The sequence below is a fragment of the Pelomonas sp. BJYL3 genome (genome assembly GCF_027257975.1).
In the GTDB taxonomy this organism is placed as follows: domain Bacteria; phylum Pseudomonadota; class Gammaproteobacteria; order Burkholderiales; family Burkholderiaceae_C; genus Roseateles_B; species Roseateles_B flavus.
Window position 1 is genome coordinate 164067 of record NZ_JANZKX010000007.1, and the last position, 56460, is coordinate 220526.

General features: G+C 69.6%; 45 protein-coding genes and 2 tRNA genes (2 of these 47 running past the window's edge). 18 read left to right on the plus strand and 29 right to left on the minus strand.

Translation table 11 applies throughout. The features are described from left to right. Both O9Y01_RS20115 and O9Y01_RS20120 read left to right on the plus strand, forming a co-directional pair. Positions 1–503, plus strand: partial view of a DUF1501 domain-containing protein gene (locus O9Y01_RS20115; RefSeq protein ID WP_269633410.1) — the final stretch only. Its footprint begins 886 nt before the window's first position; the window shows 503 of its 1389 coding nt (coding positions 887–1389); the start codon falls outside the window, past its left edge; it ends in the stop codon at positions 501–503. Positions 504–564: 61 nt separating this feature from the next. After that, positions 565–2424, plus strand: coding sequence for a gamma-glutamyltransferase family protein (locus O9Y01_RS20120; protein ID WP_269633411.1), 1860 nt, complete (start codon positions 565–567; stop codon positions 2422–2424). A 57-nt stretch (positions 2425–2481) separates the two neighbouring features. Here the strand turns inward: O9Y01_RS20120 and ubiM are convergent, their stop codons facing one another. From ubiM to O9Y01_RS20135, 3 genes are all read right to left on the minus strand, one after another. Next, positions 2482–3750 carry a 5-demethoxyubiquinol-8 5-hydroxylase UbiM gene (ubiM, locus tag O9Y01_RS20125; RefSeq protein ID WP_269633412.1) on the minus strand — a complete coding sequence of 423 codons (1269 nt, stop codon included), beginning with the start codon at positions 3748–3750 and terminating at the stop codon, positions 2482–2484. A gap of 156 nt (positions 3751–3906) precedes the next feature. Then, the gene (locus O9Y01_RS20130; protein WP_269633413.1) at positions 3907–4422 is read right to left on the minus strand and encodes a disulfide bond formation protein B; all 516 of its coding nucleotides are present in this window, start codon (positions 4420–4422) and stop codon (positions 3907–3909) included. Beyond that, positions 4422–4889: a RidA family protein gene (locus O9Y01_RS20135; RefSeq protein WP_269633414.1), complete on the minus strand. Its 468-nt coding sequence runs from the start codon at positions 4887–4889 to the stop codon at positions 4422–4424. Before O9Y01_RS20135 ends, O9Y01_RS20130 begins: the two co-directional genes overlap by 1 nt. A gap of 73 nt (positions 4890–4962) precedes the next feature. Between O9Y01_RS20135 and O9Y01_RS20140 the strand changes: the two genes are divergently transcribed. Then, on the plus strand, positions 4963–7356 hold the full coding sequence (locus O9Y01_RS20140) for a DNA internalization-related competence protein ComEC/Rec2 (RefSeq protein WP_269633415.1): 2394 nt from the start codon (positions 4963–4965) through the stop codon (positions 7354–7356). A 16-nt stretch (positions 7357–7372) separates the two neighbouring features. Here O9Y01_RS20140 and mltB read toward each other — a convergent pair whose 3' ends face one another. The 8 genes from mltB to O9Y01_RS20180 all read right to left on the minus strand — a co-directional run bounded on the left by mltB (position 7373) and on the right by O9Y01_RS20180 (position 16491). Continuing rightward, entirely contained in the window at positions 7373–8572 is a 1200-nt protein-coding gene (gene mltB / locus O9Y01_RS20145) for a lytic murein transglycosylase B (RefSeq protein WP_269633416.1), read from the minus strand. A 130-nt stretch (positions 8573–8702) separates the two neighbouring features. Then, positions 8703–9440 (minus strand): MOSC domain-containing protein, encoded by a 738-nt coding sequence (locus O9Y01_RS20150; protein ID WP_269633417.1) that lies wholly within the window; start codon positions 9438–9440, stop codon positions 8703–8705. 19 nt (positions 9441–9459) lie between these two features. After that, a complete protein-coding gene (locus O9Y01_RS20155) occupies positions 9460–10257 on the minus strand; it encodes a hypothetical protein (protein WP_269633418.1) in 798 nt (265 codons plus the stop codon). 120 nt (positions 10258–10377) lie between these two features. Then, positions 10378–11733, minus strand: coding sequence for a Gfo/Idh/MocA family protein (locus O9Y01_RS20160; protein ID WP_269633419.1), 1356 nt, complete (start codon positions 11731–11733; stop codon positions 10378–10380). A gap of 139 nt (positions 11734–11872) precedes the next feature. After that, on the minus strand, positions 11873–12331 hold the full coding sequence (locus tag O9Y01_RS20165) for a hypothetical protein (RefSeq protein ID WP_269633421.1): 459 nt from the start codon (positions 12329–12331) through the stop codon (positions 11873–11875). A 115-nt stretch (positions 12332–12446) separates the two neighbouring features. Beyond that, on the minus strand, positions 12447–14528 hold the full coding sequence (locus O9Y01_RS20170) for a transglutaminase family protein (protein ID WP_269633422.1): 2082 nt from the start codon (positions 14526–14528) through the stop codon (positions 12447–12449). Continuing rightward, a complete protein-coding gene (locus O9Y01_RS20175) occupies positions 14525–15547 on the minus strand; it encodes a DUF58 domain-containing protein (RefSeq protein ID WP_269633423.1) in 1023 nt (340 codons plus the stop codon). The genes O9Y01_RS20170 and O9Y01_RS20175 overlap by 4 nt, the downstream gene beginning before the upstream one ends. Before the next feature lie 5 nt (positions 15548–15552). Then, the gene (locus O9Y01_RS20180) at positions 15553–16491 is read right to left on the minus strand and encodes an AAA family ATPase (protein WP_269633424.1); all 939 of its coding nucleotides are present in this window, start codon (positions 16489–16491) and stop codon (positions 15553–15555) included. 73 nt (positions 16492–16564) lie between these two features. Between O9Y01_RS20180 and O9Y01_RS20185 the strand changes: the two genes are divergently transcribed. Together O9Y01_RS20185 and O9Y01_RS20190 are read left to right on the plus strand one after the other, a co-directional pair. After that, on the plus strand, positions 16565–17500 hold the full coding sequence (locus tag O9Y01_RS20185) for a histone deacetylase family protein (RefSeq protein ID WP_269633425.1): 936 nt from the start codon (positions 16565–16567) through the stop codon (positions 17498–17500). Between the two features lie 67 nt (positions 17501–17567). After that, positions 17568–18836, plus strand: coding sequence for a mechanosensitive ion channel family protein (locus tag O9Y01_RS20190; protein ID WP_269633426.1), 1269 nt, complete (start codon positions 17568–17570; stop codon positions 18834–18836). Between the two features lie 35 nt (positions 18837–18871). Here O9Y01_RS20190 and O9Y01_RS20195 read toward each other — a convergent pair whose 3' ends face one another. From O9Y01_RS20195 to O9Y01_RS20220, 6 genes are all read right to left on the minus strand, one after another. Next, positions 18872–19003, minus strand: coding sequence for a hypothetical protein (locus tag O9Y01_RS20195; protein WP_269633427.1), 132 nt, complete (start codon positions 19001–19003; stop codon positions 18872–18874). 18 nt (positions 19004–19021) lie between these two features. Continuing rightward, a complete protein-coding gene (locus tag O9Y01_RS20200) occupies positions 19022–19453 on the minus strand; it encodes a hypothetical protein (protein ID WP_269633428.1) in 432 nt (143 codons plus the stop codon). Positions 19454–19652: 199 nt separating this feature from the next. Beyond that, the gene (locus tag O9Y01_RS20205) at positions 19653–20792 is read right to left on the minus strand and encodes a branched-chain amino acid ABC transporter substrate-binding protein (protein WP_269633430.1); all 1140 of its coding nucleotides are present in this window, start codon (positions 20790–20792) and stop codon (positions 19653–19655) included. 224 nt (positions 20793–21016) lie between these two features. Next, the gene (locus tag O9Y01_RS20210) at positions 21017–22543 is read right to left on the minus strand and encodes a fumarate hydratase (protein WP_269633431.1); all 1527 of its coding nucleotides are present in this window, start codon (positions 22541–22543) and stop codon (positions 21017–21019) included. A 130-nt stretch (positions 22544–22673) separates the two neighbouring features. Next, on the minus strand, positions 22674–24224 hold the full coding sequence (locus O9Y01_RS20215) for a M4 family metallopeptidase (protein WP_269633432.1): 1551 nt from the start codon (positions 24222–24224) through the stop codon (positions 22674–22676). 203 nt (positions 24225–24427) lie between these two features. Further along, entirely contained in the window at positions 24428–25063 is a 636-nt protein-coding gene (locus O9Y01_RS20220) for a TIGR00645 family protein (RefSeq protein ID WP_442952778.1), read from the minus strand. Between the two features lie 234 nt (positions 25064–25297). On the opposite strand from O9Y01_RS20220, the gene acs reads away from it, so the two are divergent. Then, positions 25298–27265 carry an acetate--CoA ligase gene (acs, locus tag O9Y01_RS20225; protein WP_269633434.1) on the plus strand — a complete coding sequence of 656 codons (1968 nt, stop codon included), beginning with the start codon at positions 25298–25300 and terminating at the stop codon, positions 27263–27265. 829 nt (positions 27266–28094) lie between these two features. On the opposite strand, the gene O9Y01_RS20230 is transcribed toward acs, so the two are convergent. Continuing rightward, positions 28095–28400: a c-type cytochrome gene (locus O9Y01_RS20230; RefSeq protein WP_269633435.1), complete on the minus strand. Its 306-nt coding sequence runs from the start codon at positions 28398–28400 to the stop codon at positions 28095–28097. 175 nt (positions 28401–28575) lie between these two features. Between O9Y01_RS20230 and O9Y01_RS20235 the strand changes: the two genes are divergently transcribed. Further along, positions 28576–28821: a TIGR04438 family Trp-rich protein gene (locus O9Y01_RS20235; RefSeq protein ID WP_269633436.1), complete on the plus strand. Its 246-nt coding sequence runs from the start codon at positions 28576–28578 to the stop codon at positions 28819–28821. 190 nt (positions 28822–29011) lie between these two features. On the opposite strand, the gene ilvD is transcribed toward O9Y01_RS20235, so the two are convergent. Continuing rightward, entirely contained in the window at positions 29012–30691 is a 1680-nt protein-coding gene (gene ilvD / locus O9Y01_RS20240; RefSeq protein WP_269633437.1) for a dihydroxy-acid dehydratase, read from the minus strand. Between the two features lie 119 nt (positions 30692–30810). Here ilvD and O9Y01_RS20245 point away from each other — a divergent pair, with 119 nt between their 5' ends. The 9 genes from O9Y01_RS20245 to O9Y01_RS20285 all read left to right on the plus strand — a co-directional run bounded on the left by O9Y01_RS20245 (position 30811) and on the right by O9Y01_RS20285 (position 39275). Continuing rightward, positions 30811–31704 (plus strand): LysR family transcriptional regulator, encoded by an 894-nt coding sequence (locus O9Y01_RS20245; protein WP_269633438.1) that lies wholly within the window; start codon positions 30811–30813, stop codon positions 31702–31704. A 161-nt stretch (positions 31705–31865) separates the two neighbouring features. After that, positions 31866–32861, plus strand: a complete 996-nt coding sequence (locus O9Y01_RS20250; protein WP_269633439.1) for a tetratricopeptide repeat protein — start codon at positions 31866–31868, stop codon at positions 32859–32861. 57 nt (positions 32862–32918) lie between these two features. After that, the gene (locus O9Y01_RS20255; protein ID WP_269633440.1) at positions 32919–33968 is read left to right on the plus strand and encodes a tetratricopeptide repeat protein; all 1050 of its coding nucleotides are present in this window, start codon (positions 32919–32921) and stop codon (positions 33966–33968) included. A gap of 73 nt (positions 33969–34041) precedes the next feature. Continuing rightward, entirely contained in the window at positions 34042–34845 is an 804-nt protein-coding gene (gene lgt, locus O9Y01_RS20260) for a prolipoprotein diacylglyceryl transferase (RefSeq protein WP_269633441.1), read from the plus strand. A 30-nt stretch (positions 34846–34875) separates the two neighbouring features. Beyond that, on the plus strand, positions 34876–35610 hold the full coding sequence (gene dnaQ, locus O9Y01_RS20265; protein ID WP_269633442.1) for a DNA polymerase III subunit epsilon: 735 nt from the start codon (positions 34876–34878) through the stop codon (positions 35608–35610). Between the two features lie 173 nt (positions 35611–35783). Continuing rightward, positions 35784–35858: transfer RNA gene (locus tag O9Y01_RS20270), tRNA-Val, on the plus strand. Between the two features lie 116 nt (positions 35859–35974). Next, a tRNA-Val gene (locus O9Y01_RS20275) sits at positions 35975–36049 on the plus strand. A gap of 89 nt (positions 36050–36138) precedes the next feature. Continuing rightward, a complete protein-coding gene (locus O9Y01_RS20280; RefSeq protein ID WP_269633443.1) occupies positions 36139–36981 on the plus strand; it encodes an NUDIX hydrolase in 843 nt (280 codons plus the stop codon). 14 nt (positions 36982–36995) lie between these two features. Continuing rightward, positions 36996–39275, plus strand: coding sequence for an AAA family ATPase (locus O9Y01_RS20285; RefSeq protein WP_269633444.1), 2280 nt, complete (start codon positions 36996–36998; stop codon positions 39273–39275). 21 nt (positions 39276–39296) lie between these two features. On the opposite strand, the gene O9Y01_RS20290 is transcribed toward O9Y01_RS20285, so the two are convergent. Further along, the gene (locus tag O9Y01_RS20290; protein WP_269633445.1) at positions 39297–40256 is read right to left on the minus strand and encodes a response regulator; all 960 of its coding nucleotides are present in this window, start codon (positions 40254–40256) and stop codon (positions 39297–39299) included. Between the two features lie 369 nt (positions 40257–40625). Between O9Y01_RS20290 and O9Y01_RS20295 the strand changes: the two genes are divergently transcribed. Beyond that, a complete protein-coding gene (locus tag O9Y01_RS20295; protein WP_269633446.1) occupies positions 40626–41774 on the plus strand; it encodes an NAD(P)/FAD-dependent oxidoreductase in 1149 nt (382 codons plus the stop codon). 539 nt (positions 41775–42313) lie between these two features. Here the strand turns inward: O9Y01_RS20295 and O9Y01_RS20300 are convergent. From O9Y01_RS20300 to O9Y01_RS20315, 4 genes are all read right to left on the minus strand, one after another. Then, positions 42314–44338: a glycosyl hydrolase family 18 protein gene (locus O9Y01_RS20300; RefSeq protein WP_269633448.1), complete on the minus strand. Its 2025-nt coding sequence runs from the start codon at positions 44336–44338 to the stop codon at positions 42314–42316. A 96-nt stretch (positions 44339–44434) separates the two neighbouring features. Further along, on the minus strand, positions 44435–47572 hold the full coding sequence (locus O9Y01_RS20305) for a chitinase C-terminal domain-containing protein (protein ID WP_269633449.1): 3138 nt from the start codon (positions 47570–47572) through the stop codon (positions 44435–44437). Between the two features lie 126 nt (positions 47573–47698). Next, positions 47699–49390, minus strand: a complete 1692-nt coding sequence (locus O9Y01_RS20310; RefSeq protein WP_269633450.1) for a glycoside hydrolase family 19 protein — start codon at positions 49388–49390, stop codon at positions 47699–47701. A gap of 533 nt (positions 49391–49923) precedes the next feature. Continuing rightward, a complete protein-coding gene (locus O9Y01_RS20315; RefSeq protein WP_269633451.1) occupies positions 49924–52848 on the minus strand; it encodes a hypothetical protein in 2925 nt (974 codons plus the stop codon). Between the two features lie 358 nt (positions 52849–53206). Here O9Y01_RS20315 and O9Y01_RS20320 point away from each other — a divergent pair, with 358 nt between their 5' ends. Further along, a complete protein-coding gene (locus tag O9Y01_RS20320) occupies positions 53207–53557 on the plus strand; it encodes a DUF1428 domain-containing protein (protein WP_269633452.1) in 351 nt (116 codons plus the stop codon). A gap of 15 nt (positions 53558–53572) precedes the next feature. Here the strand turns inward: O9Y01_RS20320 and O9Y01_RS20325 are convergent, their stop codons facing one another. The 5 genes from O9Y01_RS20325 to aat form a co-directional block, all read right to left on the minus strand. Next, positions 53573–53998: a GNAT family N-acetyltransferase gene (locus tag O9Y01_RS20325; protein ID WP_269633453.1), complete on the minus strand. Its 426-nt coding sequence runs from the start codon at positions 53996–53998 to the stop codon at positions 53573–53575. Positions 53999–54109: 111 nt separating this feature from the next. Further along, positions 54110–54565 (minus strand): DUF705 domain-containing protein, encoded by a 456-nt coding sequence (locus O9Y01_RS20330; RefSeq protein WP_269633455.1) that lies wholly within the window; start codon positions 54563–54565, stop codon positions 54110–54112. Then, entirely contained in the window at positions 54516–54908 is a 393-nt protein-coding gene (locus O9Y01_RS20335) for a zinc-ribbon domain containing protein (RefSeq protein ID WP_269633456.1), read from the minus strand. The genes O9Y01_RS20330 and O9Y01_RS20335 overlap by 50 nt, the downstream gene beginning before the upstream one ends. Positions 54909–54992: 84 nt before the next feature. Then, positions 54993–55730, minus strand: coding sequence for an arginyltransferase (locus O9Y01_RS20340; protein ID WP_269633457.1), 738 nt, complete (start codon positions 55728–55730; stop codon positions 54993–54995). Between the two features lie 41 nt (positions 55731–55771). After that, on the minus strand, positions 55772–56460 hold the 3' portion of the coding sequence (gene aat / locus O9Y01_RS20345) for a leucyl/phenylalanyl-tRNA--protein transferase (RefSeq protein ID WP_269633458.1). It continues 70 nt past the right edge of the window; the window shows 689 of its 759 coding nt (coding positions 71–759); its start codon lies beyond the right edge, outside the window; its stop codon occupies positions 55772–55774.

Below are 56460 nucleotides of genomic sequence, written 5' to 3' on the forward strand. Positions count from 1 at the left end.
TGCAGATCGTGGCCAAGCTGATCGGCTCGCGCGCCAGCCTGGGTGTGAAGCGCCAGGTCTTCTTCGTCTCCATGGGCGGCTTCGACCTGCACGACTTCCTGCCCAATCAGCACCCGGGCCTGCTGACGGCGGTCAACGACGCCCTGGGGGCCTTCCATGACGCCACGGTGGAGCTGGGCGTGGCCGATGCCGTCACCACCTTCACCGCCTCCGACTTCGGCCGCACGCTCAGCAGCAATGGCGACGGCTCCGACCACGGCTGGGGCAGCCACCACTTCGTGATGGGCGGCGCGGTCAAGGGCGGCCGCTTCTGGGGGCAGCTGCCCTCGGTCTCGGTCAACGGGCCGGACGACGTCGGCCAGGGCCGCCTGCTGCCCACCACCTCGGTCGACCAGCTGGGCGCCACCCTGGCCACCTGGATGGGCGTGAGCGCCGCCGACCTCCCCACCGTGCTGCCGCAGATCGGCAACTACACGGTCAAGGACGTGGGTTATTTCGCCTGAGGGCAGGGCGGCGGCGGTGGCGGTCCTACACTGGCCGCCATCGTCGACATCCGAGCCTGCCATGACCCTGTCCCGATTCCCTCTCGCCTCGCCACGACTGCACTGGGCCCTGCTGCTGGCGCTGGGGTCAGGTCTTGCCGGCTGTGCCCAGGCGCCGTCGCAGCCCTCGGGGGCATCCGCGGCTTCGGTGCAAGCCGCCCAGCAGGCCCAGCCCGAAAGCGAAAGCGGCTGGGAAGACAAGCCCGGCTGGCAGCTGCAGCGCGAGGGCGTGGCCGCCGCCAACCCGCTGGCCGTGGACGCCGGCGTGGCCATGCTGCGCGCCGGTGGCAACGCGCTGGATGCCGCCATCGCGGTGCAGATGGTGCTGACCCTGGTCGAGCCGCAGAGCAGTGGCATCGGCGGCGGTGCCTTTCTGATGCACTGGGACGGCCGGCGGCTGCGTGCCTTTGACGGCCGCGAGACCGCTCCCGCCGCGGCGGACGAATCCCTCTTTCTGCAGCCCGACGGCAAGCCCATGAGCTTCATGCAGGCCGTGGTGGGCGGCCGCAGCGTGGGCACGCCGGGCCTGCTGCGCATGCTGGCCCAGGCCCATGCGGCCGAGGGGCGCCTGCCCTGGGCGCAGCTGTTCGAGCCCGCCATCCGGCTGAGCGAGCAGGGCTTCCCGGTCAGCGCCCGCTTCCAGAAGCTGCTGGCCGAGGACGACTTCCTGCCCCGTGACCCGGTGGCCGGCCGCTACTTCTACGACGCCGCCGGCAAGCCCTGGCCCCGGGGTCATGTCTTGCGCAACCCGGCGCTGGCCGAGGTGTTCCGCCGCATCGCCCGCGAGGGGGCCGAGGCCTTCTACCGCGGCGCCATCGCCGAGGACATGGTGCGGCGCGTCAGCACCCACCCGTCCAACCCCGGCCGCCTGAGCCTCGCCGACCTGCAGGCCTACCGGCCCCGCGAACGCGATCCCCTGTGCACGGACTGGAGTGGCCAGGGCCGCCAGCCCTGGCGCATCTGCGGCTTCCCGCCGCCGTCCTCCGGCCACCTGACCATCATGCAGATGCTGGGCATGCTGCCGCCGGTGCCCGCGGCCCAGGCCCTGCAATCGGGCAAGCCCGGCGCCGACTGGCTGCACCGCTACACCGAGGTCGCGCGCCTGGCCTTTGCCGACCGCAACCAGTACATCGCCGACCCCGACTTCGTGCAGGCCCCCGGCGGCCGCTGGGAGACCCTGCTGGCGCCGGACTACCTCCGCCAGCGTGCCAGCCTGGTGGGCGAACGCAGCATGGGCCAGGCCCAGCCGGGCCAGCCCGTGCCGCAGCGCAGCGCCTATGCTCCCATGGCCGCCCAGCCCGAGTACGGCACCAGCCACATCAGCGTGGTGGACCGCGAGGGCCGCGCCGTGGCCATGACCACGACCATCGAGGCCGTCTTCGGCTCGCGCCTGATGAGCGATGGCGGCACCGGCCTCGCCGGCGGCTTCCTGCTCAACAACGAGCTGACCGACTTCTCCCTGGCCCCGCGGGACGCGCAGGGCCGCCCCGTGGCCAATCGCGTCGAGCCCGGCAAGCGCCCGCGCTCCAGCATGAGTCCCAGCCTGGTCTTCAACCCGCAGGACGGCCGCCTGATGATGAGCCTGGGCAGCCCCGGCGGGCAGGGCATCATCCATTACGTGGCCAAGAGCCTCATCGGCATGCAGGACTGGCAGCTGAACCTGCAGCAGGCCTTCGCGCTGCCGAACTTCGCCAGCTTCAACGGCCCGACGGTGCTGGAGGCCGGCCAGTTCCCCGCCGAGACGGTGGAGGCGCTGAAGGCGCGCGGCCACACCGTGCAGCAGCGTGACATGACCAGCGGCCTGCACGGCCTGCAGCGCCAGGGCACGGGCTGGTTCGGCGCGGCCGATCCGCGGCGCGAGGGCGTGGCCCGGGGCGAATGAACTGGCGAGCGAGGGCCGTGGCGCGGGACCCTGCGCCGGGGAGCCCGAGGCCGCCGCTCAGCCCGCCAGCGCCCGGATCTGCCGCAGCAGCGAGGGGCCCTTGCCCGTCAGCTGCTGGCTGATCAGGGCCTTCAGCGGGGGCAGGTGGGCAGCGCCCTGCAGAACGCCCTGGCGCAGGGCGCGGGCCAGGGGGCGCTCGTCGGTGAAGAGCTTCACCACGGCGTTGGTGCCCAGGTAGATGGAGCGGGTGGCGCGGCGGTGCTCGCGCTCGAAGCGCTCCAGCGCCACCGCGTCGCCCAGGTCGCAGCCGGCGCGGTGGCGCCGCGCCATCTGCAGCTCCCGGGCCAGGGTCTGCACGCCGTAGAGGCCGAAGTTGTAGCCATGGGCGGTGACCGGGTGCATGCCCACGGCGGCATCGCCGATGAGGGCGAAGCGTCGCGCCACGAAGCGCCGCGCATAGGTGGCCACCAGGGGATAGAAATGCCGCGGCCCGGCCAGGCGCAGCGTACCCAGGCGGTCCTGGCTGTGGGTCTGGACCCAGGCCAGGAAGGCGTCGTCGTCCAGGTCCAGCAGGCCCTGGGCCTCGTCGGCGTTGACGGTCAGGACCAGCGAGGCCAGGTGCTCCTGCAGCGGCAGCCAGGCCATGGTGTGGCCGTGATGGAAGCATTCCAGCGCGGTGTGCTGGTGCGGCAGCTCATGGTGCATGCGGCACAGGATGACGCTGCGGCCGAAGTCCAGCATGTCCGCGCCAATGCCCGCCAGGCGGCGGCTGGCGGAGAAGCGGCTGTCCGCGGCGATCACCAGCGGGGCGGCCAGGCGCTCGCCGTCCTCCAGCACCACTTCCGCGGCGCGGCCGCCCTGGGCCAGCAGGCTCAGCTTCTGCACGCGGGTGCCGCAGCGCAGGGTGACGCGGTCCTTTCGCTTCTGAACGCCCTGCCAGGCGACCTGGCGCAGCCAGTGGTTGGGCACGAGGTGGCCCAGGCGGTCCGTGCCCTGGCCTTCCGGCGTGAAGCCCAGGAAGCGGGCGTCCTGGCCGTTGAAGACCTGGGCGGCCTTCAGCGGCGAGATGGCCTCGGGGGGCAGGTCTTGCCAGGCGCCCAGCTGCTGCAGCACGCCCACGCCGCGGTGGGTGAGGGCGATCTCGCGGCCGTCCTCCACCGGCTCGGCAATGGCCGCCAGCGGCGCCTGCTCCAGCACCGTGGAGGCGATGCCGATGTCGGCCAGCGCTGCGGCCATGGAGAGGCCGGCCGGGCCGGCGCCGATGATCAGGACGGAATCGGAGGAGGGCGAGGTCTGCACGATGCGGGAGGGCGCGAGGGCCGGCATTGAAGGCGCGAGCAGCGTAGCCCGCGGGCCGCGGGGCCGGCTTGATCCTGATCAGCCAAGGGGCGCGAACCCAGGGAGCTGGCGCCCAAGAAACAAAGCCCCGGCCGGCGATGCGGGCGGGGCTTGGGGCGGGGCTTGGGCCGGAGCTTGTGGCGCTCAGCGCTGGCGCAGCAGGGTGCGCAGGCTCCAGGCGGCGGCCAGGGCCTGCGTCAGGTACAGCAGCCCGCTCCAGACCTCGTAGGGCAGGCCCAGCAGCTTGTAGGCGGCGGCCTCGTTGCAGCCGGCCGTGGCCATGAAGACCGAGGGCAGGAGCTCGTGCAGGAGCAGGGCCATGACCACCTGGTCTGGGAAGGTCAGGTTGCAGCTGGCCGATTGCGCCGCCACCTCATGCTGCCAGACCGCGGCTGCCAGCCCGGCCAGGGCCAGGCCCGCGACCAGGAGCAGGCTCAAGAGCTGCACGGCCCGGGCGCGGTTCAGCAGCTGGCCTAGCAGCCATCCCAGCCCGGCCACGAAGCCCAGCAGCAGGAACACGCCGCGCTGCATCACGCACCAGGGGCAGGGCCGCACGTCGAAGAAGTGCTGGGCCGCCAGGGCCAGGGCCAGCGAGCCGAGGCTGCTGAGGCAGACCAGGGCCAGCACGCGGCCCGGCCAGGGGGAGGGGCGGTGGAACATCAGGCCAGCACTTCGGCGACGAGGTCGATCTCCACGCAGGCGCCCAGGGGGTTCTGGGCCACGCCGAAGGCGCTGCGGGCATGCTTGCCGTTGTCACCGAAGACCTCGGCCAGCAGTTCGGAGCAGCCGTTGGTGACCAGGTGCTGCTCGGTGAAATCGGGCGTGCTGTTGACCAGGCTCATCAGCTTGATGATGCGCACCTTGTTCAGGTCGCCCACGGCGGCGTGCAGGGTGCCCATCAGGTCGACGGCGATGTTGCGGGCGGCCTGCTTGCCGGCAGCGGTGTCCACGTTCTTGCCCAGCTGGCCGGCCCACACGGCGCCGTCCTTCTTGGCCAGGTGACCCGAGAGGAACAGCAGGTTGCCGGTGCGCACGAAGGGCACGTAGGCGGCCACGGGCACGGCCAGCGGCGGCAGGGTGATGCCCAGGGCGTTCAGGCGGTCATACACAGAGTTGGGGGTGCTCATGTCGGCTCTCGCAGGGGATTGGTGAAAAACTGGCCGGCATCCTACACCCGTGACAGGAACGATGCCGGTGCTCATGCCCGCCGCCTTCATGCTGGGCTGGCTGCTGGGCCTGGCGGGCCTGCACCAGCTGGCGCAGCTGCCCCCGGCCCACTGGCCCTGGCTGATGCTTTGCGGCAGCGCCCTGCTGGCATCGGCCCTGCTGCTGCGCTGCCTGCCGGGCGCCGTCCGCGTGGTGCTGCTGCTGGCCCTGGGTCTGCTGGCGGGCCTGGGCAGCGGCTGCCTGCGGGCCGAGCAGCGCCTGCAGGCCCGCCTGGGGCCGGCGCTGGAGGGGCAGGAGATCGAGGTGCAGGCCGAGGTCCTCGCCCTGCCGCAGGCGGTGCAGGGCTTCGCGGGCGTCCCGGGCTGGCGCCTGGTGCTGGGCCTGGCGCCGCTGCAGGGTCAGGTCTTGCCACCGGGGGCGCCGCGGCAGGTGCTGGCCCTGGGCTATCCGGCCGCCGGGCAGCCGCCCTGGCGCGCCTGCGAGCGCTGGCAGCTGCGCCTGCGTCTGCAGCGATCGCCAGGCCTGGCCAATCCCCACGGCTTCGACCAGGCCCTGTGGATGCTGGAGCAGGACCTCCAGGCCCGCGCCCAGATCCGTCCCGGCCTGCAGCAGCGCCTGGCCGGCGCGCCCTGGCACTGCCTGGCCCACTGGCGCGAGGCCTGGCGCGAGCGCCTGCAGGCCCGCTTGGGCAGCGATGGGGCGGCGGGCCTGCTGGTGGCGCTGAGCGTGGGGGACCAGGCGGCCATTCCCGCGCCCGACTGGCAGGTGTACCGCGACACCGGCGTTGCCCACCTCATGGCCATCAGCGGCCTGCACATCACCATGTTCGCCTGGGGTCTGTCGGCCCTGGTGGCGGCCCTGTGGCGGCGCAGCGAGGCCCTGTGCCTGATCGTCCCGGCGCCCAGGGCGGGGGCCTGGCTGGGCGTGGCGGCGGCCGCGGCCTATGCGGCCTTCACGGGCTGGGGCGTGCCTGCCCAGCGCACCGTCTGGATGCTGCTGGGCCTGGCCTGCCTGCAGCAGGGGGCCTGGCGCTGGCCCTGGCCGCTGAGCCTGCTCGCGGCGGCCTGGGTGGTGTGCCTGCTGGATCCCTGGGCGGTGTGCCAGGCGGGCTTCTGGCTCAGCTTCGGGGCGGTGGCGCTGCTGATGAGCCAGGGGCGCACGCCCGCGGCCCCGGGCTGGCGGGCCCGGCTGGGCGCGCTGCTGCGCGAGCAGGGGGTGGTGACCCTGGGCCTGGCGCCCCTCACCCTGATCCTGTTCCAGCAGCTGTCCCTGGTGGGCCTGCTGGCCAATCTGCTGGCGATTCCGCTGGTGAGCTTCGTGATCACCCCGCTGGCGCTGGCGGGCATCGCCTGGCCAGCCTGCTGGGCCCTCGGCGCCTGGTTGGCCGCGCAAGGCCTGGCCCTGCTGGCGCTGATGGCGGCCTGGCCCGTGGCCGTGCTGAGCCTGCCGGTGGCCGCCGCCTGGGCGCAGGCCGCCGCGCTGGCGGGGGCGGCCCTGATGGTGCTGCCGCTGCCGCGGCCCTGGCGGCTCGCCGGCCTGTGCCTGCTGCCAGGCCTGCTGTGGCCGGTGGTGCCGCGACCGCCGCCGGGCCGCTTCGAGCTGTTGGCGGCCGACGTCGGGCAGGGCACGGCGGTGCTGGTGCGCACCGGGCAGCACCTGCTGCTCTATGACACCGGCCCGCGCTGGGGCGGCGGCGCCGACGCCGGCCAGCGCGTGCTGCTGCCGCTGCTGCGCGCCCTGGGCTGGGGGCCCCTGGACGCGCTGATGCTGAGCCACCAGGACCTGGATCACGTCGGCGGCGCGGCGGCCGTGCTGCGCCAGCTGCGGCCCCCGCTGCTGCGCAGCAGCCTGCCGGCGGGGCACGCCCTGCTGCAGGGCCAGGCGCATGAGCCCTGCGAGCGCGGCCAGCACTGGGACTGGGACGGCGTGCACTTCGAGCTCCTGCACCCCGGCCCGCCCGCGCCGCCGCGCACCCAGGCCGCGGCCCGCCCCAACCACCGATCCTGCGTGCTGCGCATCACCGATGCCCAGGGCCACAGCGCCCTGCTCACGGGCGACGTGGAGGCGCCGGACGAAGCCTTGATGCTGTCAGAGGGTCAGGTCTTGCCCAGCGAGGTGCTGCTGCTGCCCCACCACGGCAGCCGGACCTCCTCGACGCCCGCCCTCCTGGCGGCCGCTGCCCCGCGCCTGGCCCTGGCGCAGGCGGGCTACCGCAACCGCTTCGGCCACCCGCACCCGGAGGTGCTGGCCCGCTACCGCGCCGCAGGCATCCCCGTCTGGCAGAGCCCCGGCTGCGGTGCCTGGCGCTGGCTCAGCGGCGAGGCCTGGCCCCGCTGCGAGCGGGACCGCGATCCGCGCTACTGGCAGCTGCGCGATCTGGGGGCGCAGCCGGCGGCGCCGGAGGAGCTCGAGGCGCCGGAGCCTTGATCCGCCCGGCCGCCGCTCACTCGCTGCCTGCCCGCCGCATCTGCCCCAGCTTGCGCCCCAGGCTGATCACGGCCATGGCGTAGTAGGCGGACTGGTTGTAGCGGGTCAGCACGAAGAAGTTGTCGGTGCCGGCCACGTAGACCGGGGCGGCGTCGCCCATCTGCAGCTCGATGAGGGCGAGCTTGCCGGTGTGCTCCTGGCCGGCCTCGGAAAGGCGGGCGCCCAGGGCCTGCATCTGGGCCGGCGTGAAGGTGGGGCGCACGTCGGGGGCCAGCAGCTGGGCGCGTTCGGCGGTGCCGGCGGGGGCGGCCACGGTGTAGTCGGTGGGCAGGGCGCGCTGCCAGCCGTGCTGGGCCAGGAAGTTGGCCACGGAGCCAATGGCGTCGGCCGGGCTGTTGATGAGGTCGGCATGGCCGTCGCCGTCGAAGTCCACGGCATGGCGCATCCAGCTGCCGGGCATGAACTGGCCCAGGCCCAGGGCGCCGGCGTAAGAGCCCTTGAGGGCCAGCGGATCCAGGCCGTCGCGCTGGCACAGCAGGAGGAACTGGTGCAGCTCCTCGCGGAAGAAGGGGCTGCGGTCGCTGCGGCCGGTGGGGAAGTCGAAGCTCAGCGTGGCCAGGGCATCCAGGACGCGGAAGCCGCCCATGATGCGGCCGTAGAAGGTCTCGACGCCGATGATGCCCAGCACGATCTCGGCGGGCACGCCGTAGGCCTCTTCCGCGCGGGCCAGGGCCTCGGCGTTGGCCTCCCAGAAGGCCAGGCCGGCCTGCAGGCGGCGGGGTTCGACGAAGCGGTCGCGGTAGGCCATCCAGTCCTTGGCCGTGCCGGCGGGCGTGGGCATGATCAGCCGCTGCACGCTGGGCAGGATGCGGGCCTGGGCCAGCACGGCGGCGATCTGCTCGGGCGGCTGGTTCAGCGAGGCCGCGTGCTCGGCGGCGAACGCCAGCACGGCGGCGGTCTGGCCCAGGGCCGGGGCCTTGGCGTCGGCACTGCCGGGGGCGGTGCCGCCCTTGGTGTGGCGGGCGGGTTTGGCGGCCTGTGCCTTCCTGCCGGGGGCCGGGGCCTTCTTCTTGACCGCGGCTGCAGGGCGGGCGGCCGAAGCCGCGACGGGCGCCGAGGCGGCCTCCTGGGCCTGCAGCAGGGGCGCTGTCAGCAGCCCGGCGGCCAGCAGGGCCAGGGCGAGAAGGGGGCGGCGAAGGGTCGAGGGCTGCAGCAAGATGGAAAAGCGCGAACGCTGGCGGAGTGATTGCGGGAAGGCGGGCGCAGAGCATAAGGGATTCGCCGGCCGCCACGCCGCTCGCAGGTCATCACATGCAACTTGAGTCACGAGTGGCTACAGGAGGGGCTCAGGGCTCCAGGCTCACCGGATCGCCGGCCCGGACAAGACCTGGCACCAGCACCTGCGCATAGACCCCGAACTTCATGTCCGCGGCCTGGGCGATGTGGCGCAGCACGCCGGCTTCCCGAGCCAGCTCGCCCTGGGCCAGGGTCACCATGCCGCAGCGCTCCGTCGCGGCGCTGATCCGCAAGCGGACAGCATTTCCCAGACGCAGCGTCCGGCCCATCCAGGCCAGCTCCACGGGTGCCGCCGGCACGCCGGGCTCGCACTGGATCAGCAGATTGGGCCGGAAGCGGCGGGCATCGACATCCACGCCAGGCAGAGCCTCGCCCAGCCACTGCAGCGAGGCCGTGCTCAGCAGATGCACCGGCCCCGCATCTAAGTGCGAGACATCGGCCTCGCGGGCCAGGGTGACGGGCTGGCCCAGTGCCTCGCTCAAGGCGCCGTCCAGGGCGGGTGAGTCCCCACGCAGCAGTTGGCCGTCGGGAAAGCGAAGCTCGGGCAGCGCAGTCCCCTGGTCGTCTTCGACGTAGTGCGCGCTGAAGTCCAGCAGGCCGTCCATCTGGCGGAAGCGCCGCGTGCTCTTGCCGCTGCCGAACTTGCCTTCGGGATTGCGCACGGCCAAGAGGCGGTCGCCCACCACGCCGCGGGCCTCGAAGCGCAGCGAGGTGCAGGCCTCGCCACGCAGGGACTTCACGGGATAGCGCCACAGCGCGGCTACGCAGCCCAGGGGCGTCGTGTGCATGCAGGGTCCGGGCCCGGGCTCACTGGCCGTGGGGCGCCAGCGCCTGCCAGGCCCCCGGCCCCTCGCTGCGCAGCACGGCCAGGCATTCATGGAACCAGGCCTGGGCCTGGGCGTGCTGCTCGGCCAGGTCCTCGAGGTCGCGCACGAAGCTCAGGCGTTCCAGGCGCCTGCAGACCTCGGCCGGCAGGTCGCGGGCCAGATAGCGCGGGCCGAAGCCACGGCGGGCGGGGCAGTGCAGCAGGCGCAGGGCCTCCATCAGCGGGCGCACCGTCATGGCCTGATAGAAGTGCAGGGCCTCGACGGCGCGGCCGCGCAGGCGTTCCTTGGTGGGGATGTGCTGGAACATCTCGAAGGCGCTGGCCAGTACGGGAATGCGGGCGCGGGCCGCGGCCAGGTCCTGCTCGGCGTCGAGGTGCGATTCCTGCAGCACGCCGGTCCTGTCATGCCAGACCCGGCCGTGGCCGTGCAGTTCGACCTCGCGGAAGAGCAGGGGGTCGCTGCGCCGGATCAGCACGAGGTCCAGTACCAGGAACTCGCTGCAGTCGCGCAGACGGTAGAAGCGCTGGCGGTAGCCCGCGGTGCCGGTGACCTCGTGCTGCAGGGCGATGGGCGAGAGCGCACCGAGCGCGGCCTCCACGGCGGCGAACACGGCCTCGATGGCCTCGTCGGCCACCACCAGCACGGCGTCCACGTCCGAGAGCTCGTCGCGGTAGCTGAAGGCGGCGCTGCCCCCCTCCCAGGCCGCGTCGACATCGGGGTGGGCGGCCAGGGCAGCCTGCAGGGTCTCGATCAGCAGGGAGCGGGCAATGGGCTTCATGCGCCGTGATTGTGGCGAGCGACCGCCGCGGCGCCATCGGTCATGGTCAGCCCGCGCCGGGCCGCACCGTCCAGGACCGCCGCCGTGCGCAGGCGTTCACAAGAGCAGGGCTCGGCGCCCTCAATAGGCGTCGTTGAAGGCGAAGATGGGCTTGCGCGACTTCCACAGGCCCCGGGTGAAGTCCGGGAAGGCCAGCGTCTTGAAGCCCTCGGCGATGGACTGCTCGGACAGCGGCGTGATGGCGCTCCAGGCCACGGCGTCGTAGATGTCGATGGGCATGGGCGCCTGGGCCTTCAGGGCCTCGACAAAGGCGTGGACCACGAAGAAGTCCATGCCGCCATGGCCTGCGCCTTCGGCCCGCGCCGCGTGCTTCTTCCACAGGGGATGGTCGTAGCGGTCCTGGTAGGTCTGGAAGTCCTCCCACTGGTGGGGTGGGCTCTTGCCTTCGATGTGGATCGAACGGTTGAGGTCCATCCACAGGCCGTCCGTGCCCTGCACGCGGAAGCCCAGCGAGTAGGGGCGGGGCAGGGAGGTGTCGTGCTGCAGCAGGATGGTCTCGCCGTTCTCGCAGGCCAGGGTGGTGGTGACCACGTCGCCGAGCTGGAAGCGGGTGCTGGCGCTGGGGTGATCGGCCGGCGCCTTCATCTTGCGGTTCACGTAGTCCTGCAGGCCACGGGCCTTGCTGGCGAAGCTGCTGATGTGGGTGAAGCGGTTGCCTCGGTGGATGTTGGCGTACATGGCGCAGGGGCCGATGCCGTGGCTGGGGTAGAGCTCGCCGTTGCGCTGCACGGCGTGCTGGGTGCGCCAGCGCGCCTCGGACCAGCCCTTGGCGCCGAACTCGACGCCGCCGCCATAGGGTCGGGCCGGGTCGCCGCTGTTGAACTTCACGGCGCGCAGGTCATGCTGGTAGCCGCCCTGCAGATGCACCAGCTCGCCGAAGAGGCCGGCGCGCACCATCTGCAGCACGGCCATGACGTCGCGCCGGTAGCAGACGTTCTCCAGCAGCATGTAGGGCGTGCGGGTGCGCAGCTGGGTGTCGAGCACCTCCCAGTGGTCCTGCAGGCTGATGCCGGCCACCACCTCGCAGCCCACCGGCACGCCGGCCTCCATGGCGGCAATGGCCATGGGCGCATGCCACTCCCAGGGCGTGGCGATGATGACGCCGTCCAGCCCCTTCAGCGCCAGCAGGCGGTGGAAGGCCTGGGGGTCGGCGTCCTCGCCGAAGACGCGGGGCTGGGGCCGGCCGGCCTTCTCGCACTGGTCCAGGGCCTTGCGCAGCATCAGGGGCTCGATGTCGCACAGGGCGGCCACCTCCACGTCCTCGCGCCGCAGCAGCTCCTTGAGCAAGACCTGACCCCGCATGCCGGTGCCGATCATGGCCAGGCGCAGGCGCTCGCGGCCGGCCAGGGCGCGACCGGGCAGGCCCGCGGCCAGGCCCAGGGCGGCGGTGGACTGGAGAAAGTGACGTCGTTGCATGGTCGCTGAAGCCTCGAGCGAGTGGAGCGGGTTGCGCCGCGGATGATGGCAGCGCCAGGGCGTGTCCGGCACTGCGTCAATCCCGGAGCCGGCATGAAAAAAGGGCTCCCCGCGGGGAGCCCTGTCGCGCAAGGACTGCTTACTTGGCGACTTCGGCCGGCGTCACCGGCTGGCCGTTCTGCTCGGTCGAACGATCGAAGACCAGGCTCTTGCCGAACTGCAGCTGCACCCAGGTCGGGTAGGTGTAGGCGGTGCCCTTGTTGTGATCGATCAGGGCGCCGATGCCGCCACCCAGGATGATGTTGCCGTACATGCCCGAGTTCGCGCGGGACACGGCGCGGGCGGTGGCGTCGGGGTTGCCGGGATGGGTGCACAGGATGTCCAGGTCCTTGCCGGAGCGGCGGATCTGGGTGGTGTCGCCCGACTTGACGTTGAAGCTGCCGTAGTCATTGGTCAGCTTGCAGTCTGCGCCGGTGATCATCTCGCCGGTTTCGCCCTTGGTCTCCACCTTCATCGGGTGGGTGCTGTCGTTCATCACGGATGCGCAGCCGCTCAGGGCCAGGGCGCCCACCACGGCGCCGATCGTTGCAAATTTCAAGGAGTCCTCCCAGGGTCTTTGTTGAAATGGGGCCGCAGTGTAACCAGTTGTTTGCGGGACGCCGGGCAGGGTTTCCGGGGGGCTCGGGGGCGGCATCACCGCGCAAGCCGGACGCTCAGGCGGGTCGGCGCAGCGTGCGCAGGGCCTGCCGCCAGCCGCTGCGCCAGGCCTGGGCGGGGGCCTGCGGGCCGGCGCCGTAGCGGGCCTGATCCCAGCTGCGCAGCAGGGCGGCGGCGGTCTGCGCGGCGGGCCCCATCACCGCCTCCAGGGCCTGGGCCCAGTGGCTGTAGCTCAGGTGCAGCGGGGCGGGGACGCCCAGCCGGCTGAGGTCTTTCTGCACGCTCAGGCGCTGGCGCGTCCAGGCGTCGCGGGGGCGGCTCTGCCAGGCGTTCCAGGCCAGGGCCAGGACCAGCACGCCGGCGATCAGCCCCGCGGCGGCCTGGCCGAGCGCGGTCCAGTCGGGGCTCTCGAAGCCCAGCTTGCTCAGCAGCTTGAACTGGTCCTGGCGCGCATAGCCCAGCACCCACTGCTGCCAGCGGTTGTCCAGGCTTTCCCAGCCATTGCGCAGGCGCCGCCAGAGGTCGGGGCTGACGGTGCCCAGCATGCTGCCGACCAGGCCGGGCGGCGGCTCCAGGATCTGGCCGCGCTGGATGCGGTAAGGCGCCACGGCGGCCGTGGGATCGGCGCGCACCCAGCCCCGGTCCGCCTGCCAGTACTCCGCCCAGGCATGGGCCTGGGACTGCCGGACAACCCAGAAGCCGTCCTGCGGTTCGGGGTCGGCACCCTGGTAGCCGGTGACCACGCGGGCGGGCATGCCCATGGCCCGCATCATCACGACGAAGGCACTCGCGAAGTGCTCGCAGAAGCCCAGGCGGCGGTCGAACCAGAACTCGTCGATCAGGTGCGGGCTCTGCTCGCCATAGCGGCCCGGCGACAGCGTGTAGCTGAAGGGCTGCTCGTGCAGGTGCTGCAGCAGCGCCTCCGCCGCGGCCGCCGGGCGCCGGGACTCCGGCAGCGCCGCCAGGGCCGGGCGCTGCAGCAGGGCGCGCGCAAAGGCCAGGCTGCGCGGGTTCAGGCCGGGGGGCAGGTCCAGGTAGTCGGACAGCTCCCGGGCGTCCAGCTGCTGCGGCAGGGCCTCGCTGGCGGGATGGGCCAGATGCTGGAAGCGCAGACGCTCGGTCAGCGGGCGCTGGGTGCGCCAGACATGCTCGCGGTCCAGGCGCAGGCGCAGCTCGTCCAGCTGCAGGGTCTCGCCGGCGGCGCTCGGGTCCAGCTCCAGCATGGGCAGCATGCGGATGCGCAAGGGCTCCAGCGTGAGCTCGTAGCGAAGCCGCGGGCCGGTGGTCCGGGCCTGGCGGCGGGCGGGGTCCAGCGGGGGCTCGCCCGAAGGCAGCTCGTCGGTGGCGGTCCAGAGGCGGCCGTCGAAGTCGCTCAGCACCGGGCCGCGGAAGTACCACTGGCGCGGATCTGGCTGGCCCTCCAGCACCCGCAGCCGCATGGCGATGCTCTGGTCGTTGGCGATCTCGCTGATGCCGCCGAACTGGAGGCGGTCGGACAGGCCGGTGCGTCCCACGCCTTCGGCCGGGATGCCCCACAGCGGCCCGATGCGGGGGAACAGCAGGAACAGGGCCACCATCACCGGCAGGCCCTGCAGCGTCACCCGCGCCGCCTGCCTGGCGGCCAGGGCCAGATGAGGCTGGCCCAGGGGCATCTGGGCCAGCACCAGCGCGGTCAGCAGACCCCAGGTGCAGGCCACGGTCCACAGCGCCGTCAGCAGGGACTGGGAATAGAGGAAGTGGGTCAGGACCAGGAAGAAGCCGAGGAAGAACACCACGAAGGCGTCGCGCCGGGCCCGCAGTTCCAGGGTCTTGAGCCCCATCAGCAGGACCAGCAGGGTGATGCCCGGCTCGCGGCCCAGCAGGGTGCGGAACTGCAGCCAGTTCGCGAGCACGGCCACGCCCAGCACGAGGGTGAGGGTCCAGCGGCCGGGCAGGGGGCGGTTGGAGGCGGCCAGCCAGCCCCGCCAGCCCAGCACCAGGCCGGCCAGGCCCAGGCACCAGGCGGGCAGGTGGTCCGCGTGGGGCAGCAGGGTGGCGGCGATCAGGCCCAGCAGGAAGAAGGTGTCCCGCGCCTCGCGGCCGGGCGGTCGCCAGCGCAGGGCCTGCCAGGGCCAGGTCTTGCCTTCCGTTGCGCTCATGCCGCTGGCTCCTGCTCCTCGGGCAGGCCATGCAGGGCCAGCGCGCGCAGGCAGGCCTGCAGGTGGCCGTCGCCGCTGTCGGGATCCAGCTGGCGGCCGGGGATCTGCAGGCCGAAGCGCAGGCCCTGGCCATCGGCCTGGCGCACCCAGGCGCAGAGGCGGGCCAGGCGGGCCTCGTCGTCCAGCCCGGCGGTGTCGGCCCAGCGCAGCCACAGAGCCTGGCCCTGGGGCGGCAGGCGCTCGCGCACCCACCACTGCGGCGGGGCGTCGCCCTGGGGCAGGGCCTTCTTCCAATGGATGTCCCGCGGACGGTCGCCGCGCTGGTAGGGGCGCAGGCCCTGGACCTCGTCGCCGCCGCGCGCGCCGGCGGCCGGGGTCTGCAGGCGCGGGCCGTCACCGCTGCCGCCAGGCAGGGCGGGCGGCAGCGCCTCGGCCCTGGGATAGACCAGCAGCGGGCTGGCCGGCCGCCAGTAGCTCCAGGCGCGGAACAGGCCCAGGGGAAAGCGGGTTTCCAGGCGCAGGGCGGGCAGGGCGTGCAGGCCGCGGGGCAGGGCGGGCAGGGCCACCTGGACCTGGGCATGGCCCTGGGCGGGCACGTCCGCCCAGGCGCTGCCGCCCAGCGGGTCGGCCTTCAGGAACTGGCGCCACTCCCGGCGGTCTGCCGCCAGGGCGATGCCGTAGCGGGCGGGGCCGGCGTTGTGCAGGCGCAGCAGCAAGGGCGCCTCGCTGCCGGCCTCCACGGCGTCGGGCGGGCGCAGGTCCAGGTCCAGGCCGCGCAGATTGGCATGGGTCGCCAGCATGGAGGCCAGTCCGGCCCCGGCCAGCAGGAAGCTCAGCGCAAAGCCCAGGCTCAGCTGCTCGTTGATGGAGGCCAGCAGCAGCACCGCCAGCGTGGCGCAGAAGAACAGGCCCGGCCGCGTGGGCAGGATGTAGAGGTTGCGCTGGGTCAGGTGGTGGGTGTCGGCACGCGGGTGGCGGGCGCTCCACCATCGCTGCCAGCGGCTTGCGAGCGAGGCCATGACCGTCAGGGCAGCGGGACAGCTTCCAGCATGGCCCGCACCTGCTCGACTGCGCCGCGCCCGCTGCCGGGCCGGGGGCGCAGGCGGTGGGCGATGGTCTGGGCCAGGATGCCTTGCAGGTCGTCCGGCGTGACGTGGTCGCGGCCACGCAGCAGGGCACGGGCCCGCGCGGCGCGCAGCAGGGCCAGGCCGGCGCGGGGCGAGAGGCCATCGCTGAACCACTGGCCCGATCGGGTGGCGCCCAGCAGGGCCTGCAGATAGTCCAGCAGGGCCGGCGAGGCGTGGACCTGGGGAATGCGAGCCTGGATGGCCAGCAGCTCCTCAGGTTGCATCAGCGCCTGCAGGTGGCGGATGGCCTCGCGGCTGTCCTGGCCCAGCAGCATTTCGCGCTCGGCCGCGCGGTCGGGCAGGCCCAGGCTGATGCGCATCAGGAAACGGTCCAGCTGCGACTCCGGCAGCGGGTGCGTGCCCAGCTGCTCGCTGGGGTTCTGGGTGGCGATCACGAAGAAGGGGCGGGGCAGGGCATGGGTCTGGCCGTCGGCCGTGACCTGGTGCTCCTCCATGGCCTCCAGCAGGGCACTCTGGGTCTTGGGACCGGCGCGGTTGATCTCGTCGGCCAGCAGGACCTGGGCGAAGACGGGGCCCGGGTGGAACTGCCAGCCGCCGCGCTCGCGCTCATAAAGGCTGACGCCCAGGAGGTCGGAGGGCAGGAGGTCGGCGGTGAACTGCACGCGGGAATAGCGCAGCCCCAGCGAGACGGCCAGAGTGTGCGCCAGGGTGGTCTTGCCCACCCCCGGGAGGTCCTCGATGAGCAGGTGGCCGCCTGCCATGAGGCAGGTCAGGCAATCCTCGATCTGTAAGGCTTTGCCGCGGATGATCGTGCTAATCTGGAGCGACAGGGCCTCGAACCGGCGGGCGATGCTGGCGGGGGATAGGTCTTGCATAGGCCAAGCACCATAACCCAAATGCAGGGCGATGGCTTGCGCCATACAAGAGTTCCTGGAGACCGTGCCTGCGATGTCCACCGCCTTCCTCAGTCACCCCGACTGCCGCCGCCATGACATGGGCGCCGGCCACCCCGAATGCCCGCAACGCCTGGACGCCATCGACGACTGGCTGATCGCCAACGGCCTGGACATCGCCCTGAGCCGCCATGACGCACCGCTGGCCGAGCTGAAGGACGTCGAGCTGGCCCACACCCACGGCTATGTGAGCGAGATCCGCGACGTGCTGGAGGCCGTGGCCGCCAGCGGCGAATGCAAGGCCATCGACCCGGACACCATCGCCAATCCCTACACCTGGAGCGCCGCCCTGCGTGCCGCCGGCGCCGCCGTGCGGGCCACGGACCTGGTGCTGGACCGCCAGGCCGAGAATGCCTTCTGCGCCGTGCGCCCGCCGGGCCACCATGCCACGCGGGACCAGAGCATGGGCTTCTGCTTCTTCAACAACGTGGCCATCGCCGCCCGCCACGCGCTGGACGTGCGAGGCCTGGACCGCGTGGCCGTGGTCGACTTCGACGTGCACCACGGCAACGGCACGGAAGACATCCTCGCGGGCGACGACCGCGTGCTGATGGTGGGCATCTTCCAGCACCCGCTCTATCCCTACAGCGGCGCCGTGCCCAAGGGCGAGAACATGGTCAACGTGCCCATCCCGGCCTACACGCGGGGCGGGGAGATCCGCGAGATGATCGAGGCCATGTGGATGCCCGCGCTGGAGCGCTTCCGCCCGCAGATGATCTTCATCTCGGCCGGCTTCGACGCGCACCGCGAGGACGACCTCGGCCAGCTGGGCCTGGTCGAGGCCGACTACGAATGGATCACCCTGCGCATCAAGGACATCGCCGCGCGGCATGCCCAAGGGCGCATCGTCTCGGTGCTGGAGGGCGGCTACCATCTGGGGGCCCTGGCGCGCAGCGTGGGAACGCATCTCAGAGTCCTCACGGGCGTCTGATCATTCCCTGGCGCAAGGCTCACAAGGGCGGCTGCAGGCCGCCCTTTTCGGTTTCTGAAGAAAGTGCATGAGTACCCAATCCCTTGATTTCGAGGAAGTGCAGCGCCTGCTGTCCTCCTTCGCCACGACGTCGGCCCTGATGGAGCTGGGCCTGCTCCTGGGCTGCCTGGCCCTGTCGTGGCTGATCGTCTCGCGCCTGAAGCGCTTCATGCAGGACCGCCCGGCCTCGGTGCTGTTCGGCAGCCATGTGGTGGACGGCGTGCTCTTCCCGGTGCTGGCCCTCGTGGCGGCCTTTGCCGCGCGGCGGGCGCTGCCCATGCTGGGCATCAAGTCGGCGGTGTTCAAGCTGATCATCCCGGTGCTGGTGTCCCTGGTGGTGATCCGGCTGACGGCCCGCGTGCTGCGCGCGGCCATGCCGGAGTCGCGCTGGGTGGGCCTGCTGGAGCGCAGCGTGTCCTGGCTGGCGTGGGGCGGCTCCATCCTGTGGATCACGGGCCTGCTGCCGGCGGTGATGGAGGAGCTGGAGAACATCTCCTGGAAGATGGGCAACAGCCAGGTCACGCTGCGGGCCATGATCGAGGGCAGCCTGACCGCGGTTTTCGTGATGGTGCTGGCGCTGTGGCTCTCGGCCGTGATCGAAGGGCGCCTGCTGCGCAATGCCACGACGGACCTCTCCCTGCGCAAGATCGCCGTCAACCTGACACGGGCGGTGCTGCTCTTCATCGGCCTGCTGCTGGCGCTGAGCGCCGCGGGCATCGACCTCACCGCCCTGGGCGTGCTGGGCGGCGCCGTGGGCGTGGGCCTGGGCTTCGGCCTGCAGAAGCTGGCGGCCAATTACGTCTCGGGCTTCGTGATCCTGGCCGAGCGCTCGCTGCGCATCGGGGACATGGTCAAGGTCGACAACTTCGAGGGCCGCATCTCCGACATCAAGACCCGCTACACCGTCATCCGCGCCCTCAATGGCCGCGAGGCCATCGTGCCCAACGAGACCCTGATCACCACCCGCGTGGAGAACTCCTCCCTGGCCGATCCCAAGGTGCTGCTCAGCACGGTCGTGCAGGTGGACTACTCAGCCGACCTGGACGTGGTGATGCCCGCCCTGGTCACGGCCGTGTCCGAGGTGCCGCGCGTGCTCAAGGACCCCGTGCCGACGGTGCAGCTGAGCAACTTCGCCGCCGACGGCCTGGAGCTGACCATCGTCTTCTGGATCTGCGACCCCGAGAACGGCCAGGGCGGCGTGCGCTCGGAGGTCAACCTGAGCATCCTGCGCACGCTGCGCCAGATGGGGGTGGAGATCCCCTATCCGCAGCGGGTGGTGCATCAGGGCAAGACCTGACCCCTGCCGCTTGCCATGGGGGGCCGCCGACGCCCTCAGTGGCTGGACAGGAAAATCCCGATCGCGACCACGCCAAGCCCGACAAGGGCCGCGACGACCACCGCTGCAGCCAGGGTCTCGCGAGCACGCTGCTCGTCACGGAAATGTGATTTGATCCAGGCGTTCACTGTTGACGCTCCATCGATTCAGACGCCGCTGGTGCGGAAATGCACGAGGGCGTAGGCTGCTGCGGCCAGCGCGGTCAGGATGACCGACGCAAGAAGCGTAGCAAAGTGCTGCGGCCACCTCACGCCAGCAGGGACATTGACCACGGTGGGAAATACGGAGCCACCAGCGGCCAGCAGCGCGCTCAGCAGCAGCAGGAAGATGAGGCCGCCGTTGGCCCACCCCGCAAGGTCATGCGCCAAGGGCCTTGCCGATGCCCCGGGTTCGGCGATCTCGTAAAGGGCCGACACGCAAAAACCCATGGCCCCCCAACAAAGCTGCCCATCCTTGATGGGCGTCAGCAACCTCAGTTGCGCAGCGACGTTCGGCGGGAGCGGGAGAAAGCAGAAGAGCCCGAGCAGCACCAAGGGCGCCAGGAGCGGAACGACAACGGTCACCAGGAACCACCCCATCAAGCCTCCTTGGCACATTGTTGGACACGGGGCCGTCCATGGCTCAGGTGGCAGAGAAGCCTGCATGGGCGGTCGCCGGAGTCTATGGGCCATGCGTCGCTCGTGCCCGGCGAAGCTCCTGAAGTGTGGTGAGCCGCGCATGAAAAAACGCGACCCGAGGGTCGCGTTCTTCATGGGGCCGCAAGAGCCGTCGAGGCGCTCAGTCCCAGTCGCGCGTGCGCATCACCGAGGCCCAGCGGCCCTTCTCGATGGCATAGACGCTGATGGTGCCGAAGGCCTGCTCGCCGGCTGCGTCGTAGCGCAGGCTGGCGGTCACGGGGCCGTGCAGGTCCAGCTCCTTCATGGCGGCCAGCACCTTGGCGGGCGCGGCGCTGCCGGCGCGGATCATGGCCAGCGTGATGGAGTGGACGGCGTCGTAGGCGTAGTGGGCGCCGTAGACGACTTCCTGCTTGGTGGCCGCGGCGAAGCGGGTCTCGAAGCTGCGGCCGGCGCTGAACTCGTAGGGCTCGATCACGGGCGAGGTCGAGTAGACCGCGCGGATCGGCATGTCCATCTTGGGCAGCAGATTGGTCTTGATGGTGTCGCCGCCCAGCAGCACGGCATCGCGCAGGCCGGCCTTGGCCATGCCTTTGACCAGGGCCTCGACCTGGAAGTCCGCCAGGGTGGTGATCACGCCATCGACCTTGGCGGCCACCATCTTGGCGATGAGGTCGTCGAAGGTGGTGGTCTTGGCGTCCAGCGAGGCCGCCAGCGCGGCTTCCTTGCCCTTCTTCTTGAAGAGGCTCTGCACGCCGGCGATCAGGGCCTTGCCGTAGGGCGTGCCGTCGTCGACCAGGGCCCAGCGCTCGGCCTTCAGGTTGGACAGCGCGTAGCTGGCCATGGCCTTGGCCTGGAGGTCGTCATTGGCGACCAGGCGCAGGGTGGTGGCCAGGCCCAGCTGGGTGTACTTGGGGTTGGTCGAGATGGCCAGCTGCGGGATGCCGGCCGCGGCGTACACGGGGGCGGACTCGATGCTGACGCCTGAGTTCAGGTTGCCGATCACCGCCACGACGCCGGCGTCCACCAGCTCCTGGGCCACCTTCTTGCCGGTGGCCGCATCGGACTTGTCATCGCGCGAAACCACCTCCAGGGTGATGGCCTGGTTCTTCACGGAGAAGTGGGCCTCGTTCAGCTCCTTCACGGCCAGCTGCACGCCGGCCAGCATGTCCTTGCCCAGGGCAGCCAGGGGGCCGCTTAGCGGCTGAGCCACACCGATCTTGACCGTGTCCGGCAGGCGCGAGCAGGCACCCAGGAAGGGGGCGAGGCCGCCGGCGAGTAGGAGGTTTCTGCGTTGAATCATGGGGGCCTTTCAGAAAGCTGCGCCATTCTAGAAAGCCTGGCACGCGCGCCAAGCCCGTGGGTGGCGCGAATGAGACTTCCTGTAGCAATTGAATGAGATTTCCACGCCCGGGCGCCGGTGGATTCACCGTGAAATCTCAGTGAGAACCCTGAAAAAAAGGCCATCGCGGGGCGATGGCCTGGTGGAGAGTCCCCCGCTTCCGGGTTTTCCCGGGGCGCGCTGGATCAGGCCACGGTGACCGGAATCTTGCCGATCTTGGCCTGCCATTCGGCCGGGCCGGTCTGGTGGGCGCTGGTGCCGCCGGCGTCCACGGCCACGGTCACCGGCATGTCGGTGACGTCGAACTCGTAGATGGCTTCCATGCCCAGGTCCTCGAAGCCCACGACCTTGGCCGCCTTGATGGCCTTGGAGACCAGGTAGGCCGAGCCGCCCACGGCCATCAGGTAGGCCGACTTGTGCTTCTTGATGGACTCGATGGCGACGGGGCCGCGCTCGGCCTTGCCGATCATGGCGATGAGGCCGGTGTTGGCCAGCATCATCTCGGTGAACTTGTCCATGCGGGTGGCGGTGGTCGGGCCGGCCGGGCCCACGACCTCGTCACGCACCGGGTCGACCGGGCCCACGTAGTAGATGACGCGGTTGGTGAAGTCCACGGGCAGCTTCTCGCCCTTGGCCAGCATGTCCTGGATGCGCTTGTGCGCGGCATCGCGGCCGGTGAGCATCTTGCCGTTGAGCAGCAGGGTCTGGCCGGGCTTCCAGCTGGCCACCTCGGCGGGGGTCAGCGTGTTGAGGTCCACGCGCTTGCTCTTGTTGTAATCCGGGGCCCAATGCACGTCGGGCCAGAGGTCCAGGCTCGGCGGCTCGATGTAGCTAGGGCCCGAGCCGTCCAGCACGAAGTGGGCGTGGCGGGTGGCCGCGCAGTTGGGGATCATCGCGATGGGCTTGGAGGCCGCGTGCGTGGGGTAGGTCTTGATCTTGACGTCCAGCACCGTGGTCAGGCCGCCCAGGCCCTGCGCGCCGATGCCCAGGGCGTTGACCTTCTCGTACAGCTCGATGCGCAGCTCTTCCAGCTTGTCCTTGGGGCCGCGCTGGAGGAGCTCGTACATGTCGATGTCGTCCATCAGGGCTTCCTTGGCCAGCAGCGCGGCCTTCTCGGCCGTGCCGCCGACCCCGATGCCCAGCATGCCCGGCGGGCACCAGCCGGCGCCCATGGTCGGGACGGTCTTGAGCACCCAGTCGACGATGTTGTCGGAGGGGTTGAGCATGTAGACCTTGCTCTTGTTCTCCGAGCCGCCGCCCTTGGCCGCGACGATGACGTCCACCGTGTTGCCGGGCACCACTTCCATGAAGACCACGGCCGGCGTGTTGTCCTTGGTGTTCTTGCGCTCGAAGATGGGGTCGGACAGCACGGAAGCGCGCAGCTTGTTGTCCGGGTGGTTGTAGGCGCGGCGCACGCCCTCGTTGATGGCGTCCTGGATGGAGCCGGGGAAGTCGCCCCAGCGCACGTCCATGCCGATCTTCAGGAAGACGTTGACGATGCCCGTGTCCTGGCAGATCGGGCGCTTGCCTTCGGCGCACATGCGCGAGTTGGTCAGAATCTGCGCGATCGCGTCCTTGGCCGCGGCGCTCTGCTCGCGCTCGTAGGCGCGGGCCAGGTGCTGGATGTAGTCGGCGGGGTGGTAGTACGAGATGTACTGCAGGGCGGCGGCGACGCTGTCGACGAGGTCGGCGTAGCGGATGGTGGTCGTCATGGCTTTGGAGGCGGGGTCGTGAACCTGCGCGGGATTATCCCGCAGGCGGCTGACGGGCCTTTGACGCCTGACAGCCGCCCGCTGCCCGAGTCTGGAGATGCCGTGGCCCCCCCGACCGGCAGCCCCGGGCTCAGGGCCTGCCGACGGCGGTCCAGGCGGCCGCCACGGCGCTCTGCTCGGCGGAGCCGGCGCCGAAGAGGTCCCCCGCCGCGTTGAGCGTGGCGCTGCGGGCGCCGGCGTAGTTGGTGCTGGAGGTCATGTAGACCGTCAGCGCGCGGTACCAGATCTTCTCGGCCTTGGCGCGGCCGATGCCGGCCAGGGTGGCCGTGCCGGTGGCGACCCGGGTGTCGCCTGCCTTGCAGGTCTTGCTGGGGCTGCCCGCGTTCGTGCCTTCGGCCAGGAGGTAGAAGAAGTGGTTGGCCACGCCGGAGGAGTAGTGCACGTCCAGGCTGCCCACGGTGCTGTACCAGCAGTCCGCCGAGCGGCCGTCGCTGCTGGGCTGGATCATGGAGCGCAGGGCACTGGCGCCGCTCTTGTAGAGCTTCTCGCCGATCAGGTAGTCGCCGGGGTCGTTGGCATTGGCTGCGTAGAACTCGACAGCGGTGCCGAAGATGTCGCTGGTGCCCTCGTTGAGGCCGCCGGACTCGCCCGAGTAGGTGAGGTTGGCGGTGCGGCTGGTGACGCCATGGGTCATCTCGTGGCCGGCCACGTCCAGGGAGTCGAAGGGGTTGAAGGTGGTGCCGTCGCCGTCGCCGTAGGTCATGCAGAAGCAGGAATCCGACCAGAAGGCGTTGTTGTAGTTGCGGCCGTAGTGGACGCGGTTGTAGGCGCCCACGCCGTCATTGGCGATGCCGCTGCGGCCGTGCACGTTCTTGTAGTAGTCCCAGGTCACGGCCGTGCCGTACTGGGCGTCCACGCCCACGGTCTGGCGGTTGGCCAGGCTGCCGTCGCCCCAGGCGTTGTCGGCGTCGGTGAAAAGACTGCCCTTGCCGCCCTGCTTGTTGCCCATGTCCACGGTGTACTGGCCGCCGCGCGAGGGGTCCTTCAGCTCGTAGCCGGTGCCCGTCGAGTTGGTCACCAGGCCGACGGTGCCGTTGAAGAAGCCGCGGCCGCTGCCATTGGCGGCGCCGGTGTGGACGTCGTCCCAGGCATCGAGCACCACGCCCGAGTCGGCGTCGACGATCACATGCATCTCGCTGGGCGTGCCGTCCTCGCGCTGGCCGGACAGCTGCACCTCATAGGCCAGCACGGGCGCGGCGCCGCGGGCGTAGACCACCGCCTCGGGCCGGCCGTTCGCCGAGAAGCCGGGATGGCGGGCCCGTGCGGCGTCCAGGGCGCCTTCCGACCTCAGCCGAGCCTGTGCGGGCAGGCTGATGCCGTACTGCAGCGTGCGCGACATGGCCCGCAGCTGGCCCTGGCGGTCCGCATGCACGACCAGGTCGCCGCCGATCACGCGCAGGCCGCGGAAGGTGCGGTCGAAGCGCACATGGGTGCTGCCGTCGGCGTCGGTGACCATGTCGCGCATCTCGTAGGCGTGGCCCTCGCCATGCAGGGACAGGCCGGGGTAGGCGGCGATGTGCGTGCGGGCCTGCCGCTGCGTGTCGGCAGGGGCGGCGGCTGCCTGGGCGGCGCCCAGTGAGGCCAGGGCCAGGGCGATGGCGGTGCAGTGGAGTGGCTTCATGGCTTGCGTCCCGGTTGAGTGCAATGAAGGCGGCCGACGCATCTGCGCGTGGCCCGATGCTTGCGTGCGAGCGCCTTCTGGGCGTCCACCGCGGCCTCGATCTTGTACGCCCGACGCCGGCGCCTGGCCATCCCCCGACTGTCTCCCTGTCGCATGAAAAAGGGGCCCCGCGGGGCCCCTGTGCTGTGGCGATGTGAACCGGATCAGTGCCCTTCGGTCTCGCTGCCGTGGCCCCCATGCGCGCTGGCCAGCAGCTTGTCCGTGTAGGCGATGGCCATGGCGGAGAGCAGGAAGGCGATGTGGATCAGCGTCTGCCACATCAGGGTCTTCTCGCTGTAGTTGTCGGCGTTGATGAAGGTCTTGAGCAGGTGGATGGACGAGATCCCGATGATGGCCGTGGCCAGCTTCACCTTGAGCACCGAGGCATTCACGTGGCTCAGCCACTCGGGCTGGTCCGGATGGCCTTCCAGGTTCATGCGCGACACGAAGGTCTCGTAGCCGCCGACGATCACCATGATCAGCAGGTTTGAGATCATCACCACGTCGATCAGGCCCAGCACGACCAGCATGATGATGGTCTCGTTGAGCTTGGCGATGGGCTCGTAGCCGACGATGGCGCCGCTGGCGTCCTTGATGGCTGCGGCCTTGTAGCCGATGCTCTTCACCAGCGTCACCAGGGCCTCCTGGTGGCCGAAGGCCGCCTCGATCAGGTGCACGAGCTCGGTCCAGAACTGAAAGACATACACCGCCTGCGCCAGGATCAGGCCCAGGTACAGGGGCAGCTGCAGCCAGCGGCTGCCGAACATCAGGGCGGGCAGGGGGCCCAGCTTGCGATTCATTTGGGAACTCATTGGTAACTTCCAGGTGGGATCGGCGGCGATTCTAGTGAGACGATCGCGGGCGCATTGTGAAGCAGTCGGATCTCCCGCGCCGGTGTCCCGGCGGTGCAGGAGCCACAATGCCCGAGAACACTTCTATAAGAGTCAGCGATTCGTCAGTGACGAATCGCACAGTTGGTGCAGCGCAAAAAAGACCACGGGCCAGCGCACGCACCCGTCAAGGAGACCCCAGCCATGAGCAATTCCCAGGAAAAGCTGTACCACCCCAACGAGGCAGCTGCGAAAGCGGCCCATGTCTCGGGTCTGGCGGCCTACGAGGCCCTGTGCAAGGAGGCCGACACCGACTACGCCGGCTACTGGGCTCGTCTGGCCCGCGAGCTGATCAGCTGGAAGACCCCCTTCAGCAAGACCCTGGACGAGAGCCAGGCTCCCTTCTTCAAGTGGTTCGAGGACGGCACGCTGAACGTGTCCTACAACTGCCTGGACCGCAACATCGAGCGCGGCCTGGGTGACAAGACCGCCCTGATCTTCGAGGCGGACGACGGCGCCGTGACCCGCGTCAGCTACAGCGAGCTGCTGGCGAAGGTCTCGCAGCTGGCCAATGTGCTGAAGGCGCGCGGTGTGAAGAAGGGTGACCGCGTGGTCATCTACATGCCCATGTCGATCGAGGGTGTGGCGGCCATGCAGGCCTGTGCGCGCATCGGCGCCACGCACTCGGTGGTGTTCGGCGGCTTCTCGGCCCAGTCCCTGCGCGACCGCGTGCAGGATGCCGGCGCCGTGCTGCTGATCACTGCGGACGAGCAGGTCCGCGGCGGCAAGCACCTGCCCCTGAAGTCCATCGTCGACGAGGCGCTGGCCGACAACGCCTGCCCCACGCTCAAGGACGTGATCGTCTACCAGCGCACCGGCGGCAGCATCGGCTGGACGGCTGGGCGCGACCTGTGGCTGCACGAGGTGCTGGCCGGCCAGTCCACGCAGTGCGAGCCGGAATGGGTGGGTGCCGAGCATCCGCTGTTCCTGCTCTACACCTCTGGCTCCACCGGCAAGCCCAAGGGCGTGCAGCACAGCAGCGGTGGCTATCTGCTGCATGCCGCACTGACCACCAAGTGGACCTTCGACCTGAAGCCGGACGACGTCTTCTGGTGCACGGCTGACATCGGCTGGGTCACGGGCCACACCTACATCACCTATGGCCCGCTGGCCCTGGGCGGCACCGAGATCGTCTTCGAGGGCGTGCCCACCTTCCCGGACGCCGGCCGCTTCTGGCAGATGATCGAGAAGCACAAGGTCAGCATCTTCTACACGGCGCCCACGGCCATCCGCTCGCTGATCAAGGCGGCCGAGTCCAATGAGGCGGTGCACCCGAAGCGGTACGACCTCAGCAGCCTGCGCATCCTGGGCTCGGTGGGCGAGCCCATCAACCCGGCCGCCTGGGAGTGGTACCACCAGCATGTGGGCGGCGGCCGCTGCCCCATCGTGGACACCTTCTGGCAGACCGAGACCGGCGGCCACATGATCACGCCGCTGCCGGGCGTCACGCCCCTGGTGCCGGGTTCCTGCACCTTGCCCTTCCCGGGCATCCAGGCCGCCATCGTGGACGAGCTGGGCAATGACGTGCCCAACGGCCAGGGCGGCATCCTGGTGGTCAAGAAGCCCTGGCCCTCGATGATCCGCACCATCTGGGGCGATCCGGACCGCTTCGTGAAGAGCTACTACCCGTCCGAGCTCAAGGGCTACTACCTGGCGGGCGACGGCGCCATCCGCGATGCCAAGACCGGCTACTTCACCATCACCGGCCGCATTGACGACGTGCTGAACGTCTCGGGGCACCGCATGGGCACGATGGAGATCGAGTCGGCCCTGGTGAGCTGCACCGAGCTGGTGGCCGAGGCCGCCGTGGTGGGGCGCCCCGATGACACCACCGGCGAGGCCATCTGCGCCTTCGTGGTGCTGAAGCGCCCGCGCCCCACGGGAGAGGAAGCCAAGAAGATCGCCAACGAGCTGCGCAACTGGGTGGCCAAGGAGATCGGCCCCATCGCCAAGCCCAAGGACATCCGCTTCGGCGACAACCTCCCCAAGACCCGCTCCGGCAAGATCATGCGCCGCCTGCTGCGTTCCGTCGCCAAGGGCGAGGCCGTCACCCAGGACACCAGCACGCTGGAGAACCCGGCCATCCTGGAGCAGCTGGCGCAGACCAACTGAGTGCCGCGCTGCTGCATCCCCAAGGCCCGCCGTTGCGGGCCTTTTTCATGGGCCTGTGATGGATTGGTGCTTGGTGCTTGGTGCTTGGTGCTTGGTGCTTGGTGCTGGGTGCTGGGGGCGGGGGGCTGGGAGCGACGCGAAGCTTGGCGCGGCCCGGCCTCAGCCCCGCCCGCGTCCGGGCTTCATGTGGGGCGGCCGGCCCTGCGGACCGGCTCCCCTGCGGTGCTCGCGGCCCGGAGCGGGCGCGTAACTCGCTCCATTCGCTGCGCTCATTGCGCTCGAACAAACGCGCCCAGTCAGACAACGAAGCGCGCTGACGCGCGCCGCTCCGACCCGCTGCGCTCCTCGGCACCCCACAAGGCGCCCAGCCACGGGCGGGGCTGAGGCCGGGCGATGCATCGAGCATGGCGACGATCAACAAGGCTTGTGATGAAGCCGTGAGTGACTCACGATGATCCGGCTCCCCGGCTCCCCGGCTCCCCGGCTCCCCGGCTCCCCGGCGAGCCGAGAGTGCCGTGCCGTGCGAGGCGTCGAGCATTGCGCCGAACACCCGTGCGCTCGCCGAAAGGCAGTGGCCCGCTGCACAGCAGCCGGGCACCGACGCCCCGCACCCCCCGCTGCCCTACGCTCATCCGCTGCAAAAAAAGAAAAGGCCCGCTGCACAGCTGCCGGGCCCCCCCGCTGCCATACGCTCGTCCGCTGCAAAAAAAGAAAAGGCCCGCTGCGCAGCAGTCGGGCCTTTTCGCACCGCACGCGGCTCGCTGATCCGGCTCCGCCGGTCAGCCGAGCCGGCCCCCCTGGGGGGGCGCGCGAAGCGCGTAGGGGGGGATCACTTCACAGTAAGCACCCACTTGGCCAAGGTCTCGGCCTCGGCAGGCGTCACGGCATTGGCGGGCATGGGCACGGGGCCCCACACGCCGGAGCCGCCCTTGATGATCTTCTCGGACAGCTTCTTCACGGCGTCCTTGTCCTTGGCGTACTTGGCGGCCACTTCCTTGTAGGCCGGGCCCACGATCTTCTTGTCCACGGAGTGGCAGGTCATGCAGTTCTTCTTCTGCGCCAGCTCCTGGTTGGCAAAGGCGGGAGCAGCGAAGACGGCGGCCAGGGCAGCGACGGCGATCAGCTTGGACTTCATGGGTTCCTCTCGAAACAAGCGTCAGGGATTGGGGGCATGGTCCGGCGCTCAAACTGCTCTACAGTGGGAGCCGGAACCGGCGCAAGCGATTCTACGGGGCGTCGTCCCACACGGCAGGTGTGCACTTCTTGTGTGGGGTCAAAGACAAAGAACGAAAAAAGAAAGGAATCCGACCATGTGGTTTGTGGGTCTGGGTGTGCTGCTGATGCTGATGAAGATCGGCGATGTCGGCTTTGTGGCCGGCTGGAGCTGGATTGCCGTGCTGAGCCCCTTCGCGCTCGCGGTGGTCTGGTGGGTCTGGGCGGATGGCAGTGGCTACACGCAGCGCAAGGCCATGGAGCAGCTGGAAGAGCGCCAGGCCAAGCGCCGCCAGCGCGCGCTGGAAGCCCTGGGCCGTGACAAGCCCGGCCAGCGGCGCTGAGCTCGACTCGAGCATCGCCCGCAGCTCGCGGCTGCGCATCCGCGGATGCTCCGGGGCAGTGGCAGGCAGCAGCGGGGCGTTGAGCCGCCACGCAGGCGCCCGCCCCGCGCTAGCGGCAATGCAAGGATGAAGAAAAAGGCCCTGCCGGCATCGCGCCGTCAGGGCCTTTGTGCTGGCAGGCGGGGCCTGATCAGTCGAACTTGTCCAGCACCGCACCGACGCTGGCGCTGGCCGCATTGCGGGCGAACTTGGCCAGCACGCCACGGGTGTAGCGCGGGGCAGGCTGGGTCCAGCCGGCACGGCGGCGGGCCAGCTCCTCGTCGCTCACATGCAGCTGCAGCAGCAGCTGGTGGGCGTCGATGGTGATGCTGTCGCCCTCCTGGACGAGCGCGATGGTGCCGCCCTCATAGGCCTCGGGCGCCACGTGGCCGACCACCATGCCCCAGGTGCCCCCGGAGAAGCGGCCGTCGGTGATCAGGCCCACGCTCTCGCCCAGACCCTGGCCGATCAGGGCGCCGGTGGGCGCCAGCATCTCGGGCATGCCGGGACCGCCCTTGGGGCCCAGGTAGCGCAGCACCATGACGTCGCCAGCCTTGATCTGCCCGGCCATGATGGCGGCCAGCGCGGACTGCTCGTCGTCGAAGACCCGGGCCGGGCCGGTGATGACGGGGTTCTTCAGGCCGGTGATCTTGGCCACGGCGCCCTCGGGCGAGAGATTGCCCTTCAGGATGGCCAGATGGCCTTCGGCATAGAGCGGCTGGCTGACGGGGCGGATCACGTCCTGGTCCGCCGAGAGCTCCGGCACCTCGGCCAGGTTCTCGGCCACGGTCTTGCCGGTGATGGTCATGGCATCGCCATGGATCATGCCGTGCTTGAGCAGCTCCTTCATCACGGCCGGGATGCCGCCCGCGCGGTGCAGGTCGATGGCCAGGTACTGGCCGCTGGGCTTGAGGTTGCACAGCACCGGCACCTTCTTGCGCATGCGCTCGAAGTCGTCGATGGTCCAGTCCACCTCGGCGGCGTGGGCGATGGCCAGGTAGTGCAGCACGGCATTGGTGGAGCCGCCGGTGGCCAGGATCACGGCCACGGCGTTCTCGATGGCCTTCTTGGTGACGATGTCGCGCGGCTTCAGGTCCTTCTTGACGGCCTCGACCAGGATGGCCGCCGCCTGCTTGACGCTCTCCACGACCTCATCCTCGACATTGGCCATGGTGGACGAATAGGGCAGGCTCATGCCCAGCGCCTCGAAGGAGGAGCTCATGGTGTTGGCCGTGTACATGCCGCCGCAGGAGCCGCTGCCGGGGATGGCGCGCTTCTCGATCTCGCAGAAGTCGCGCTCGTCCATCTTGCCGGCCGAGAACTGGCCCACGGCCTCGAAGACGCTGACGATGTTGAGGTCCTGGCCCTTGTACTTGCCCGGCAGGATGGTGCCGCCATAGACATACAGCGAAGGCACGTTGGCGCGCAGCATGCCCATCATGCCGCCGGGCATGTTCTTGTCGCAGCCGCCGATGACGATCACGCCGTCCATCCACTGGCCGCCCACGCAGGTCTCCACGCAGTCGGAGATGACCTCGCGCGAGACCAGGCTGTACTTCATGCCCTCGGTGCCCATGGCCATGCCGTCGCTGATGGTGGGCGTGCCGAAGATCTGCGGATTGGCGCCGGCCTCCTTGAGGCCCTCCACGGCCGCATCCGCCAGGCGCTGCAGGCCGCTGTTGCAGGGCGTGATGGTGGAGTGGCCGTTGGCCACGCCGATCATGGGCTTGCCGAAGTCCTCCTCCTTGTAGCCCAGGCCGTAGTACATGGAACGGTTGGGCGCGCGGGCCACGCCTTCTGTGATGTTCTTCGAGCGGCGGTTGTAGCTCATGGGGAGGTCTCCGGTGTGGGGAAGGCCGCAGGGGCGGCTGAGGCTGGCGCCAGTATCGGCATGGGGAGATATCGTGTCCAATATATATCCAGCCATCGAATGATTTGCGGGATGTATCAATGACCGACCTCCGTACCTGGCGCCAGTTCTGCGTGCTGGCCCGCGAGCTGCACTTCGGCCGGGCCGCCCAGCGCCTGCACATGACCCAGCCGCCCCTGAGCCTGGCCATGCAGAAGCTGGAGCAGGCCCTGGGCGTGACCCTGTTCGAGCGCAGCCGCCGCAGCGTGCGGCTCAGCGCGGCGGGCGCGGCCCTGCTGCCGCAGGCCGAGGCGCTGCTGGCCCAGGCGGAGGCCCTGCCGGCGGTGGCACGCTCGGCGGCCGCAGGCATCAGCGGGCGGCTGCGCCTGGGCTTTGTCTCGACGGTGGGCTACGGCGAAATGCCGCAGTGGCTGCGCCAGTTCCGCGAGCGCTTCCCGGAGGTCGCCCTGCAGCTGCGCGAGGCCACGCTGGACGTGCAGCTGGAGGCTTTCGACCGGGACGAGCTGGACGCCGGCTTCGTGATCCACGCGCCAGGCGCCGCACCGGCCGGCTTCGAGACCCTGCGTCTGTCCGAGGAGCCCATGGTGCTGGCGCATGCCGAGGGCGTGGGCGCGGCGTCGCCCAAGGCCTTGCTCGATGCGCCGCTGATCATCTTTCCGCGCGAGATCGCGCCCTCGCTGCATGACGCGGTGCTGGCCTTCTACGCGGCCCAGGGGCGGCGCGTTGCCATTGCCCAGGAGGCCATCCAGATGCAGACCATTGTCAACCTGGTGTCCTCGGGCATGGGCGTGGCCTGGGTGCCGCGCTCGGTGATGGCCCTGCAGCGCGCAGGCGTCAGCTACCGCGCGCTGCGCATGCCGGGCCTGCCGCGCTGCGAGACGCGGCTGATCTGGCGGGCGCCGGCCGCGCCCGTGGTGGACGGCTTCGTGGCCCATGTGCGGCAGGCGCTGCGGGGAAGTCCCGAGGGGAAATAGCTGGAAGTCATGGCGGCAGGCAACGCAGAATGCGCGGCCGGCCTGGCAATGCCTGACTGACGTGCGGCAGACGCCCCACTGCAGGCTGCGCCAACCACAGGCGGTCAACGGCCGGGCCCGGCCTCCGTTGAACGCCGACGATCCAAGAGAGGAGATGCTCCATGCCCCGCCACGTTCTGCGCCCCTTGCTGCTGGCCGTCCTGCTGAGTGCAGGCCTGGCCCAGGCCGCGACCTTCAAGGATCCTGCCCTTCAGCAGGCCCTGGACGCTGACCACGACGACGAGCTGCTGTCCCTGGCCCGCGCCCGTCTCAAGTCGGACGCCAACGACGCCCAGGGCCTGGCCGCCACGGCCCTGCTGGGCCTGCAGGACGGCGACAGCACCCGCCTCGAGGCCCATGCCAAGGCCCTGCAGCAGTGCGTGGAGCGGCAGCCCCGCGAGTTCGTGTGCCACTTCGTGCTGGGCCAGGTGCTGGGCAGCCAGGCCATGTCCGGCGGCATGATGAAGGCCATGACGCTCACCGGGCGCATCAAGGAATCCTTCCAGAAGGCCCTGGAGCTGGAGCCCCAGTCCTTCGAGGCCCGCGAGGCCCTGCAGCAGTTCTACCTGATGGCCCCGGGTATCGCGGGGGGCTCGACCACCAAGGCCCGCGCCCTGGTCGACGAGATCCAGGACAGCCAGCCGGCCCAGGCCCATCTGTTGCGCGCCCGTCTGCTGGCCACCGACGGCGACACGGCCGGCGCCGAGCGCGAGCTCAAGGCCTACAAGCCGGGCAGGGAGGTCGCGGCCAACAAGGCCTGGGTGCAGGGCTGGGCCGGCCTGGGCCTGAGCTATCTGCAGGACAAGCAGCTGCCCAAGGCTCGCGCCTGGTTCGAGCAGCTGATCAAGGAGCAGCCCCAGGCCGCGCTGGGCCCCTTCGGCCTGGCCCGGGTGGCGGCGGCGGAGCAGCGCTGGGAGGAGTCGGCCCGCGCCTTCGAGCAGTCCCGCACGCTGGAAGGGGCGCGCAACCTGCCCATCGACTACCGCCTGGGTCTGATGCTGCAGGCCAAGGGCGACAAGGCTCAGGCCAAGGCCGCGCTGGAACGCTATCTGGCCGGCAGGACGCCCAGCAAGCGTCTGGCCGAGGACGCCCGCAAGCGCCTGGCCGAGCTCGGCTGATGGGCTGATGGGCTGATGCCGACCCGGGATACCGCGGCTGGCCTTAGCATGTCGGCCATGTCGCTGATGTCGCGTTCCGCTCCTTCCATGCCTGCCCGGTTCCGGTCCGTCCTTCCCGGGCTGCTGACGGCCCTGGCCCTGGCTCTGCCGGGGACCGGCAGGGCCGCCGTGCTGTCGGACCCCACGCTGCAGGCGCTGTTCGCGGCCGGCCAGGCCCTGGAGCTGGAACGCGCGGCGCAGGCGCGCCTCGGCGCCGATGCGAACGACCTCCAGGGGCAGATGGCCCTGGCGCTCGCGGGCCTGGAGTGGGGTCGGCAGGAGGCGCTGGAGCCCTCGCTGCGCCAGATGCAGGCCTGCGTCGAGCGCCAGCCGGACTTCGCGCCCTGCCATTACGTCCTCGGCTCGGTGCTGAGCGTGCAGGCCGTGCGCGGCGGGGCGCTGAAAGCCCTGAGCCTCAATGCGCGCATCCGCCAGCACCTGCAGCGGGCCTTCGAGCTGGACCCGCGCAGCTATGAGATCCGCAGCGCCCTGGTGCAGTACTACCTCGCCGTGCCCATGCTGGCCGGCGGCAGTCACAGCAAGGCACGCAGCCTGGAACTGGACTGGCGCAAGGTCAATGCCGAACAGGCGCGCATGCTGCGCATCTTCATCGCCCTGGGCGACGAAGACTGGGCCGATGCCGAGCGCGAGCTCAAGGCCCTGCGCACGGGCCCGGACCCGCGCCTGGCCTTCGACGCCCGCGTGGCCTACGGGCAGCTGGGCCGACATTTCGTCAAGGACCACCAATGGGACCGCGCCCGCAAGCTCTACGAGCAACTGATGCGGGACCAGCCCCGCCAGGCAAGCGGCGCCTACCTGATGTCCCGCCTGGCCCAGGACCAGGGCCGTTTCGACGAAGCCATCGACTGGCTCCAGCGCGCGCGCAGGCTGGAGGGGGCGGAGCTGCTGCCCCTGGACCAGCGCCTGGGCAATGCCTATGAGGGCCTGGGCGACAAGGCGCAGGCGCGAGCCGCCTACGAGCGCTATCTGGGCGGCAGCCACCGGCACCAGCGCAATGAGCAGGAGGTGCGGCGCTCGCTGGCCGCGCTGGACGGTGGGGCGGGCTGAGCAGGGCTGATCGGGGCAGGGCGGGCCACTATGATGCGCGCCTGACCAATCCTGGACCCTCGAGGACCTCGCCATGTGGGTGCATCCGCAGTTCGATCCCATCGCCATCCGGCTCGGCCCCCTGGCCGTGCACTGGTACGGGCTGGCCTATCTGGCCGGCTTCGTCGTCTTCATGCTGCTGGCGCGCTGGCGCATCCGCCAGCCGGGCCTGACCACCCAGCCCTGGACCACGCTGCACCTCGATGACCTGCTGTTCTATGGCGTGCTGGGCGTGGTGCTGGGCGGCCGCCTGGGCTTCGTCTTCTTCTACAAGCCCGAGTACTACCTGGCCAATCCGCTGGAGATCTTCAAGGTCTGGACGGGCGGCATGGCCTTCCACGGCGGCCTGCTGGGCGTGGCGCTGGCGCTGGCGGTGTTCGCCTGGCGCCGGGGCTGGCGCTTCTTCGAGGTGACGGACCTGGTCGCGCCCTGCGTGGGCCTCAGCTTCGGCCTGGTGCGCATCGCCAACTTCATCAACGGCGAGCTGTGGGGCCGGCCGGTGGCCTCCGACGTGCCCTGGGCCATGGTCTTCCCGCAGGCCCCGACGATGGAACCGCGCCATCCCTCCCAGCTCTACCAGGCCTTCGGCGAGGGCGTGCTTCTCTTCGGCCTGCTGTGGCTCTATGCCCGCAAGCCGCGCCTGACGGGCCAGGTCTCGGGCATCTTCCTCTTCCTGTATGGGCTGCAGCGCTTCGTGATCGAGTTCTTCCGCGAACCGGACGCCTACCTGGGCCTGCAGGCCCTGGGCCTGAGTCGGGGACAATGGCTGTGCCTGCCCATGATCCTGGCCGGCCTCGCCATCTGGGCGTGGGCCGGACGGCGCGGCAGCAAGACCTGACCCCACGCCTGACCTCCTGAACTGGCCGCCATGCGACAAATCTTCTTCGACACCGAAACCACCGGCCTGCGCGCCGAGGCCGGCGACCGCATCATCGAAATCGGCTGCGTGGAGATGGTGAACCGGCAGCTGACCGGCAACAACCTGCACCTCTATCTGAACCCCGAGCGGGACATCGACGAAGAGGCCGTGCGCATCCACGGCCTGACGGTCGAGTTCCTCGCTGACAAGCCCAAGTTCGCCGAGGTGGTGGACCAGATCGTCGACTTCCTCAGCGGCGCCGAGCTGGTCATCCACAACGCGGCCTTCGACATCGGCTTCATGAACGCCGAACTCAAACGCCTGGGCCGGCCCCTGGTGACGGACTTCGTCGGCGGCGTGCGGGACACCCTGCTGATGGCCCGGGACATGTTCCCCGGCAAGGCCAATTCCCTGGACGCGCTGTGCAAGCGCCTGGAGGTGGACAACTCCAACCGGACCTTCCACGGCGCCTTGCTGGACTCCGAGCTGCTGGCCGAGGTCTACATCCGCCTGACCCGCGGCCAGGATGCGCTGCTGATGGACGACCACGGCAGTGCCAGCGGGCAGGAGGGCGGAGACACCCGCGTGGCCCAGGTGGACTTCAGCCGCTTCGTGCTGCCCGTCCTGCAGGCGACGCCCGAGGAGCTGGAGGCCCACGAGAAGGTGCTGGCCGAGCTGGACAAGGCCAGCGGCGGCAAGCGTGTCTGGCAGACGGCAGCTCCCGAGGCCTCCCCGGCTGCCTGAGCTGCCTGAAGCTCGGCAGAAGTTTTTCGGCAAAATTCTGTTCAAGCCCAAAAACTCGTGGCATAATCGTGGGCTTCCCGGTTAACGAACTTTGTTGATGCGGTGGTGCCAGAAAAGGCAGCAAAGGCAACAACAGGGTTTGGCTGGCAGCGACGCCAGCGGACAGATTGATCGGGCGGTTAGCTCAGCGGTAGAGCACTGCCTTCACACGGCAGGGGTCGCAGGTTCGAACCCTGCACCGCCCACCAGAACAAGCGGTCGGGCCAGCAGCTTCAGGCGGTTGGCGACGGCAGCAACAGCTCCGGCGATCGCATCGGAGCGCTCTGGAAGATCTGTCACACGTCGCCGCAGTCGCATGCGTACCGGGCGGTTAGCTCAGCGGTAGAGCACTGCCTTCACACGGCAGGGGTCGCAGGTTCGAACCCTGCACCGCCCACCAAGATCACCCCGCAAGTCACCTGGCTTGCGGGGTTTTGTTTTTTGGCATGCTCCGACCCTGCAATGAACGCGCAGACGAGGAACGCCGCCTTGGATTCAATCCCCGCTTCGACCACAGACCCCCTGCGCCCGCCCGCCGACTGGTGGCGCTGGGTGCTCGACGGCCAGGCACTGGGCTGGCTGGCGCCGGCGCATCAGCGGCTGCTGGCGGGATGGGGCCTGGGCGTGGCGCTTGCTGAAGCCCGCTCCTGGAGCGTGTGCAGTGACACCCACGATGCCGAGGCCCGCAGCCGCTGGCTTGCCGAGCTGGCGTCGCGCCTGCGCGAGGCTGGCTGGGTGCGGGGCTGGCGCGGGGAGCGCTATCGCTGTCACCTGCCTGGACGCGACGACGGCGAAGGGCCCCCCGGCGGACCTGTCTTCTTCGAGCTGGAGCGTGCCGCCTACCGCTTCTTCGGTCTCACGAGTCAGGCGGTGCATGTCAATGGCGTGGATGCATCCGGCGCGCTCTGGTGCGGCCGGCGCGCGCTGCACAAGGCCACCGATCCCGGGCGCCTCGACAACCTCGCCGCGGGCGGCCTCCCGGCAGGCGAGGACCTCATGGACTGTGCCCGCCGTGAGCTCTGGGAGGAGGCCGGCGTGCCTCCCGCGCTGTGCGGGCCGCTGCGACTGATGGGCCGGCTGCGCACCGCGCGTGTCGAATCCGAGGGCTGGCACGAGGAGTGGCTGCACGTCTTCGAGCTGGCCCTGCCTGCCGGCTTCGTGCCGCGAAACCAGGACGGCGAGGTCAGCGCCTTTGAGTGCCTCGCGCCCGGCGAGGTGGCGCAGCGCATGGCCTCGCAGGACTTCAGCCCGGATGCGGCGGCCGTGAGCGCCTTCTGGCTTGGGTCCAGGGCTGGCCCAGGTCTCATCTCGACTACAGTCGTCAGCCGCTGATGCCTGTGCCTGCCATGACGACTCTTTCTCCCACGCTCACCTTCGACGCTGGCACCCTGCTGGTCCTGTCCGGCCTGCCGGGTGCGGGCAAGACGCGCCTGCGCGAGCGGGCGCAGGGCCTGCCCGAAGGTGCCTGGGTGTCGATGGACGAACTGCGGCGCCAGGTGCTGGGCACGCTGACCGTGCTCAACGCGGGCCGGCGCCAGACGCAGGTCCGGCAGGAAGCCAACGACGTGGTCTACCACATGGCCCAGTCCATCGTGGCCGAGCGCATGCGGCATGGGCTGAGCACCGTGGTCGATGCCACCAACCTCACCGACGCCGACCGCAAGCCCTGGATCGACCACGCCCATGCGAACGGTGCCGAGGCCTGTGTGCTGATCGTGGACACGCCGTTCGAGGAATGCCTGCGGCGCATGCAGGCCCGCGAGGACTGGGTGCCGGAGCCTCGCATCCGCGAGATGATGCAGGCCCGTGGTGGGGCGGGGAGCGAGGGGTTCGAGCGGGGCTCCGGCTATCCTCACCGCCTCCTCTCGGGCGGCGAGACGCTGCGGTTCCAGCCGCGGCAGGTGCCCACCGCGTGCCTGGATGTCGTCAGTGATGTGCATGGCTTGCTGGACGATCTGCTCGTCCTGCTCGAAGGCTGCGGCTGGCAGGTGCGGGATGGCGTCCTGCGGCATCCGGAGGCTCAGCGGCGCCTGCTGTTCCTGGGAGATCTGGTGGACCGGGGGCCCGATTCGCTGCCCCTGCTGGAGCTGGTGATGCGCAGCTGCGAGGCGGGCACCGCCCAGTGTCTGCAGGGCAACCACGAGGCCAAGCTGCTGAAGTTCGTGGAGCAGGCGCAGCGCGAGGGCATCGAGCGCTGGGGCTCCTGGGCCAACGCGGAAACCGGCATGCAGCTGCTGAAGCTGCCCGAGGCCCAGCGTCAGCAGCTGGTGGCGTTCATGCGGCGCCTGCCCCCTTACGTCACCCATGAGCCGGCCCGGGTGGCCTTCGTGCACGGTGACGTCCACCGCTTCGACCCCTTTCTGAGCCTGCGCGAGGACCTCGTGCACGGCCAGTCGGGCTTCCGGCCGGATGTCGATTCCGACGCGATCTATGCCGCCGGACACCGCGCCGGCCTCAATGACTATCTGGTCATCCGGGGCCATGTGCCGCCAACGAGTGAGCAGGACTGCATCGTGTCCATCGAGGCCCAGGGCTACCAGAAGGGGGAGTTGCGCCTGCTGCGCTTCGACGATTTCCTGGCGGCACGCGAGGCGGGCGTCGGCGTCCAGGCGGCGGTGCGACAGGCCCTGCATGTGCGTGCCTGCAGCCACGACCAGGAGGCATATGCCGAGCGCCGGTTCGGCCTGGCCAAGGCCCTGGAGGCCCTCACCACGCGCAAGCTGGTGCGCCGCAGCCTGGACCCCTCCAAGCTCTTCAGGGGCTACAAATACGCCAAGGAGGTGTTCTGGACGGGCGCCTGGGACGCGTCGCCCTACCTCATCAAGGCCCGGGGCATCGTGCTGGACGTGGCGGGCACGGTGGTGTCCAACCCCTTCGACAAGGTCTTCAACTACGGCGAGCGCGAGGTCGGCAGGGACCTGCCGGACACGCTGCCCGTGGTGGAGGCGCTCAAGCTCAACGGCTTCCTGGGCATCATCAGCCCGCACCCCCTGAAGCGTGGCGAGCTGCTGGTGCACACCCAGGGCAGTCTGGACCCTGAAAACGAGTACATCCGGCACATCGTGGCGCTGCTCCAGCCCCGCCAGCGCGGCCTGCTGGCGCGGTTCTTCGCGCAGCGCCCGATGACGCTGATGCTGGAGGTTCTGCATCCGGAGGATCCGCACATCGTCGAGTACGGCCCGGATGAGCACGGCCTCTACCTCATCGGCGCCCGCACGCTGGGCTTCGAGGACCCGGAGCTGCCGGAGGAGGAGCTGGACCGCATCGCCGAGCAGCTGGCCCTGCGCCGCCCCTGGTGGCGCCGCACGACGCTGGGTGAGGTGAAGCGGCGCGTGCGAGATTGCCGGGACGAGGGCTCCATGGTCCGCGCGGACACGGCCTTGCAGACCAGCCTGCTGAAGATGAAGTCACCCTTCTACCTGACGACCAAGTTCCTGGCCCGCCTCAGCAGCAAGAATGCCCGTCATCTCTTCAGCAACCCGCAGGACTTCAAGAAGCACCAGGACGAGGAGCTCTATCCCATCGTCGACGCCGTGGCCGCCGCGTTCAGCCTGGACAGCTTCCTGGCGCTGAGTGACTGCGAGCGGGTGCGCGCCGTGCGGGACATCATCGAGCGTCAGCAGTAGGCGGGCGCCGCTCCAGGCTGATCAGACCAGCAGAAAGCACAAGCGCCCCGTCCCTGCCTCCTTGCCCAGCAGGGGCAGGGTGAGGCTCAGGTCGGTGCGGGCGCTGGGTTGCTGCAGCACCTGCTGCAGCTTGTCGAAGGGCTGCGGGGTCAGCCGGGTGCTGCCCAGCTGGGCCTCGCTGCCGGCGCCGGGCTTGTGCAGCACGGCGGCCATGCTGCGCAGATAGCGGCTGGCTTCCTCCACCATGCGGGGACCGGGCTGGCGGGTCTGGATGGCCTTCAGGATCTCCTGCTTGCCCAGGGCCAGGGCCATGCCGCCAATCATGGCGACGGCGCTGGCGTCCAGCAGGCCGACGGCGTAGGCCGTCTTGCGGCCGGTGCAGCCGTAGAGGCCCACCAGCAGCGGGTACTGCTCGAAGTCATGGCGGGCGTCGGACTTCAGCAGGTCGAAGCTGCGGGTGCAGAGCAGGGCGTGCAGCTGCTGCTGGGCCAGGCCCAGGGACTGCAGGGCGCCGGGCAGCACCGTCGCGGGCTCGGTCACCTCGGCCGTCTTGCGCTGCTGGGCCTGCTCGCGCAGGGCGGACTGGCCGTAGAGGGAGTCGTGCACCACGCGGCGCAGCGTGGCGTCGTCGAAAGGCTTGTGCACCACGAAGGCAGCGCCGTTGCTGCGGGCCTGGCTGAGGCACTGGGCATTGGTCTCTGTGGTCACGAAGCCCACGGGCACATGACCCTGGCCGATCTGGCGCAGCGTCTGCAGCATCTCGATGCCCGAGACGCCCGGCATGTGCCAGTCCGAGACCACGAGGTCCGGCTTGAACTCCTGCATGCGCTGCAGCGCCTCGGCGCCGTCGCTGGCGGTCTGGATCTGCAGGGGCCCCATCTCTCCGTGCTGCAGCACGCGGCGGATGATGGCCTGGATGGCGCGGCTGTCGTCGACGATCAGCACGCGGCGGGATTCCTCGCTCATGTTCTTGTCATTCATCTGATTCCTCGCTCCGGCAACAGGGCACCCTCATGAGGACCGGGCCCATGCGGGCATGGGCGCGGTCCGACGGTCTCCCTGGCGCCAGGGGCGGGACTGGTGTCCGCTCTGCGGTCCGGGCCTTCCATCGCCCCGGGCTGCGCGGCTCGCAGGGCCACGTCATCGGGGCGCCCTCGGGGGCGGCCTGGAGGACCTCTGATGGTCCGGCTGGCTGAAGCTGGAACCCGTCGGGATCAGACGGGTCTCAACTTCTGGCGGGAGTGTCATGCAGGCGACAAGAGCCGCAGGAGCGGAAAAACACCCGGCCGCGCCAGCATTTGCGGCTCTGCGTGAAATAGTCAGCGCTTCGGAGCGGGGCAGAATGGCTGGATGGAGACTGTGCAAGCCCTGGTGATCGGCGCCGGCGTGGTGGGTCTGGCCGTGGCGCGGGCCCTGGCCCGGCGCGGCCTGGAAACCCTGGTCCTGGAGCAGGACAGGGCCCTTGGGCAGGGCATCAGCGCCCGCAATTCCGAGGTGATCCACGCCGGCCTCTACTACCCGACAGGGTCGCTGAAGGCGCTCTGCTGCGTGCGTGGCCGCCAGCTGCTTTACGACTTCTGCGAGGCCCGCCAGGTTCCGCACCGGCGCTGCGGCAAGCTGCTGGTGGCCACGTCACCGGCCCAGCGCGCCGCGCTGGAGTCACTGGCGGCGCAGGCCCGGGCCAATGGCGTCGATGATCTGCAATGGCTCGGCGGCCCCGAGGCCCAGGCCCTGGAGCCGGCCCTGCGTGCGGACGCGGCCCTGCTCTCGCCCTCCACCGGCATCGTGGACAGCCATGCGCTGATGCAGGCCCTGGAGGCCGATCTGGAGGCGGGTGGGGGCCAGGTCTTGCCTTGCAGCCGCGTGCTGGGCTGGCACAGCCGCCCCGAGGGGCTGCACGTGCTGCGGGTGCAATCGGCGGACGGCGAGGTCTCGGAGCTGGGCTGCCGCGTGTTGGTCAATGCGGCCGGCCTGTGGGCCACGGTGCTGGCCGAGGCCAGCACGGGCCTGCCGCCGGGCCTCACGACGGCATTCTGCAAAGGCAGCTATTTCAGCCTGCAGGGGCGGGCCCCGTTCACCCGCCTGGTCTACCCCATGCCCGAGGACGGCGGCCTGGGCGTGCACCTGACCCTGGACCTCGCCGGCCAGGCCCGCTTCGGGCCTGATGTGCAGTGGCTGCCCGAGGGCACGACACCCGAATCCCTGGACTACGCGGTCGAGCCCTCCCGCATGCAGGCCTTCGAGGCCGACATCCGCCGCTACTGGCCCGCCCTGCCCGAGGGCGCGCTGCAGCCGGCCTACAGCGGCGTGCGCCCCAAGCTGCACCGCCCCGGCACGTCGGCCCCGGACTTCCAAATGGATGGGCCCACCCGACATGGCCGGGCGGGCCTCGTGCATCTGCTGGGCATCGAATCCCCCGGCCTGACCAGCTGCCTGGCGCTGGCCGAGGAAGTCCTCAAATGCCTGGCTCTCGATCCCACGCACCCTTCACGACACTGAAGCTGAGAAGCACGAGCAAAGAGAGGCGCAAAACGCTGCCACACCTGGCATTGCTTGCGGCCCAACGCCGCAAGCAATGCCGCCGAGGGCGGGGCCAGGGGCGCAGCCCCAACAGGGCCGAGCGCCGGGCCGCCCCAAGCCGGCCCCCATGGCAAAGCGGGCGGCTCAACGCCGCCCGCTTTGACGTCCCCTCGGGGGACCGACCAGACTTGCCCGCGTTCAGCGGGGCAAGCCTGGGCGAGGGGTTCACAGCCCACAGGCCGAGCGCCGGGCCGCCCCAAGCCGGCCCCCATGGCAAAGCGGGCGGCTCAATGCCGCCCGCTTTGACGTCCCCTCGGGGGACCGACCAGACTTGCCCGCGTTCAGCGAGGCAAGCCTGGGCGAGGGGCTCACAGCCCACAGGCCGAGCGCCGGGCCGCCCCAAGCCGGCCTCCATGGCAAAGCGGGCGGCTCAACGCCGCCCGCTTTGACGTCCCCTCGGGGGACCGCCCAGGCTCGCCCGCGTTCAGCGAGGCAAGCCTGGGCGAGGGGTTCACACCTTACTTCAAGCCGTTGCTGATCGCCTTCAGCAACGTCGCCTGGCTGTCATCCCCGTTGAACTCCCAGAAGAAGGCGCCGCCCAGGCCCTTGTTCTTGGCGTAGCTCATCTTCTCGGTGATCTGGGCCGGGGTGTCGAAGCTCCAGAAGGTCGTGCCGTTGTAGATCCACTGCGCGCGGCTCTGCGGGTCCACGAAGCTCGGGTAGCCCAAGGTCTTGAGGATCTTGTAGTCCTCGATGCCCTTCTCGTACTTGCCCGGGGCAGCAGTGCCCTTCTGGTAGAGGCCGTTGTTGACGTTGGCCACACCCGTCCAGCCGCGGCCGTAGAAGCCGATGCCGATCTGCAGCTTGCTGGCCGGCACGCCCTTGTTCAGGAAGGCCTGCAGGGCGGCGTCGGTGTTGTAGGACTTCACGTCACCCGTGGCTGGATCGCTGCTGTTGGCATAGAGGGGCGAATGGAAGCCGGTGGTGTCTTCCCAGCCGCCGTGGAAGTCGTACGTCATGACGTTGATGAAGTCCACGTAGGGGTGGAACTTGTCCGGCTCGATCACGCGGATCTTGTCCACACCGGCAGGCGCTGCGATGGACAGCAGCAGGCCCGGGCGGATGGCGTCGAGCTGCTTGCGGAACTCGGCCAGCAAGCCGGTGAAGTTCGCCGTGTCCTCGGGCTTGCCACAGGCCAGGCCGCAGGCGGCCGGGTACTCCCAGTCGATGTCGATGCCGTCAAACAGACCGGCCGCAGCACCGGGACCACCGGCGTATTCCACCGAGGGCAGGTCGCCCTTGATGTAGGCGTCCACGCAGCTCTTGACGAAGGCGGCGCGGTTCTCGGGCTTGGCAGCTTCTGAGAAGCCGCGCGAGTAGGTCCAGCCGCCCAGCGAGATCAGCACCTTCAGCTTCGGGTACTTGGCCTTGAGCTTCTTGAGCTGGCCCCAGTTGCCGCGCAGCGGCGCGTCCCAGGCGTCGGCCTTGCCGTCGATGCTGCTCGCGGCGTCAAAGGACTTCGTGTAGTCCGCGAAGGCATCGCCACCCACGCCGGTCTGCTCGTTCACAGGGACGGTGACGCCGACCTCGCACTTGTTGTTGCGCACGTTGCCGAAGGCGTAGTTGATGTGCGTGAGCAGGGGGGCGGAGCCGCTGGTCTCGATGTTCTTGACGAAGTACTTGCGGTCGTAGATGCCCCACTGGGCGAAGTAGCCCAGCACGTTCTTGCCGCCGACGGTGGCCTTGTCGGTGTGCACGGTCAGGGCGGGCGAGGCGGGCGAGGCGCCGGCTTCGCTGACGGCCTGCACGCTGAAGCTGTAGTCGGTGTCCGGCGTCAGGCCATTGACGCTGGCGGTGGTGGCCGGGCCTTGCGCCGCCTGGGCCGAGCCCTGCAGCACGCGGTATTGCACCGTGCAGTTGGGGCCGGCGGGCACGGCGTTCCAGGCCAGGTTCACGCCGGTGCTGGACTTGGAGGGCGCGCTCAGGCCGGTGGGCGTGGCGGGCGTGGTGGTGCAGCTGCCGTTGGCGCTGGTCTTGGCGCTCAGCGCGGCGCTCTGGGCGGAGGCATTGCCGGCCTTGTCACGGGCGCGGACGGTGTAGCTGTAGCTGGTGTTGGCAGCCAGGCCGCTGTCCACATAGCTGGTGCCGGTGGGCGAGCCCACCAGGGTGCCGTTGCGGTAGACGTCATAGCCCGCCACGCCGCTGCCGGCGTCGGTCGAGGCCGCCCAGCTCAGGGTGATGCTGCTGGCGGTGATGCCGCTGGCGGCCAGGCTGGCGGGCACGGTGGGTGCCGTGGTGTCGGTGTTGCCGCCGTCACAGGCGCCGAGCTGCTTCCAGACGTCCCACTGGCCGGACTTGAGCGCGGGGCTTTCGTTCTGGGTCCACCACTTGGCCTGGTAGGCCTGGCTGTTCTGCTGGACCACGGAGCCGCCGGTGTAGACGGCGCCGGAGCTCCAGGTCTGCACGCCGGTGCAGTTGTAGGCCTGGGCGCTGCCGGCGGCAAGGCCGGCGGCCAGGGCGATGAGTTTGAGCGAGTGTTTCATGAGCGTTGAAGAGAGAGAGGTCGAGGGGAAAGGCCCGCCGCCGGAGGAGGGGCGGCGGGCCCGGACTGCTTCTTCAGGATCCCTGGGATGCCCCGGTCAGGGCTGCTGGGCCCGACCGCGGCTGACGGCGGCCTTGAGGGCATTGAGAGAGACGTTGCTCGTGCCGCGCCGCGCTTCCTGCTGCAGGGCGTAGCTCTTGCCGCCGAAGCTCACGATCCAGTTGCTGGGCGTGGGCATGGGCAGGTAGTAGTTCAGCTTGATGGCCACGCTGGCGCCGGGGGCCAGGGTCTGCCAGCTGGGCAGCTTGAAGGCCGCGCGGTGGAAGTCGTTCTTCAGGCCGCCGATGTTGTTGCCCGCGGCATTGGAGCCGTCGGTGACCACCTTGAGGCCGAAGCCGCTCTGGTCGGTCAGCGAGGCCGGGATGGCCGTCGGGATGTCGAAGCTGAAGTCCGTGCCGCCGGGCAGGGTCTGGCTGCTCTTGTTGGTGATGGTGAGCGTGGGGTTGATGGGGTAGTTGGCATCACCCAGGGCAAAGCCGCCGATGCTGAACTGCACGTCGATGGCCTCGGTGGGCATGGTCGCGCTGGTCAGGCGGTTGCCGTAGGGCGCGGCGGTCCTGAACTTGTTGTAGAGCAGGTTCGTGAGCGTGCTGCCCATGCCGTACTCCGCCTTGGCGTTGTCATAGGCGTAGTCGCCGGCCAGCTCCCAGAACATCACGCCGCCGATGCCGCGGTCCGCCACGTACTGGGCCTTGACGCCCAGGGACTGCTCGTCCTCGATGGACAGGAAGACCTTCTTGGTGGCGTTCCACAGCCACGGCGAAACCAGGGTGCCGTCGTAGTAGCGGGTGTAGGTGCCGACGAACTGGTCCTGCGGGTTGGTGGCCGGGTTCAGGCCATAGGCGCCGATGTAGCTGCCGCTCTTGCCGGCGGCCAGGTTCATGGTGTGCCACAGGGGGTTGGAGCCGGCCGGCACTTCCTTGCTGGAGACGTCCAGGTCATGCCAGATGTTGTCCAGGCCGATGGCGCCCGCGCCGCACTTCTGCACCGTGCCGCCGCCCGTGCCGGGAGGGCACTTGGTCTGGTCGGTCTGGGCTGCCGTGCCCCAGAGGCCGTTGGTACCGCCCGTCACGTCCTTCCAGCCGCGGGTGTAGTAGGGCACGCCGATGTTGATGCGGCCTGCCGGCATCGCGCCGCGGAAGTAGTGGTAGGCCCAGTCGGTGTTCAGGTAGCCGATGCGGCCGTACTGCGAGGCCGTGTAGTAGCTCCAGGCCACCAGCTCGGAGTCCTTGCCATCGTCATAGAGCGCGGCGTTGGGCCCCACGAACTGGTTCCAGGCGCCGTGCAGGTCATAGCTCATGATGTTGACGTAGTCCAGGTACTTGGTGACCTGGTACGTCTCCATGCCGCGCAGCAGATAGCCCGAGGCGGGCGCGGCGACGGTGAGCATGTAGTGGCGGGCGTCCTGCTGGCCGGCGGCGTCGAGCTTGGCGCGCAGGGTCTGCATCAGCGTCACGAAGTTCTTCATCAGCGTGGCCCGGCGGGCGTTGCTGATGGTGAAGTCGTCCGGGTTGCCGGCGTCCTTCATGCTGGTGGCGTATTCGTAGTCGATGTCCACGCCATCGAAGCCGTACTGGCGCAGGAAGGCCACGGCGGAGTCGGCGAAGGTGTTGATGCCGGCGGTGTTGGCGCTGCCGTCGGCATTGGTGGTCATGGTGTAGAAGCCACCGCTGGCCACGCGCTTGCCCGTGTCATCGAAGTAGCCGCCGGTCTCGGCCCAGCCGCCCACGGAGACGAGGGTCTTGACCTTGGGGTACTGCTTCTTGAACTTGCTCAGCAGGTTGAAGTGGCCCTTGTAGGAAAGGGTGCTGTCCATCTCGGCGCCGGCCACACCGGGCCAGGTCATGCCGGTGGCGGCGTTGTTCGGGTCGGCCGGGTTGCCCACCGAGACCTTGTTGCTGCCGTCCACATGGGCGAAGGCGTAGTTGATGTGGGTCAGCTGGCCCCAGGGGATGTTGCTGGCCAGGTAGGCGGGCGTGCCGTCCTTGCCGGTGCGCCAGCTGGTGAAGTAGCCGATGATGCGGCGCGGCTTGTCGGCGCCCATCATCTCGCGGCCCTGGTCGTCATAGACCTTGCAGTAGGCGGGCGTGGTGCCGGGAGTGGTGTAGAGGCCTTCCGGGCGGCACTTCTCGTCGCCGGTGGCGCCGCCGCTGACGGTGACGCGGGCGCTGCCGCTGTCGCCGGTGGCACCCTTGTCGTCGGTGGCGCGGGCGGTGATGTCATGCACGCCGGCGCGGGCCGTCCAGCTGATGCTGAAGGGGGCGGTCGTGTCCTCGGCGATCAGCACGCCGTTGTCGTAGAAGGCCACCTTGGCCACGCTGCCGTCCGGGTCGGAGGCGGTCGCGGAGACGGTCACCGTCGCGCCGTCCGTGGCGCTGCTACCGTCGGTCGGCGCGCTGAGGGACACGACGGGCGGCTTGTTGACCGTGCCGCTGGTGACGGTCACCGACTGGCTCTTGCTGTTGGTGGCGCCCTTGTTGTCGGTCACGGTGAGGGTGACGTTGTAGGTGCCGGCCGCGGCATAGCTGCGGCTGGCGGTGGCGCCGGTGGCGCTGCTGCCGTCACCGAAGGTCCAGGCGTAGCTGGCGATGCTGCCGTCGGGGTCGGTCGAGCCGCTGCCGTTGACGCTGACGGTCAGGCCGCTGGCGCTGCTGGTGAAGCTGGCCACGGGCGGCAGGTTGACGGTGCCGCTGGTGACGGTGACGGACTGACTCTTGCTGCTGGTCGCGCCCTTGTTGTCGGTCACGGTGAGGGTGACGGTGTAGGTGCCGGCCGCGGCATAGGTGCGCGAGGCGGTGGCGCCGGTGGCGCTGCTGCCGTCCCCGAAGGTCCAGGCATAGCTGGCGATGCTGCCGTCGGGGTCGGTCGAGCCGCTGCCGTTGACGCTGAGCACCAGGCCGCTGGCGCTGCTGGTGAAGCTGGCCACGGGCGGCTGGTTGACCGTGCCGTCGCAGGGCCCCAGCTGCTTCCAGACATCCCACTGGCCGGACTTGAGCGCGGGGCTCTCGTTCTGGGTCCACCACTTGGCCTGGTAGGCCTGGCTGTTCTGCTGGACCACGGAGCCGCCCGTGTAGACGGCGCCGGAGCTCCAGGTCTGCACGCCGGTGCAGTTGTAGGCGAAGGAGGGGAGGACGCTGCTGCCGATCAGCAGCGCCAGTACCGTGCGTTGATGCATGGCGATTCCTTGAGGGTTCGTGAAAAGGGTGCACGAGGCCAGGACCGCGGGCGCGGGGCCCGGGTCCGGCAGTCAGTGAGGAGGGGTCAGGGAGAGAGGATCCCGGGGACTTTTTTTCTTGGGTGCTCAGGGCTTCACGATGACGTCGAAGTACTTCTCGACGCAGCGCTGGTAGTCCCCGGCCTTCAGGGAGAAGTACGCGGTCTGGTAGCCCACCAGCTTGCAGGCGAAGGCCTTGCCCTCGGGCATTTCCGCGTGATAGGACCAGTCCTGGTCCCAGTAGATGTCCAGGGCGCCGGCACCGCCGACGGCAAAGGACTTCTGGTTGGCGCAGCCCAGCTCCTCGGTGGAGGGGACGGGTACGCCCAGGGCCGCCGCATGCTCACGGTAGTAGGCGATGCGGTTGACGGATTGCGGCTTCTCGTAGCCCTGGCCGCACTCGATGCCGCCGTTGATGATGTTGGTCGTGGCACCGAAGCCCGGCTTGATGCCGGCGGCCGTGTCGACCGCATTGGGCTTCCAGGTGCCATCCACCACATGCAGCATGCTGGGCTTGGGCGAGGCCGGGTAGACGTAGAAGAACACGGCCGAGGCCAGGTTCAGCCAGGTGTCGGCCACCTGCTCGGGGTTGTTGAGCAGGACCTTCACGTCACCGAACATGGCGTCGGAGAAGGGGCCGTAGTTGTAGTTGTACGAGAGCTGCTTGGCGCCGCGGCCGAAGTACTGCTTGAAGCGCCCCTGGGCGTCCTTGCCGCAGGGCCAGGTCTGGCCCTGCCAGGTCGTGGGGTTGCACTCGTTGTTGTAGGGGCAGCCGTAGCTCGATTCGCTGCAGCCCGACTCCCGCACGAAGTACAGGGCCTGGCGCCATTGCGGCGTCGGGCTGTTGGGGTCGTGCGCGCCCGTCTCCTGCGTGAAGTGGGCGAACATGGTGGCCAGGGTCTTGCGGCAGATGGCGTCGGAGTCGCGACCGTCCGTGTACGTCATGCAGACGCCCGAGAACTTGGCGATGGCCTGCAGCAGGCCCGTGTAGGTATAGGACTTGTCGCGCTGCGAGAAGAGGTACTCCCACTGGCTGACCGGCAGGATCTTCTCGACGCGCTTGACGTTCTCCGGGTTGCTGGCCAGGCCCGGGGCCACGGCCGTGACCACGCTGTTGGCCCGCGTGGCGATCGAGGCCTTGACGGCGCGGAAGAGGGCGGTGTCCGTCAGCTTCGCCTCCGTGGCCAGCACGTCCGACTGCTTCAGGATGTACTTGCCCGTGCTCGGGTCCTTGACCACCACGGCCAGGGTGAAGGACTGCGACTTGGCGTTCGTCGCGCCCTTGTTGTCAGTCACCGTGAGGCCGACGGCATAGGTGCCCGAGGCCGCATAGGCGTGCGTGACCTTGGCGCCGCTGGCGCTGCTGCCATCACCGAAGGTCCATAGGTAGCTGCTGATCTGCCCGTCTGGGTCCGTGGAGCCGCTGGCGTCCAGGGACAGGGTCAGGCGGTCCACGCTGCTGGTGAAGGCGGCCACGGGCGGCTTGTTGCCCGGATCACCGCCACCGCCGCCGTCACACGTGCCCAGCAGCTTCCAGACGGCCCAGGCGCCCGAGTTGGCCGCGGGCGACTGGCCCTGCGTCCACCAGTTGGCGCTGTAGGCCTTGCCGGATTCCTGCACCTGCTGGCCCGAGGTATAGGCCGTGGCGCTGTTCCACACATTGATGCCCGTGCAATTGACGGCCTGCGCCTGGCTGGCCGCCAGGATCAGCGGCATGGCCGCCAGGGTCGCCCGCAACAGGGAAGAGGCGCGGGCCGTGCCGCGGGAAGGGGATGCCATGGCCGTCTCGCCATGAGGTACTGCGCTTGCAAACATGAACGGGTCTCCTGCGTTCAACGTGCGCTGCTGATCTTGCGCTGGGCGTCTTCGCGCCCGAGAGAGACAGGGCGCTCAACAACACGCTCCGTCCGCAGCTACCAGACCAGTACCACCAGTAGTCTTGTAGTGGTATGCACTTTAGATACCACTTTATGCAAAAACATTGATACAAACACCTAGGGCTGCCGTAACCCTGTGTAAGGTTGATGACCAATATGGGACCAGATGCGCGGGGCGCCCAGGAGAAGGGGCGCGGTGGTCTGCGTCCAGGGGCGGGGAGGCGAGGCCGTAAGTGTTTGTACCGAGTGCTGGCGAGCGGTATTCGGGATGCCAGGGGAGGCTTCGCCGGCCTATTGGAACGGGAGCCCATCATCATGGGTGGCGGAGTCCTGGCGCCCGCCGCAAGCAGGCGTAGGCATGCCGGAGCCGGAGCGGGGCCGCCCGTGGCACGAAGGATCCCGCGTCGTGCAGAGGTGCCTTTGCCCTGGACTGCGTCACTTGGACGGAGGCGGCGCCTTGGCTGCTTCAGCCTTGGCCGGCGCCGCCGCCACGATCTGAGCGATGCGGTCTTTCAGGAATCCGGCCGCCTGATCCGCGATGGAGCTTGATGTGGCGACGCCGACAGCGATGGCCAGCGAAGAGGTCCAGGCCGCCAGTGTGCCGAGGTTGTAGATCTCGATGAGCCCGCGGGCCCGGCGCCCGGCAACGCGTAGGGCCCCGTAGTCTCCGAGCACCACGCCCAGCAGCATGCACACCACGAAGGCCTGCAGCGCCCAGAGCGTCACCGAGGACCAGCCTTCCAGTGAATCGGGTGCCCCTGCCAGCGTTCCCACTGCGGCGGGGAGCACGACGCTGCTGCTCATCCAGATGCCTTTCAGAATGCCGCTGTGCCCGCGAAGCCGGGGATAGAAGTACATGAAGAAGAAGCCCAGCAGCGGCCATCGGGCGATGTCGTCTATGGCGAGTGCGAACACATGCCAGGTCGCCGCATTGGTCGTGCCCTCGCCGAGCTTCAAGGCACGCAGATACCAGGTGATCCAGGGCAGGGCGATCAGCCCGGCGAGCAAGGCACCCTGCCGCCCCCGCTGCCATGCGCTGCCACCCGGACCGGCATTCAGTGCCAGCAGCGTCAGGCAGCGCTTGCGGGTCGCTGCGGCCTCACGGGCGTCCACCGCCTGGTCCATCTTCTCGAGCTTCGTGACGGCGTCGGCGGGTTCGATATCCGCCTTGTCCAACTTTGCCTGGATGCCCTTTTGCAAGCCACGACGCAGGGCCAGCATGCGATTGTAGAGGCCGATTTCCCGCACGGCCTGACCCAGCAGGCGGCGGCGACTGCCTCCCGGCCGCCTCAGCGGTCTGGGTGTGTAGAGCATGAAGGCGATGACGACCGCGCCAACGGCCGCCCCGATCAGTTGAGGGAGTACATGCAATGACTGCCAGAAGTAGCCCACAAAGAGGAGCAGGGCCCCGGTTTCCAGGGTGCTTGCAGACGCCGGGTCGCGCGGGTGGAGCCAGGCCAGCAGCAGGGCCACGGCTGCCCATCGCCAGGTGTGCGCCAGCTCCCACGTGCCTTCGGTCATGAGCCAGGAAACGGACCAAGGGCTGCTGAAGTCGGGCGGTATGGCCATGACTGCGGCGAGCAGGACCAGGAGCGCGGTTCCCCAGGCGGAGACGGAGCGGGTGGCCCATGCGCTGTTCGCCGGGATCCAGTGGCGGGTCGCTCCTGCGAATGCCCAGCCGAAGGGCATTGCCAATGCGGTGCTGGCGACGAGCTGCACAGACTGCGAACTGCTGCGCAGAAAGGTCGAAAGCCCCATCCAGGCCAGCACCACCGCCAGTGCCCCTGCCATGGGCCTGCCTGTCCAGATGCGCCCCGTGGCCCAGAGGGCGGCCAACGGACCGACAAGCAGGGCAAGGCCATAGGCCAGTCCCGTCACGGTACCCTGCGAAAGATCCTCAGGCCATCTCCCGGTCCGCTCCAGTGACCTCAGCAAGGCTTCAAGTCCTCGTGACATCTCTGCGCCAGCGCCCCTGGCGAGCATCAGGGTCGCGAAGGCCAGTGCCGTCACGCACAGCGCGACACCGGCCCCCCTGGCGCTGGAGACCCAGGGGGTGGATCGAGCCAGCAAGGGCCAGACAAGGCCGACAATGGCGGCCTTGAGCAGGGAGGCCGTCCAGGAAAGGTTGATGAAGCCATGGGCTCGTAGCACGTCGTGGAAGCTCGAGGCCAGCGCTTCGACGATGTCGCAGGCCGCCAGCACCCCGATCAGGCTCAGCGCCAGCAGGCAGCCTTTCTCGGTGGCCTTGACCATGGCTGCCCCCCGTTCCTCGGCGGGCAAGCGCCTACGCGCCCAGAGAAGGACGAGAAAGAAGGGGACGGCGTACTGCACCCCATGCCAGAGGGCCCTGACGGCCTCGATCTCGCCGGTCAGGGCCCGCTGGAGGAAAGGCCGTGCCTGCCGCTTGTCGTCCTTGCCGTTGCCAGGGGCAGCGGCCGTGTCCGGGCGGGCAGCATCTTCAAGACCCAGCTCCACCCGCAGCATCAGGATGTGAAAGTCCTTCGCCTTCCAGTGGCCTTGCGTCGACGACTGCCGCAGCGCTGTCCCGTCGCGAGACCAGACCGACACGGGCTTCTCTGATCGCAGGGTCAGTTCATCGCTGCCGCTGGGCCAGTCGCCGAAGTCGAGCAGCAGGGTGTAGCTCTTCGGTGATGTGCCCTCCGTCGGATCCAGTGCGATTGAACTGCGCTCCGCGACCCTGACAGCGGCGCCAGCGGGGTCGTAGTCTTCCACCACCGGCGCCGAGCGCACTTCGGTGCTTCGGGAATTGAGATGGACGGCTCCGAAGATGCCCGTCGCCGGGATGCTCTCCATGCCCTGCGGCCTGGATCGCCGCTGCGCGCGCTCATCCTCCAGGGCCGCCACCAGCCCTTTGCTGGACAGCAGCTCGCGAAGCGTTGCCATGGCGGGGCTGCAGCGCCCGAGCCAGAGGGTGCGGGTGATGAGCACCTGCCTGTCCTGGACTTCCACGTCCACCTGCCGCCTGTAAATGCCCTCGACAAGACGCGCTTGCCGGCTGATGGGCCAGGTGGAGGGGGCCGGCGTTCCGGCCTGCGCGGCCTGCCCAGCGTCGAACCGGCGGATTTGCGCAGGCACCGGACCCTCGACCCCAGGCGGGCATTCGGGGGGCAGGGGGGCGCGCTGCTGCGGGGGCTCCCCGAAACCAGCGTCTTGGCGAGGCGGCTGCACCAAGGGGGCCTGCATGCGAGCCAGCAAGCGTGTCACGCCCAGGTCCATGGCGGGATACAGCTGCGAAAGAAACCCCACCAGCAGGCCCAGGGCGCAGGACATCCTCAGCACCCACAGGCACCAGGCTCCAAAGTCTTTCGGCTGGCCGACGTTCGAAGCGCGCTCGTACATGATCGAACCTCCCTGACATCGTCGATGTGGCGCCTCGTCGGTGCCTGCGCATTGCAGCGCTGCCAAGTGCGGGACTGTCTCCAGGATCGCGCCCTTGCGCCATTCGAGTGAACCCCTGAACGTGGCTTGGGCGCCCGGTGGAAAGCGAGGCAGGGGCTGGGGCTGGTGTGGCCGACGGGGGGGCGCAGGCGGCAGGAACGTTCGCCGTATCACGGGTCGGTGGAGGCCGCATCGTGGCGCCGGCGGCGACGGCGCGTTCGGTCATCGGCTAGGCTGGCGCATTCCCGCTGCCCGGTCGGTCGCAAGAACGGCCCGCCGGGCGCGGGGTGCCATGCCAGAGACTTGCCGGAGAACCGCCATGACTTACGTCGATGGATTCGTCGCTTCCGTTCCCACTGCCAGGCGTGCGGACTTCCTGCAGCACGCGCAGGCCATGGGCCAGCTCTTCAAGGAATACGGGGCGCTCAGCGTGGTGGACTGCTGGGGCGACGATGTGCCGCCAGGCAAGCTGACCTCCTTTGTGCTGGCCGTCCAGTGCAAGCCTGACGAGACGGTCGTCTTCTCCTGGATCACCTGGCCCTCCCGAGAAGCGCGCGATGCCGCCTGGAAAGGCATCATGGCCGATCCCCGCATCCAGTCCGCGGGCGAGCCCCCGTTCGACGGCAAGCGCATGATCTTTGGCGGCTTCGAGGTGCTGTCGGCCGTGTAGCGGGGCCTGCCTGCTTCAGGTCTTCCCCATGAGAAAGTACGGGCCCTCCGAGCCTGTGTCCTCGCTCAGGATCGCCCATCCCTGTGCCTGGTAGAACTGCACCGCGTTGGTGTTTTCAGTCAGGCACTTGAGCGTTGGAGGCTTGTTGAAGTAGCGTGCGCAGCCCGCCAGCAAGGCCTGACCGAGGCCTCGCCGCTTGGCCGAGGGGTGCACGAACAGGTTGTGGACGAAGCTGTCCGGCTCCCAGATCGAGGCAAAACCCAGCACCTCGCCGTCCACCGTCGCCACCAGGATCCGCTCACCCTCCGTGTGCGCATCGAAGTCCGCGGGCTGGTGGTGACCCGCTGGTCGCCAGAAGAAGGCCTCGTTCCGGGACGCCACATACAGACGGCGGAGCGGCTCTCGATCGGACTCCTCGAATGCGCGGATGGAGATGTGCATGGGATGGCGATGGGTGTTGTGAGGGGGCGGGTGGCGCTTGCTGGTGCCGATTCACGCTGCATCGCATCGCAACGCGGGGGGCAGGTCTTGAGTGTGCCGTGCCTTGAACCCTTAGGCGCCTTCTGCCTGTGCCGGATACAGGTGCCGGCACAGCTTCCACTCTTGAATGGGCTGGTCGTCAACGTAGAGCGTCGGCTTGGGTAGAAATCCCTCGAAGCAGTCGGTGATTCCGAGCTCTTCGGCCGTGCGCCGGCAGTAGTCGCTGCCCCCTGAGCTCCAGAGGAAGAGGAGCGCGCCTTCCGATTTCAGCCGCCTGACCGATTCGATGACCGAAGGCATGGGAATCCGCTTGGCACCGGCGGATCGGACCAGGGGGTCGTCGATATCGAAGTAGATGACGCGTTGCATGCTGCAATCAAGTGTTGAGGATGAACAGGAAAGGGGGCAGGTCTTGCCCCTGATGGCCCGGCGGCTTGAGACCTGACCCTGGTCGGCGGGCTGGTGTGCCGGGGACGGTTCAGGGCTGGCTGAGCAAGTTGCGGAGCATGTTCTTGCGAGCCACGTCATGGCGGTGCAAGCCGTAGCGTTCCCGCAGCTCGATGGTCTGCAACCACCGGGCCAGGAAGTCCTTGTCCGTTCGCAGCGATGTCTTGCTCTGCGCCCACTGGCCCTCCAGGCCCTTGAGCGTTCGCGCGATCTGGTGGGATTCGGACCAGCAGGGCTGGCAAAGCGACCGTTGCTGATCAATGGGCGCCTTCTTCACCTCGTAGGTGTACTTCTGGTCTGCAGCGCTGAAAAGGGTCTCGGCCTGGCACCGGCGGCAGCGGTAGATCAGGTCGGTGTAGCTGTGTGTCCAGCCTGCCGATACGGAGCCCTGACTCTGTTCGGACCACTGGGAAGGATCGGCCACTACGGTGTTCGGTGGCGGGTTCCCGCGCGGGGTCCTGGCTCGCTTCGTGGGACGGTTCATCCAGGGGATTTCAGGAGGCGGACCCTAGCGCTCCACCCGCTTCCACCGCCCCTGCTCCAGCAGCTCGTGCGGCAGGAACCTCGCCTTGTAGGCCATCTTGGGGCTTTCCGCGATCCAGTAGCCGAGGTAGAGGTGGGACAGCTGCAGCTGGCGCGCCTGCTCGATCTGCCACAGCACGTTGTAGCTGCCATAGCTGGTGCCGGGCTCGGGCTCGTAGAAGGTGTAGACCGCCGAGAGGCCGTCGGTGAGGATGTCCAGGATGGAGACCATCTTGAGCACCGCGCTGCCGTCCGGCCGGGGCTCGCGGAACTCGACCAGGCGGGAGTTGATGCGGGACTGCAGCAGGAACTGGGTGTATTGGTCCACGCTGTCGTGGTCCATGCCGCCGCCGCTGTGGCGGCCGGCCTGGTAGCGCAGGTAGAGCTGGTAGTGCTCCTCGGAAAAGCCCAGGCGCATCACCCGTGCCTGCAGGCCCTGGTGCTGCTGCCAGGCACGGCGCTGGCTGCGCGAGGGCTTGAAATCCGCCACGGGAATGCGCATGGGCACGCAGGCCTGGCAGCCCTCGCAAAAGGGACGGTAGGTGAACATGCCGCTGCGGCGGAAGCCGGCTTCCACGAGGCCGGAGTAGGCGTCCGCGTGGATCAGGTGGCTGGGCGTGGCCACCTGCGAGCGCGCCAGGCGCTGCGGCAGGTAGCTGCAGGGGTAGGGCGCCGTCGCGTAGAACTGCAGCTCGGCCAGCGGGAGTTCCTTGGGATGCGTCACGGTGGCGGCAGGGGCTAGGGGTCAGTCGGTCGGGGCTTGTTTCAGGGGCTGGAGGCGGGCAGGGCCGGCAGATCCAGCAAGTCCCAGAGGCTTGCATGATAGGTCCAATCGCGCGGCGCTTCCTCAGCAACCTTGGCCTGCAGATGGGCCTCGAAGGCCTCGCGGGGCAGCTCGAAGGCGCCCAGGGAGGCCAGATGCCGGGTGTTCTGCTGGCAGTCGATCCAGGGGATGTCATGCCGACGGCACAGGCACACCAGGGCGGCCAGGGCGATCTTGGAGGCGTCGGTGCGGCGCATGAACATGGACTCGCCGAAGAACATGCGGCCCAAGTTCACGCCGTAGAGGCCGCCCACCAGCTCGCCGTCCATCCAGGTCTCGATGCTGTGCACCACGCCCAGGCGGGCCAGTTCGAGGTAGGCGGCCTGCATCTCGGGGAGGATCCAGGTGCCGCTCTGGCCCTCGCGCGGGCTGCTGGCGCAGGCGCGCAGGACCTCAGCGGTGGCGCTGTCCACGCGGATCTCGCAGCCGGGGGTCTGGCGGAAGCGCTGCAGGGTCTTGCGCAGGGAGCGGGAGAGCTTGAAATGGCGGGTCTGCAGCACCATGCGCGGGTCCGGGCTCCACCACAGGATGGGCTGGCCGCGGCCGTACCAGGGGAAGATGCCCTGGGCGTAGGCGGCCTTGAGGCGCTCCGGGGAGAGGTCACCGCCGGCGGCCAGCAGGCCCGGCGCTT

What these genes read in the sequence shown, in the direction of transcription:
- O9Y01_RS20120 (WP_269633411.1), top strand. Translation starts at nt 565, where the DNA reads ATGACCCTGTCCCGATTCCCTCTCGCCTCGCCACGACTGCACTGGGCC.
- ubiM (WP_269633412.1), bottom strand. Translation starts at nt 3,750, where the DNA reads ATGCCGGCCCTCGCGCCCTCCCGCATCGTGCAGACCTCGCCCTCCTCC.
- O9Y01_RS20130 (WP_269633413.1), bottom strand. Translation starts at nt 4,422, where the DNA reads ATGTTCCACCGCCCCTCCCCCTGGCCGGGCCGCGTGCTGGCCCTGGTC.
- O9Y01_RS20135 (WP_269633414.1), bottom strand. Translation starts at nt 4,889, where the DNA reads ATGAGCACCCCCAACTCTGTGTATGACCGCCTGAACGCCCTGGGCATC.
- O9Y01_RS20140 (WP_269633415.1), top strand. Translation starts at nt 4,963, where the DNA reads ATGCCCGCCGCCTTCATGCTGGGCTGGCTGCTGGGCCTGGCGGGCCTG.
- O9Y01_RS20150 (WP_269633417.1), bottom strand. Translation starts at nt 9,440, where the DNA reads ATGCACACGACGCCCCTGGGCTGCGTAGCCGCGCTGTGGCGCTATCCC.
- O9Y01_RS20155 (WP_269633418.1), bottom strand. Translation starts at nt 10,257, where the DNA reads ATGAAGCCCATTGCCCGCTCCCTGCTGATCGAGACCCTGCAGGCTGCC.
- O9Y01_RS20160 (WP_269633419.1), bottom strand. Translation starts at nt 11,733, where the DNA reads ATGCAACGACGTCACTTTCTCCAGTCCACCGCCGCCCTGGGCCTGGCC.
- O9Y01_RS20170 (WP_269633422.1), bottom strand. Translation starts at nt 14,528, where the DNA reads ATGAGCGCAACGGAAGGCAAGACCTGGCCCTGGCAGGCCCTGCGCTGG.
- O9Y01_RS20175 (WP_269633423.1), bottom strand. Translation starts at nt 15,547, where the DNA reads ATGGCCTCGCTCGCAAGCCGCTGGCAGCGATGGTGGAGCGCCCGCCAC.
- O9Y01_RS20180 (WP_269633424.1), bottom strand. Translation starts at nt 16,491, where the DNA reads ATGCAAGACCTATCCCCCGCCAGCATCGCCCGCCGGTTCGAGGCCCTG.
- O9Y01_RS20185 (WP_269633425.1), top strand. Translation starts at nt 16,565, where the DNA reads ATGTCCACCGCCTTCCTCAGTCACCCCGACTGCCGCCGCCATGACATG.
- O9Y01_RS20190 (WP_269633426.1), top strand. Translation starts at nt 17,568, where the DNA reads ATGAGTACCCAATCCCTTGATTTCGAGGAAGTGCAGCGCCTGCTGTCC.
- O9Y01_RS20200 (WP_269633428.1), bottom strand. Translation starts at nt 19,453, where the DNA reads ATGGGGTGGTTCCTGGTGACCGTTGTCGTTCCGCTCCTGGCGCCCTTG.
- O9Y01_RS20205 (WP_269633430.1), bottom strand. Translation starts at nt 20,792, where the DNA reads ATGATTCAACGCAGAAACCTCCTACTCGCCGGCGGCCTCGCCCCCTTC.
- O9Y01_RS20210 (WP_269633431.1), bottom strand. Translation starts at nt 22,543, where the DNA reads ATGACGACCACCATCCGCTACGCCGACCTCGTCGACAGCGTCGCCGCC.
- O9Y01_RS20215 (WP_269633432.1), bottom strand. Translation starts at nt 24,224, where the DNA reads ATGAAGCCACTCCACTGCACCGCCATCGCCCTGGCCCTGGCCTCACTG.
- O9Y01_RS20220 (WP_442952778.1), bottom strand. Translation starts at nt 25,063, where the DNA reads ATGAATCGCAAGCTGGGCCCCCTGCCCGCCCTGATGTTCGGCAGCCGC.
- acs (WP_269633434.1), top strand. Translation starts at nt 25,298, where the DNA reads ATGAGCAATTCCCAGGAAAAGCTGTACCACCCCAACGAGGCAGCTGCG.
- O9Y01_RS20230 (WP_269633435.1), bottom strand. Translation starts at nt 28,400, where the DNA reads ATGAAGTCCAAGCTGATCGCCGTCGCTGCCCTGGCCGCCGTCTTCGCT.
- O9Y01_RS20235 (WP_269633436.1), top strand. Translation starts at nt 28,576, where the DNA reads ATGTGGTTTGTGGGTCTGGGTGTGCTGCTGATGCTGATGAAGATCGGC.
- ilvD (WP_269633437.1), bottom strand. Translation starts at nt 30,691, where the DNA reads ATGAGCTACAACCGCCGCTCGAAGAACATCACAGAAGGCGTGGCCCGC.
- O9Y01_RS20245 (WP_269633438.1), top strand. Translation starts at nt 30,811, where the DNA reads ATGACCGACCTCCGTACCTGGCGCCAGTTCTGCGTGCTGGCCCGCGAG.
- O9Y01_RS20250 (WP_269633439.1), top strand. Translation starts at nt 31,866, where the DNA reads ATGCCCCGCCACGTTCTGCGCCCCTTGCTGCTGGCCGTCCTGCTGAGT.
- O9Y01_RS20255 (WP_269633440.1), top strand. Translation starts at nt 32,919, where the DNA reads ATGTCGCTGATGTCGCGTTCCGCTCCTTCCATGCCTGCCCGGTTCCGG.
- lgt (WP_269633441.1), top strand. Translation starts at nt 34,042, where the DNA reads ATGTGGGTGCATCCGCAGTTCGATCCCATCGCCATCCGGCTCGGCCCC.
- dnaQ (WP_269633442.1), top strand. Translation starts at nt 34,876, where the DNA reads ATGCGACAAATCTTCTTCGACACCGAAACCACCGGCCTGCGCGCCGAG.
- O9Y01_RS20285 (WP_269633444.1), top strand. Translation starts at nt 36,996, where the DNA reads ATGACGACTCTTTCTCCCACGCTCACCTTCGACGCTGGCACCCTGCTG.
- O9Y01_RS20290 (WP_269633445.1), bottom strand. Translation starts at nt 40,256, where the DNA reads ATGAATGACAAGAACATGAGCGAGGAATCCCGCCGCGTGCTGATCGTC.
- O9Y01_RS20295 (WP_269633446.1), top strand. Translation starts at nt 40,626, where the DNA reads ATGGAGACTGTGCAAGCCCTGGTGATCGGCGCCGGCGTGGTGGGTCTG.
- O9Y01_RS20300 (WP_269633448.1), bottom strand. Translation starts at nt 44,338, where the DNA reads ATGAAACACTCGCTCAAACTCATCGCCCTGGCCGCCGGCCTTGCCGCC.
- O9Y01_RS20305 (WP_269633449.1), bottom strand. Translation starts at nt 47,572, where the DNA reads ATGCATCAACGCACGGTACTGGCGCTGCTGATCGGCAGCAGCGTCCTC.
- O9Y01_RS20310 (WP_269633450.1), bottom strand. Translation starts at nt 49,390, where the DNA reads ATGGCATCCCCTTCCCGCGGCACGGCCCGCGCCTCTTCCCTGTTGCGG.
- O9Y01_RS20315 (WP_269633451.1), bottom strand. Translation starts at nt 52,848, where the DNA reads ATGTACGAGCGCGCTTCGAACGTCGGCCAGCCGAAAGACTTTGGAGCC.
- O9Y01_RS20320 (WP_269633452.1), top strand. Translation starts at nt 53,207, where the DNA reads ATGACTTACGTCGATGGATTCGTCGCTTCCGTTCCCACTGCCAGGCGT.
- O9Y01_RS20325 (WP_269633453.1), bottom strand. Translation starts at nt 53,998, where the DNA reads ATGCACATCTCCATCCGCGCATTCGAGGAGTCCGATCGAGAGCCGCTC.
- O9Y01_RS20330 (WP_269633455.1), bottom strand. Translation starts at nt 54,565, where the DNA reads ATGACGTGGCTCGCAAGAACATGCTCCGCAACTTGCTCAGCCAGCCCT.